The organism is Streptomyces sp. NPDC005866 (genome assembly GCF_040629895.1).
Taxonomy (GTDB): domain Bacteria; phylum Actinomycetota; class Actinomycetes; order Streptomycetales; family Streptomycetaceae; genus Streptomyces.
Genome location: NZ_JBEXWP010000044.1, coordinates 1 through 46,034, shown reverse-complemented (window position 1 = coordinate 46,034; position 46,034 = coordinate 1). Strand labels below are relative to the sequence as shown.

General features: G+C 70.3%; 44 protein-coding genes and 2 pseudogenes. 17 read left to right on the top strand and 29 right to left on the bottom strand.

The annotated features are described in order from the left end of the window. Positions 1-127: 127 nt before the first annotated feature. Positions 128-331: pseudogene (locus tag ABZ396_RS39330) on the top strand (hypothetical protein); the annotation flags it as partial. Between the two features lie 97 nt (positions 332-428). Next, a complete protein-coding gene (locus ABZ396_RS39325) occupies positions 429-1,595 on the top strand; it encodes a HEAT repeat domain-containing protein (RefSeq protein ID WP_358924888.1) in 1,167 nt (388 codons plus the stop codon). A gap of 184 nt (positions 1,596-1,779) precedes the next feature. Here ABZ396_RS39325 and ABZ396_RS39320 read toward each other — a convergent pair whose 3' ends face one another. Continuing rightward, complete coding sequence (locus ABZ396_RS39320; RefSeq protein ID WP_359186997.1) at positions 1,780-2,334, bottom strand: leucine zipper domain-containing protein; 555 nt, start codon at positions 2,332-2,334, stop codon at positions 1,780-1,782. Between the two features lie 29 nt (positions 2,335-2,363). Next, positions 2,364-2,762, bottom strand: a complete 399-nt coding sequence (locus tag ABZ396_RS39315) for a VOC family protein (RefSeq protein WP_358924890.1) — start codon at positions 2,760-2,762, stop codon at positions 2,364-2,366. Between the two features lie 92 nt (positions 2,763-2,854). Between ABZ396_RS39315 and ABZ396_RS39310 the strand changes: the two genes are divergently transcribed. The 4 genes from ABZ396_RS39310 (at position 2,855) to ABZ396_RS39295 (ending at position 7,024) form a co-directional block, all read left to right on the top strand. Then, positions 2,855-3,844, top strand: coding sequence for a YafY family protein (locus tag ABZ396_RS39310; protein ID WP_358924891.1), 990 nt, complete (start codon positions 2,855-2,857; stop codon positions 3,842-3,844). Positions 3,845-4,565: 721 nt separating this feature from the next. Further along, the gene (locus ABZ396_RS39305) at positions 4,566-4,817 is read left to right on the top strand and encodes a hypothetical protein (protein WP_358924893.1); all 252 of its coding nucleotides are present in this window, start codon (positions 4,566-4,568) and stop codon (positions 4,815-4,817) included. Positions 4,818-5,543: 726 nt separating this feature from the next. After that, positions 5,544-6,197: a hypothetical protein gene (locus ABZ396_RS39300; protein ID WP_358924895.1), complete on the top strand. Its 654-nt coding sequence runs from the start codon at positions 5,544-5,546 to the stop codon at positions 6,195-6,197. A gap of 134 nt (positions 6,198-6,331) precedes the next feature. Continuing rightward, the gene (locus ABZ396_RS39295) at positions 6,332-7,024 is read left to right on the top strand and encodes a lysophospholipid acyltransferase family protein (protein ID WP_358924897.1); all 693 of its coding nucleotides are present in this window, start codon (positions 6,332-6,334) and stop codon (positions 7,022-7,024) included. A 284-nt stretch (positions 7,025-7,308) separates the two neighbouring features. Here the strand turns inward: ABZ396_RS39295 and ABZ396_RS39290 are convergent, their stop codons facing one another. From ABZ396_RS39290 to ABZ396_RS39280, 3 genes are read right to left on the bottom strand one after another with little or no spacing between them, the layout of a single operon-like run. Beyond that, positions 7,309-7,686 carry a hypothetical protein gene (locus ABZ396_RS39290; protein WP_358924899.1) on the bottom strand — a complete coding sequence of 126 codons (378 nt, stop codon included), beginning with the start codon at positions 7,684-7,686 and terminating at the stop codon, positions 7,309-7,311. Further along, the gene (locus ABZ396_RS39285; protein WP_358924900.1) at positions 7,686-8,357 is read right to left on the bottom strand and encodes a hypothetical protein; all 672 of its coding nucleotides are present in this window, start codon (positions 8,355-8,357) and stop codon (positions 7,686-7,688) included. Before ABZ396_RS39285 ends, ABZ396_RS39290 begins: the two co-directional genes overlap by 1 nt. Next, on the bottom strand, positions 8,348-8,938 hold the full coding sequence (locus tag ABZ396_RS39280) for a sigma-70 family RNA polymerase sigma factor (RefSeq protein WP_358924902.1): 591 nt from the start codon (positions 8,936-8,938) through the stop codon (positions 8,348-8,350). Before ABZ396_RS39280 ends, ABZ396_RS39285 begins: the two co-directional genes overlap by 10 nt. 153 nt (positions 8,939-9,091) lie before the next feature. On the opposite strand from ABZ396_RS39280, the gene ABZ396_RS39275 reads away from it, so the two are divergent. From ABZ396_RS39275 to ABZ396_RS39255, 5 genes are all read left to right on the top strand, one after another. After that, entirely contained in the window at positions 9,092-9,580 is a 489-nt protein-coding gene (locus ABZ396_RS39275) for an Asp23/Gls24 family envelope stress response protein (RefSeq protein ID WP_358924964.1), read from the top strand. A 73-nt stretch (positions 9,581-9,653) separates the two neighbouring features. Next, positions 9,654-9,824 (top strand): hypothetical protein, encoded by a 171-nt coding sequence (locus ABZ396_RS39270; RefSeq protein ID WP_358924904.1) that lies wholly within the window; start codon positions 9,654-9,656, stop codon positions 9,822-9,824. After that, positions 9,821-10,228, top strand: a complete 408-nt coding sequence (locus ABZ396_RS39265; protein WP_358924906.1) for an Asp23/Gls24 family envelope stress response protein — start codon at positions 9,821-9,823, stop codon at positions 10,226-10,228. The genes ABZ396_RS39270 and ABZ396_RS39265 overlap by 4 nt, the downstream gene beginning before the upstream one ends. Positions 10,229-10,280: 52 nt before the next feature. Then, positions 10,281-10,961: a DUF6286 domain-containing protein gene (locus ABZ396_RS39260; protein ID WP_358924907.1), complete on the top strand. Its 681-nt coding sequence runs from the start codon at positions 10,281-10,283 to the stop codon at positions 10,959-10,961. A 30-nt stretch (positions 10,962-10,991) separates the two neighbouring features. Next, complete coding sequence (locus tag ABZ396_RS39255) at positions 10,992-11,600, top strand: alkaline shock response membrane anchor protein AmaP (RefSeq protein WP_358924909.1); 609 nt, start codon at positions 10,992-10,994, stop codon at positions 11,598-11,600. Between the two features lie 118 nt (positions 11,601-11,718). Here ABZ396_RS39255 and ABZ396_RS39250 read toward each other — a convergent pair whose 3' ends face one another. Next, positions 11,719-12,099 (bottom strand): toxin Doc, encoded by a 381-nt coding sequence (locus ABZ396_RS39250; RefSeq protein ID WP_358924911.1) that lies wholly within the window; start codon positions 12,097-12,099, stop codon positions 11,719-11,721. Next, on the bottom strand, positions 12,099-12,335 hold the full coding sequence (locus tag ABZ396_RS39245) for a hypothetical protein (RefSeq protein ID WP_358924913.1): 237 nt from the start codon (positions 12,333-12,335) through the stop codon (positions 12,099-12,101). The genes ABZ396_RS39250 and ABZ396_RS39245 overlap by 1 nt, the downstream gene beginning before the upstream one ends. Positions 12,336-13,156: 821 nt before the next feature. On the opposite strand from ABZ396_RS39245, the pseudogene ABZ396_RS39240 reads away from it, so the two are divergent. Beyond that, a pseudogene (locus ABZ396_RS39240) lies at positions 13,157-13,737 on the top strand (transposase); the annotation flags it as partial. Between the two features lie 134 nt (positions 13,738-13,871). Here ABZ396_RS39240 and ABZ396_RS39235 read toward each other — a convergent pair. The 7 genes from ABZ396_RS39235 to ABZ396_RS39205 form a co-directional block, all read right to left on the bottom strand. Beyond that, complete coding sequence (locus ABZ396_RS39235) at positions 13,872-14,444, bottom strand: dihydrofolate reductase family protein (RefSeq protein WP_358924914.1); 573 nt, start codon at positions 14,442-14,444, stop codon at positions 13,872-13,874. A gap of 437 nt (positions 14,445-14,881) precedes the next feature. Next, positions 14,882-16,465 (bottom strand): amidase, encoded by a 1,584-nt coding sequence (locus tag ABZ396_RS39230; RefSeq protein WP_358924916.1) that lies wholly within the window; start codon positions 16,463-16,465, stop codon positions 14,882-14,884. Between the two features lie 2 nt (positions 16,466-16,467). After that, positions 16,468-16,764, bottom strand: a complete 297-nt coding sequence (locus ABZ396_RS39225; RefSeq protein WP_358924918.1) for a hypothetical protein — start codon at positions 16,762-16,764, stop codon at positions 16,468-16,470. Between the two features lie 178 nt (positions 16,765-16,942). Continuing rightward, positions 16,943-17,881: a sigma-70 family RNA polymerase sigma factor gene (locus ABZ396_RS39220; RefSeq protein ID WP_358924919.1), complete on the bottom strand. Its 939-nt coding sequence runs from the start codon at positions 17,879-17,881 to the stop codon at positions 16,943-16,945. 10 nt (positions 17,882-17,891) lie between these two features. Then, entirely contained in the window at positions 17,892-19,082 is a 1,191-nt protein-coding gene (locus ABZ396_RS39215; protein WP_358924921.1) for an FAD-dependent oxidoreductase, read from the bottom strand. Positions 19,083-19,370: 288 nt separating this feature from the next. Then, positions 19,371-19,622: a hypothetical protein gene (locus ABZ396_RS39210; RefSeq protein ID WP_358924923.1), complete on the bottom strand. Its 252-nt coding sequence runs from the start codon at positions 19,620-19,622 to the stop codon at positions 19,371-19,373. Between the two features lie 47 nt (positions 19,623-19,669). Continuing rightward, positions 19,670-20,653, bottom strand: coding sequence for a TIGR01777 family oxidoreductase (locus tag ABZ396_RS39205; protein ID WP_358924925.1), 984 nt, complete (start codon positions 20,651-20,653; stop codon positions 19,670-19,672). 258 nt (positions 20,654-20,911) lie between these two features. On the opposite strand from ABZ396_RS39205, the gene ABZ396_RS39200 reads away from it, so the two are divergent. Further along, entirely contained in the window at positions 20,912-21,184 is a 273-nt protein-coding gene (locus ABZ396_RS39200) for a histidine kinase dimerization/phosphoacceptor domain-containing protein (RefSeq protein ID WP_358924927.1), read from the top strand. A 119-nt stretch (positions 21,185-21,303) separates the two neighbouring features. Here ABZ396_RS39200 and ABZ396_RS39195 read toward each other — a convergent pair whose 3' ends face one another. After that, entirely contained in the window at positions 21,304-24,330 is a 3,027-nt protein-coding gene (locus ABZ396_RS39195) for a discoidin domain-containing protein (protein WP_358924929.1), read from the bottom strand. Between the two features lie 121 nt (positions 24,331-24,451). After that, positions 24,452-28,534: a discoidin domain-containing protein gene (locus tag ABZ396_RS39190; protein ID WP_358924931.1), complete on the bottom strand. Its 4,083-nt coding sequence runs from the start codon at positions 28,532-28,534 to the stop codon at positions 24,452-24,454. Between the two features lie 938 nt (positions 28,535-29,472). On the opposite strand from ABZ396_RS39190, the gene ABZ396_RS39185 reads away from it, so the two are divergent. Then, the gene (locus tag ABZ396_RS39185) at positions 29,473-29,691 is read left to right on the top strand and encodes a hypothetical protein (RefSeq protein WP_358924932.1); all 219 of its coding nucleotides are present in this window, start codon (positions 29,473-29,475) and stop codon (positions 29,689-29,691) included. A gap of 177 nt (positions 29,692-29,868) precedes the next feature. On the opposite strand, the gene ABZ396_RS39180 is transcribed toward ABZ396_RS39185, so the two are convergent. The 6 genes from ABZ396_RS39180 to ABZ396_RS39155 all read right to left on the bottom strand — a co-directional run bounded on the left by ABZ396_RS39180 (position 29,869) and on the right by ABZ396_RS39155 (position 33,754). Then, a complete protein-coding gene (locus ABZ396_RS39180) occupies positions 29,869-30,246 on the bottom strand; it encodes a TraR/DksA C4-type zinc finger protein (RefSeq protein ID WP_358924933.1) in 378 nt (125 codons plus the stop codon). Between the two features lie 15 nt (positions 30,247-30,261). Next, entirely contained in the window at positions 30,262-30,579 is a 318-nt protein-coding gene (locus ABZ396_RS39175; protein WP_358924935.1) for a DUF2795 domain-containing protein, read from the bottom strand. Positions 30,580-30,639: 60 nt separating this feature from the next. Further along, entirely contained in the window at positions 30,640-30,822 is a 183-nt protein-coding gene (locus tag ABZ396_RS39170) for a hypothetical protein (protein WP_358924937.1), read from the bottom strand. Between the two features lie 74 nt (positions 30,823-30,896). Continuing rightward, complete coding sequence (locus ABZ396_RS39165; protein WP_358924938.1) at positions 30,897-31,442, bottom strand: hypothetical protein; 546 nt, start codon at positions 31,440-31,442, stop codon at positions 30,897-30,899. Between the two features lie 350 nt (positions 31,443-31,792). Then, positions 31,793-32,743, bottom strand: a complete 951-nt coding sequence (locus ABZ396_RS39160) for an SDR family NAD(P)-dependent oxidoreductase (protein WP_358924940.1) — start codon at positions 32,741-32,743, stop codon at positions 31,793-31,795. 264 nt (positions 32,744-33,007) lie between these two features. Further along, the gene (locus ABZ396_RS39155) at positions 33,008-33,754 is read right to left on the bottom strand and encodes an SDR family oxidoreductase (RefSeq protein ID WP_358924942.1); all 747 of its coding nucleotides are present in this window, start codon (positions 33,752-33,754) and stop codon (positions 33,008-33,010) included. A gap of 93 nt (positions 33,755-33,847) precedes the next feature. Here ABZ396_RS39155 and ABZ396_RS39150 point away from each other — a divergent pair, with 93 nt between their 5' ends. Next, the gene (locus ABZ396_RS39150) at positions 33,848-34,456 is read left to right on the top strand and encodes a TetR/AcrR family transcriptional regulator (RefSeq protein ID WP_358924944.1); all 609 of its coding nucleotides are present in this window, start codon (positions 33,848-33,850) and stop codon (positions 34,454-34,456) included. Positions 34,457-34,561: 105 nt separating this feature from the next. Here the strand turns inward: ABZ396_RS39150 and ABZ396_RS39145 are convergent, their stop codons facing one another. From ABZ396_RS39145 to ABZ396_RS39120, 6 genes are read right to left on the bottom strand one after another with little or no spacing between them, the layout of a single operon-like run. Continuing rightward, on the bottom strand, positions 34,562-35,251 hold the full coding sequence (locus ABZ396_RS39145) for a TetR/AcrR family transcriptional regulator (RefSeq protein ID WP_358924945.1): 690 nt from the start codon (positions 35,249-35,251) through the stop codon (positions 34,562-34,564). Then, the gene (locus tag ABZ396_RS39140; protein WP_358924947.1) at positions 35,248-37,257 is read right to left on the bottom strand and encodes a CocE/NonD family hydrolase; all 2,010 of its coding nucleotides are present in this window, start codon (positions 37,255-37,257) and stop codon (positions 35,248-35,250) included. Before ABZ396_RS39140 ends, ABZ396_RS39145 begins: the two co-directional genes overlap by 4 nt. Beyond that, positions 37,254-38,981, bottom strand: coding sequence for an ABC transporter ATP-binding protein (locus ABZ396_RS39135; RefSeq protein WP_358924949.1), 1,728 nt, complete (start codon positions 38,979-38,981; stop codon positions 37,254-37,256). The genes ABZ396_RS39140 and ABZ396_RS39135 overlap by 4 nt, the downstream gene beginning before the upstream one ends. Beyond that, complete coding sequence (locus ABZ396_RS39130; RefSeq protein WP_358924951.1) at positions 38,981-39,877, bottom strand: ABC transporter permease; 897 nt, start codon at positions 39,875-39,877, stop codon at positions 38,981-38,983. Before ABZ396_RS39130 ends, ABZ396_RS39135 begins: the two co-directional genes overlap by 1 nt. Further along, a complete protein-coding gene (locus ABZ396_RS39125) occupies positions 39,874-40,830 on the bottom strand; it encodes an ABC transporter permease (RefSeq protein ID WP_358924953.1) in 957 nt (318 codons plus the stop codon). Before ABZ396_RS39125 ends, ABZ396_RS39130 begins: the two co-directional genes overlap by 4 nt. Positions 40,831-40,832: 2 nt before the next feature. Next, positions 40,833-42,416, bottom strand: a complete 1,584-nt coding sequence (locus ABZ396_RS39120; protein ID WP_358924955.1) for an ABC transporter substrate-binding protein — start codon at positions 42,414-42,416, stop codon at positions 40,833-40,835. A 341-nt stretch (positions 42,417-42,757) separates the two neighbouring features. Between ABZ396_RS39120 and ABZ396_RS39115 the strand changes: the two genes are divergently transcribed. Continuing rightward, positions 42,758-43,675 (top strand): class I SAM-dependent methyltransferase, encoded by a 918-nt coding sequence (locus ABZ396_RS39115; protein ID WP_358924956.1) that lies wholly within the window; start codon positions 42,758-42,760, stop codon positions 43,673-43,675. Between the two features lie 117 nt (positions 43,676-43,792). On the opposite strand, the gene ABZ396_RS39110 is transcribed toward ABZ396_RS39115, so the two are convergent. Next, positions 43,793-45,271, bottom strand: a complete 1,479-nt coding sequence (locus ABZ396_RS39110) for an aldehyde dehydrogenase family protein (RefSeq protein ID WP_358924958.1) — start codon at positions 45,269-45,271, stop codon at positions 43,793-43,795. A gap of 98 nt (positions 45,272-45,369) precedes the next feature. On the opposite strand from ABZ396_RS39110, the gene ABZ396_RS39105 reads away from it, so the two are divergent. Further along, positions 45,370-45,948: a TetR family transcriptional regulator gene (locus tag ABZ396_RS39105; RefSeq protein WP_358924960.1), complete on the top strand. Its 579-nt coding sequence runs from the start codon at positions 45,370-45,372 to the stop codon at positions 45,946-45,948. Positions 45,949-46,034: the final 86 nt, after the last annotated feature.

Below are 46,034 nucleotides of genomic sequence, written 5' to 3'. Positions count from 1 at the left end.
AGCGGGGACAGGCCCGAAAAGACCGTCTGCACAAGCTCATTGACATCCCTCACACGAATGCCAACGACCTGTTACGACGCTCCGTCACCACCGAAAGTGAGACAGGGCCGTTGATTAGACACTCCCCCGCCGCTCGGCCCACCGCAGCGTCCTCGATCTCGAACGTGACATCCGCGGCTGGATCAACGAGTGGAACAACAACCCCAAACCCTTCGTGTGGACCAAGACCGCCGATGAGATCCTCAAGACCCTCGCCTCATACTGCACACGAATTACCGGCTCAGGACACGAGGGTCGGCTGGCGACCGGTGTGTCCCACGCGTGGCACTGACTGCAGGTCGACGACGGTGTGGAGCTGGGGGCAAAGCGCACGGCAGCTTGAAGCCATCGCGGGACCGGTCCGCGTGCCTGTCGTTAGGGTGGTGCCCATGTCCGAGCTGAACGAGTTAATCGAGAACCTCGCCAACTGGCGCACTGGTGATGATTGGGGTAGCGGTTCGAGCCTGCGGGACAGGGCTATCACACGGCTGACGGAGATCGGACCGGACGCCGTTCCTGTGCTCGTGGCACGGCTGCAGCAGTTGCTCGAAGACCGCGCCGACTACCACGTCCAGTTCACCGCGGCCAAGGCCGAGTTCGACGCGTGGCGTGCCGATTACGTCGGAGACCAGCCGACCGGGTTGCTCGAGCTGCGCGGGTACAGGGACCCCTACGAGCTGCGGCAGGGTTTGGTGGAGGCGCTACATGCGCTGGGTGACCAGCGCGCTGCGCCCGTTCTTGTCGCGGCGCTTCGCGACCAAGCGTGTGTCTGGTACGCGGCGATGGCACTGCGGGACATCCGCGCGGCGGATCCGGTTGACGCGCTCATGGACGGGCTGGTCATCACGGTCCGCAACGGCAGGATGACCAACGAGATCGCGGCGGTCGCCATCGAATACGGCGTCACACCGGGGCAGGTGATCGCTAGGTTCGACACCGAGGAGACCGAGCAAGGACGGGGCAACCTCATGGAGTTGCTTGCTGATCTCGCCGCCGAACGAGAGGTGCCCGCGACGGCCTTCCTCGCTGCAGTCGACGACGACAACGAAGAGGTCCGCTGGGCTGCTATCCGCGGCCTCACCCACGTCGCGGCGTCCCCCGAGATCGAGGCGACCTTACTCGTGATGGCTCTTGACCAGGAGGAATCCGTGCGATGGCGGGCGATCTCGGCCCTTCGACAGATACGCGGCATCGGTACGTCGGTCGGGGGTTACCACAACTTCCCACTCACCGAGGACCTAGTTCGCGAGGCATTCCTTCTCCAGGACGAGCGCGTCGACGGCCGGGTACGGGCCCGGCTAGCCGACCTCAGGGACCCAATGCCGGTCGTCCGAGCCCTCCATAGCCTCGCCGCCGACGGCGACAGCCGGGCCGGCGCCGCTCTTCTCTGGGGCATGGCACTGTTCCGCCTAATCCTTACCGACGAAACCGCGGATGAAGCCAAAGCGGCCTTCGCCACGGTGGCCACCCCGGCAGACGTGATCCGTCTCGAGGAATTCCGCGCGGCACAACCCAAGCCACAACCCAAGCGCCGCCGCTGGTTCCGTCGCCGCTGACGGCTGGGCTCTGGGTTTCATCGGAGGGTCAAGATCCGCTGTGTGTCGACCCCGGCGATGACGCCGAGGGAGGACCCGCTGTCCGCCAACGCACTCAGCCCCGCAATACCCTGCGTTCGCGATCGGACAACTCCAACAACGGTTTCGGACCTGGCATCCCCCAATCCCTGCAACTGTCAACGAGCTAACGACTCAGGACACTGAACCGTTCCGGGTTCGGTCCGAGCTTCTTCATGTCGACGTGGACCAGGTCGCCGACCCGGTCGTGCTGGTAGCGGACGACCTCGCGCAGCTGCTCGCCGGTCGGCGGGTCGAGGTCACGGAGCCGGTTGAGGCCTCGCCGGACAAGGATGCGGTGGACGGTCGCCGGCGCGAGCGTGACCCGATGCAACCGCTGAAGGTCGGCGGCGAGCCGCACGGGCCCGTGCTTGGTCTGCCGCCGCAATGCCTTGACCAGGTCAGCGATGTCCTCGGCGGTGCGGGCCGGGCTGGTGGCGGGGCGGGAGGAGTGGTCGAGCAGGCCGTTCTCGCCGTCCGCGCGCCACCGGGCGTACCACTTGGCCAGGTAGCGGCGCGACAGCCCGGCCTCGGCAGCGACGTGCGCGATCGGCCGGCCAGCGTCGATCCGCAGGCACAACCGCAGACGTCCCTCGCGGGTCAGCGGTGCGTTCCGGTGCCCCCTGCTGGTGGCGCTCCTGGACTCGGTGGCCGCGTTGACGCGGGAGCCCTGGGATCTCAGGGCTCCCGCGTGAGCGGCTGTGCGTGGAGTCAGCGTGCGAACTTTTCGATGGCTGCCGGGGTGACGGGGGTGAAGAAGTTGACGAGGTTGCCGTCGGGGTCGCGGAACAGCAGCGACCGGTTGCCCCAGGGCATCGTGGTGGGCTCGTTGACGAAGTCAGTGACGAAGCCGGTCAGGTTCTGGTGAATGCGGTCCACGTCGTCGACGAGGAACTCGGTGATCACGCTGTGGTTGCCCGCCGGGCGGGCAGAGCCCGGGGCGAACAGCGGGACGGTGCGGGTGCTGGCGATCGCGAGGGTGGCGTCGGGGGTCTTGAGTTCTGCGAAGTCATCCGTGGCCCACATCGCCTTCACCCCTGTGGCTCGCTCGTAGAACTCGACGAGGCGTGCGACGTCGCTGGTGATGATGCGGATCGAGACGAAGTCCATGGTGATCTCCTTGGCAAATGGAATCGCTGCACGTCGCAGGCTAGGAGAAATAGTGGACAGAATCGGTCCGGTATTCGCATAAGGTTGTGAACATGCCTCGCCCCACCGGCCGCGTGCTGACCCTCCTGGAGCTGCTGCAGTCGGGCGGCACCCGGACTGTGGCCGAACTCGCCGACCGGCTCGGCGTCGAAGGGCGCACCGTGCGGCGCTATGTGGACCAGTTGATCGACCTGGACGTGCCCGTGGAATCGGTGCGCGGCCGCTACGGTGGGTACCGGCTCGCCCCCGGGTACCGCTTGCCTCCGCTCATGCTCAGCGACGACGAGGCGCTGGCCGTGCTGCTCGGCCTGGTCTCCGGCCGCCGAGCGGGGTTGACGACGACGGAGCGCACGGCGAGCGAGACGGCATCGGCGAAGATCCGGCGGGTGCTGCCCAAGCACGTCGCCCGTCGGCTCGACACACTCCTGGAGGCTCTCGCCTTCACGCATCAGCCCGGTGAGTTCGACACCCCGGACGCCGAGGTCCTGCTCACCGTCGCCGATGCTGTGCGCCACCGCCGGCCGGTCTCGATCCGCTACTCCGACCGCGACGGACGGCGCAGCGAACGCACGCTGAACGCGTACGGGATCGTCGCCCATTCGGGCCGGTGGTACGTCACGGGCAAGGACCCCGAGATCGGCGAGGACCGAACCTTCCGGCTCGATCGCATCGCAGACGCGCGGACCCTGCCCGGCTCATTCGAGGCGCCCGTGGGTCCCGATCCGGCACAGCGCGTGTTGTCAGGGTTCGCCACGGCCGAGTACCGGCACGAGGTGACCTTGCGGATCCACGCGACAGTTGAGCAGATCCGCGCCCACCTTCCCGCCAGCGTCGCGAGCCTGGAGGAGCACGCGCCCACGGCAGACAAGGACCTGGCGACCGAGCGCTGGCTGCGCGTCCAGCTACGGGCGGAGCGGCTCGACTGGTTGCCTCCGCTACTCGCCTCACTCGGCCGTCCGTTCGTCATCGAGCGCCCCGATGAACTGCGCAACCTCGTCATCGCGCTCGCCGAACGCCTCGCGTCCAACGCCCGCCAAGCCTGACCGCGGCGAACCAATGTCATGAGATGGCACAACTAGCGCGACCGGACATGACGGTGGCCCGTCCCGTGAGATCCGGGGCGGGCCACCGACGCGTGTGTGGTCGTGAAGGGCGGTCGCCTACGCGGCGAAAGGCTCCATGAGGCTTCAGCCGAACGATCATCCTCATGGGCAATAGGTGAGGCCCGGGGACACTGTCCCCTCCACAACCACACACGCCGCAACCCAGCCGGATGCCCGGGCATTCCCATCCGGGTGACACCAGGCGGGGCCGGCGCAGGCGGGTGTGGGGATGCGCGCGACGAAGAGCAGCATGCGGAAGGCTTCAACAGCGATTCGGCCGTTCAGCGTCTCGGCTGGGCGTCCCGAAGTCAAAGGCTCCCTTCGATCACAGACTGGTGCCCGGCGTCATTTCCTCGACAGGCGGGTTCAGAGGGGGCCGCAGGCGCTGGCGTCAGGGGAGCGCGGAGGGTGAGGCTGGAGGCGAGCAACAAGGCACTGACGTGCCGATTGTCATCGGCGGCCCTGTCTGCGCCTGCCCTTTGACCGGACGGCAACGATGATCGGCATCCGTGCGGGAGCTGGGAGAAGGCGGCGCCAGGTTCGCCGATCTGCCGGCTGGGAGAGAAGGCCGCCGTGCGCACGGTCACCGCTGCGGGCAGCGCAGCGGTGACCAGTGCTCGGCCAGTAAGCGCAATGAGCGAGCGAGGGGCTGGAGGTAGCCGTGGCCATCCTCGTATTTCTTCTTCTTGTCACCGCGACGATCTTGATATTGGTTGGCACACTCGTGCTCTTCATCGGCGCCCTCCTGGCCCTGGTCGCCGTCCTCCTGGCCGCCATCGGTGGATTCCTGATTTTCATGGGGATGGCCATGCTCGCAGCAGGGGCCCTCTTCCTGATCCAAAGGGCGCTGAGGCGGATGTGTGGGCGGGCGCGGGGGCCTACGCCAACGACCTCGACGACCCCCGTGCGCTGATCGCGGTCTCCGCGGCCTTTCAACCGGTTCAAGGCCGACAAGGACCCGACCCAGTGGCTGCCCCCGGCCGCCGGCTACCGGTGCACCCACGTCACCGACTGGATCGCCGACAAGACCCGCTACCAGTTGAGCGCGCTCACCGAAGAACTGGCCGCCTGCCCCGACCAGCCCATCACGGTCACCCTCGCCCGCTGAACACGAGTCCGGGCCCCACCGCTACGGGGGGGGGAAGCGGTGGGCCCAGACTGGGCCACGCTCCCACACCCCCACCCCCCAGCGCACGGCATCCGCGCTCTTTGGCTCCGGTCACGTGCAGGCTGTCTGGTCAGCTGAGGCCGACGCGTCTGAGCACGCTCATCCAGCTGGCGACGGTGACAGTGGCGCGCCGCGCGGCGGCCGGGGTCGCCTAGCCGCCGCGGAGCACGGTGACGTTTCCCGAGGCCGGATTCCAGATCGCCTGTTCACAGCGGCTCGGCGATCTCCCACAGCCCATCCGGAACAATCCAACTCCACGTACCCCGCCCCATAGACAGCCCAACGAGCGACCACCACATAGGACACCGTCTAAGCGTCTGAGTTGGCCACTGAGCGGTTCAGATGGCCGGTCGGGCCAGCTGAACCGCTCCTTACCAGAAGCGCTCATGCCGTCGCCCGCGCGAATCGATGAAGTACCACCGGGTACACGGAAGGGGTGCCGAACAGCGCCGCCGGACGGGAGTGTGTGCCATGTCGCCCGAGGTGCGGACCCATGAATGGTCGCTGACCTCCCCCGCTCTCGCGGAGCACCTGATCGAAACGGTTTCGCATGTCCGGGTCCGCGACCTGGACACGTTGCGTCGGCACTTCCCCGGTCTGGGCCCGGAGGAGATCGCCGATCACCTGGTCACCGGGGCTGTGCGGGGCACCGAGGCCGTCGGAGCGGGCGTGGGTTCGGCCGCGGCGTTGCCCACACCTCCGGCAATGCCCCTCGAGCTGGCCGCAGGCATTCTCGGGACGGCATCCGTCGAGTTCAAGCTCATCGCCGAACTTCACGAGGTGTACGGTCTGCCTGCGCCTGGAACAGCTCGACAGCGTGCCGCACTGTATCTCGCGGAGTGGACGGAAGGGCGCGGCCTGAACATCACCAAGCCGACATCCGCGGTCACTCTCATGCTCAGCGTCCGGCTGAGGAAAGAACTGCGCCGACGGCTGCTCACGCTCGCCGTCCGCAAGATCCCTACGCTGACACCCTTCATGGTCGGCGCGGCCATCGGCGCCTTGCTGAACCACTACGACACCACAAGGCTCGCCGGGCGCATCCGTGCCGACCTGCGTGCGCGTCAGGTCCCCTGGCAGGCGCTGCCCACGCAGGAGTCGGCACCCGCGGGTGCCGACTCCTGAGCCACCGCCATTCGGTTCACGGACGATTTCCGTCCTGCCGCACGAAACGTCCGATGGGCGCGCGTATCCGCGGCGCGCCGGGCCGCTGCGACTGACCTCGCGAGCCGGGGCCGGCTGGCAGTTGGGAGCCGCCCATGTTCTATTACTTACTCAAATACGTCCTTCTGGGGCCGATGCTGCGGCTGCTGTTCCGGCCGCGGACCGAGGGGCTCGAGCACGTTCCGGCCAAGGGCGCGGCGATCGTTGCCGGCAATCACCTGTCCTTCGCGGACACCCTCCTCATGCCCGCGGTCCTGAAACGGCGCATCACGTTCCTGGCCAAGGCCGAGTACTTCACGGCGCCGGGCCTCACGGGCCGACTGACCGCGTGCGTTCTCCGCGGTGCCGGGCAGATTTCGGTCGACAGGTCGGGCAGGGCCGCGGGGCAGGCGGCGATCCGGGAGGGGCTGGAGGTGCTGGCGAAGGGAGAGCTACTCGCGATCTACCCGGAGGGCACGCGCTCGCCCGACGGGCGACTGTACAAGGGCAAGGTCGGGGTGGCAGTGATGGCGCTGTGCGCGCAGGTTCCGGTGATTCCGTGCGCGATGGTGGGGACGTTCGAGATCTGGCCCCCGGGGCATGTCCTGCCGAGGATCCGGCCGGTCTTGATCCGTTTCGGGGAACCGCTGGACTTCTCGCGCTTTACGGGTATGGCGAACCAAAAAACGGTGCTGCGGGCCGTCACGGACGAGATCACGTACGCGATCTTGCGGCTTTCGGGCCAGGAGTACGTGGATCGGTACGCGGCCGACGTGAAGGCCGGACAAGCGAAGGGGCGGCGCCAGTGAGGTTCCGCCGCCCCTTGGCTGCTATCCGGTCCGCGCGGGCCCTCCGTTACGAACGAGCACCAGGGACACCCTGTCGGCCACCCCCTCCGGGCCAACTGAAGCACTCACTGCCAGGGTCACGGCCCGCCCCTTGCGTACCGCGAGGATCCCGTCCGCATCACAGACCGCGACCAGCTTCGCCGCCGACGCCGCCAATCTCATCCAGCGTCGCCTGGACCGAGTTCTGGGTCAGCAACTCACCTGGTCGGGATGCCCGCTGTCGATATCGGCCACATTATGACCCCTCATACCGCGTCGTCCCTGGCGGTGATACGGGTCACGGTGACCTCGACGGTGACCCGCTCTGCGTCACCGAGGGCGGCGAGATAGGAGACGGAGGCGGACGCCACCCGGTCGTGGACGTTTTGAGCGATGTCCATCGCCCGCCGGCCCTCGGTCAGGACGCAGCGCACCTCGATGTGCCATCCCGAACCGTCCGGCGCTCGGTCGGCGCGGATGCCTGCCTCGGGCGGTGCGCGATGAGGCGTGGTGTCTGTCCTGGTGGGAGCGGCAGCTTCCGCGAGGAGTCGGGCGAGGCGGGGTTGCAGGGCCGCCACGTCGGGAACGGAGAGGGCTGCCTCGGCTGCGACCCCGAGGAGGGTGGTTGTGCGGAAGGTGGTCATCACGCACCACCGCCGGTCGGGAGGTCGTAGGCAGGGGGCGGCTCCGGCTCCAGGACGTCGACCACGCTGATGTCGACGACCGTCACGGCCAGACCCAGGTCACGTTCGGCCGAGTGGAGAACCGATCGGCGTACCTGCTGGACACGGTCGGGCAGCGGGCGGTCGAGAGCGGCTGCCAGGGTCATGGCCACCCGCACGTCGGTGCCCTCTCCCTCGGGTACGAGTCGGCAGGCCGCGGCCCTGGCACCGGATACCGTGTCCGCCGCTTGCCGCAGAACTTTCGCCGCGGTGCTCTCGGCGATCCGCAGTTCCCGGTCCGGGTCGGCCAGGGGCAGCAGCCGTCCGAGCCGTACCTCTGCCCTGACGACGTCCATGACGCGGTCGGCAAGTGCGTACAGGCCGGGAGTGTCCTCGGCGCGCAGTGCCCGGGTGGCCGCGTTCACCGTGGCCAGTCCCGCTACGGCCTCGCGGCAGTGAGGGCAGGAGAGGGTGTGCGGGTCCGCGGTCGGCGCCGCGTCGCACGCCTGCTCCCAGACCCGGCTGAGCAGGCGACCGCAGGGCAGCGCCTCATCACCTGGGAACGGGGGAGGGTCGTTGGTGGCCGGGCCAGCGCGAGGCCCGTCGGTTCCGGGCGGTTCGGAAGGCTGTGCGTGCGGGTCGTCTAGCGCCATGGGCCCATCGCCTCCTGCAGGGATCGGCGTGCCCTGAACAGTCTGCCGCGCACCGTCTGCTCACTGGTCCGGGTCACGTGGGCGATCTCCTTGTAGGACAGGCCCTGCACCTCGCGCAGGATCCAGCAGATCCTCTGCCGGGCATCGAGTTCGGCGAGCGCCTGGGAAAGGGCGGCGGCGGCCGCGTCCTGCTCGGCAGTCCGGGCGGGCTGGCTCCAGGCGTTTCCCGCCGCGGGCTCGGCGACGGTGTCCAGGGGGAGGGGCGGCGGCCGGTGGCGGCGCATGCTCAGACAGCGGTTGACGGTGATCCGGTACATCCAGGTACGGAACTCCGCGCTGTGGCGGTATTCCGGCAGTCGCCGCCAGGCGCTGACGAAGGCGTCCTGAACGGCCTCCTCGGCGTCCTGGGGGTTGCCGAGCATGCAGCGGGCCAGGGCCAGCAGGGGCCGTCCGTGCCTCTGGACGAGAACGGCGAAGGACTCCTCGTCTCCCTCGGCCGCCCGTACGGCCAGCAGTCCATCCGGCAGATCGAGTCCCGGCAGGTCGCGTCCCGGCGGTGGGGAAGCAGCGCGTTCGGCCATGGTGCTCCCGCCCAAATTCGGGCCCCCGTGTACCAGAGAGACAACAAGTGACGCACGTCACATTCTATGCGTGTGAGAAACGCACCGCTCTCGATGTCCAACTCTTCGACGGGCGCCACACCGGTGCCCGGCCGACCGATCGAGGCGACCGCCATGACGGACAACATCACCAGCGTCGGCGGGGGTAGCCGGCCCGAGGCGGGCGTGAGCGCGCTGAAGGGCCGTACGGGGGCCGGGACTCCGGCCGAAACACGGGGTAGGACCACCATTGCGGACGGGGTGGTGGCCAAGATCGCGGGCATGGCCGCCCGCGAGGTACCGGGCATCTACAGCCTGGGAGCGGGGATGGCCCGCGCGCTCGGCGCCATGCGGGAACGCGTCCCCGGTGGAGGCGGAGGCGGAGCCGTCACGCGGGGAGTGAAGGTCGAGGTCGGTGAGCGGCAGGCCGCCGTGGACCTGGACGTCGTCGTCGAGTACGGCGTCTCCATCGTCGACGTCGCCGGCGGCGTGCGCACCAACGTGATCAGCGCCGTGGAACGGATGACGGGACTGGATGTCGTCGAGGTGAACGTCGCCGTCGACGACGTCCATCTTCCCGACGAGGAGGGAGAGGCGGAACCGGACGAGGCCCGCGTGAGGTGATCCACCGCCGCGCCCGGCGAGGGTGCGGGTGATCGCGCGAACGGTGACGTACGTTCGCGAGACGGGTGAGTGCATGATGAACGCAGCGACGACGGGCCTCGGGGTCGGCATGGCTCTGGGCTTCGCTGGTTACTTCGGCGGCTTCTGGGCATTCCTGCTGGTTCTGGTCCTGGGTACGGCGGGGCTGATCATCGGCCTCGTCGTGCAGGGCGACGTCGACCTCCGGGCACGGAGGCAGCGGTGACGACCCGGCCCGGGTCCCCCGGCGCGGGGTCGGGCCCACCGGTACTGGCCGCCGGACTGCCGCCCCCGGCTGAGCGGGGCGCCACCATCATTCCGGACAGGGTGGTCGCCCGTATCGCCGTCCAGGCCGCACGCACGGCCCAGTCCCGGCGCGCGGCCGTACCGCCCGACCGGAGCGCGCCGATGACACCGAGCGCCTCCGCCGCCGTCCGAACCGGATCGGTGCGCCTGCATCTGAGCATGGACCTGCCCTACCCCACCGACATCCCCGATGTCTGCGAGCGGATCCGGCAGGACGTCGCCGAACGGGTGGCTCAGCTGACCGGCTTGCGGGTGGGAGAGGTCACCCTCACCGTCCGGCGGCTGTTGACCGGCGCCAACGCGAGCCGGGGGCGGGTCCGGTGAGCGGCCGCGCGGTCCGGGGCGCCGGGCACGCCGTGCGGGAAAGGGGCTGGCGATGACCTCCGACCCCGGCCCTCCCGGCCGCAGCTCCGCCCCGTCCTCGCACCCTGCCACAGTGCCGCTCACCAAGGAGACCGATTCCCCCGAACGCGACGCACCCACCCCGGACCTCACGACCGGTGCGCGGGACAGAGGGCACCGAACCCACCGGCCGTGGTCGCAGCGCCGTATCCCGGCCGCGCTGGTCGCCTCCGTGATCCTCGTGGCGGCGGTCGCGGCGCTGGTCGACGTCATCGCCGTACGGGCGGGACGCCCGGCGGCGGCCTGGCGACGGCACGTGGCCGACGAACTGGCCACACGCTCCGTGGACGACGTCTGGATGCTCACGGGAGCCGCCGTGGCCGCCGCCGTCGGTGTCTGGCTGATCGTCCTGGCCCTCACCCCTGGCCTACGCCACTGGCTGCCCCTGCGTTCACCCGCACCCGGGCTGCGGGCCTCTCTGGACCGCGACGGCGCCGCCGATCTGCTGCGCGACGCCGCCATGCGGGTACCGGGGGTCAGCAAAGCTCGCATCCGGGTGCGCCGCCACCGCGTCAAAGCCCGCGCGGACGTCCGCTTCCGCGATCCCCGTCAGGTGAAGGACGACCTCACCGCCGTTCTCGACGAGGAACGCGACCGGCTGGCCCTCGCCCGCCCTCCCCGCATTGTCGTACGGGTGCAGCAACGCACCGACTGACCGAAAACCCGCAGCCCCGGAGCCCGCACCATGACGCCGCAACCCGTACTCAACCGCACTCTGCTGGCCCTCACCGGACTGGTCCTGCTCGGCGGCGGACTGCTTATCCTCTTCGCCGGGCTCGACCTCTACCGGCGACACGATCTGGTCCCGCCCCCCGGCTGGCCGCTGACCACCCCGGGCGACGTCCTGCTCGGCTCCGCCGACCGGGCCCGCTGGAGCAACCAGGGCTGGTGGTGGTGGCCTGCGGTCATCGCCGCCCTCGCCCTCGTCGCCCTGCTTGCCCTGTGGTGGCTGCTCGCCCAGCTGCGCCGAAGCCGCCCCGGACCGCTGCCCGTCGGCGGCACACCCCCGCAGGAAGGCGTCGAACTGCGCGGCAGCGCGCTCAGCGACGCGATCGGGGCCGAAGCCGGTGCCCTGCCGGGATTCGAGCATGCGGTGGTACGCATCACCGGCCGGCCCGCCCACCCCCGCACCCACGTTCGACTCACCCTTACCCCTCACACCGCACCCGGCGCCGGCCTCGGCACCTTCTGCGAAGGCCCTCTCCGCACCGCTCGTCGGTCCACCGGCCTCACTGACATGCCCACCGAGGCCCGCCTACAAGTTGCCCGCCACAAACCACACCGCGCGGAGTAAGAGGTCGCGCGGACAGGCGGCCGCCGGGACGGCGTTGACAGGTGTGTACTCCAGCTGAGCTCAGGAGGGCCCGGCGGCCTGTCACTCGGGTGAGAGCCGTATCCGTGCAGGGCGGGAACTACAGCTTCCAGCCGCGCAGTTGGTCGGCGACGTCCTGGACGCTGATGCGGGTGTCGCGGACCTTGCGGATCAGGTCGGACAGTGCGCCGTAGGGGGGATCGATGCCCTCGCCGGCCTGGGCCATGTACTGGGCGGCGATGAACGCGGCGTACAGGCTGTTGCGGTGCGGGAGCGGCTCCAGGCGCACGATCGTGTGGAGCAGGGCCGCGGCACGCCAGGCCGTGTCCGGATCGGCGGCCGCGAGGGTGGGCAGCCGGGTCTTGTGGCGGGCGACGGCGGCCACCAGCGCGGAGTAGTCCGCCACGGTCAGGTCGTCGTGGCCGAGCGCGTTCTCCTGGACGTCCAGCAGCCAGGATACGTCGATGTAGAGGGGCGGCATCAGGCGGCAGCGGCTCCGTCGCGTTCGGCGGGCGGCACTTCGTCGGGGAAGGCCTCGTCGAACTCGTCGCGCAGCCGGTCGGCCCATTGGGTCGCGCCGGCGATGAATTGCTTGCGCTGCATCTCGCGGATGCCGAGGTCGTGGAGGTACTGCTTGAGGCTCTTGCCCTCGGCGGCGGCCGCGGCTCGGACGCCCTCGAGTTCCTCGTCGGTGAAGGACACGTTCAGCGATGGCATACCGGCAATGGTACCTAGTAGGTACCTGCCGGGTGAAGTGAGACGACGGAGGGGCTCCCTTGCCCGGCCGCTGACGCGCTCTCCCGGTCCCACACCACCGAGACTTAAGATCTTCGTCCGGCTGTCCAGGCAGGTCACCCACCTCCCGGTCCGCCGGGCACGATCCGTCAGCCTGAGCGAGTCCCGGCGGGCCGCAACCGCTGGACGGAGAGCTGGCCCGCCGCTACGGGGGGGGAAGCGACGGGCCAGCGCGTCCACACTGCCACAGCTGTAGCCAGGTCGTACGGCGGGACAGCGAAGTGATGTGTTCGTGGCCGCCACCCGGCGGCCACGACGAACGCGAGGGTCTCGGTCTAACTAAGGGCCTTCCCGAGAGGGCAGTTGGTCTTGGGGATGTTCGAGTGCCGGGCCGTGACATCTCGTGGCTGCCGGGCGGGCAACGCCTCGCTTTAGACCGTGTGCGTGGTCCTGGTCCTCACTTTGGTGGCGGTCGCGTGGGCGCTGGGCGGAAGTCTCAAGGAGGCCCTGGCCGTGATGTCTCAAGGCAGAGCGACGGCGTCCGGCGTCTTCGTGGCCGCCACCAGCGTCGGTGGTCGGGTGGTGTTGCCCCCCGGCTGCCTTGGACGGATGCCTTGTCAAGACCAGACTTCGACGCCTGTCCACAGATCGACAGCGTCCAGGGCAGTCGGGCGTCAATACCCGCCACTAGATCACTCGTTGGCGTTGGTGGTGCGAGCCCACCGCATGGCGACCTCTTGATACGCCCGAGCCGTTTGAGCTCCCGCGCAGACCGGGGCCCGTGGCAACGCGGCATCGAGGCGGAGGCCGAGCGCCTCCGGGACGTCTTCCGCGCTGACTGGGCCCACCAGCCGCCGCTGGTCGAGGACGCCCTGGGCAAGCAGATGCTCGCCCTGCTCGTCCAACTGGAAGCAGCCTGCACCGCAACCGACCAGCTCGCGGAGGCGGTGGAAGAGGTGTTCCCTCAACACCCGGACGCAGAAATCCTGCTGAGTTTCCCCGGGCTCGGCATCCAGCTCGCCGCCCGGAGCCTGGCTGAGATCGGGACGACCACACCCGCTTCACCGACGCCCGCGGCCTGAAGCCATACGCCGGGTCCTCGCCCATCACCCGGGCCTCCGGCAAGAAGTCGTCCATCACCCGGCGCTGGGTCAAGAACGACCGACTCAACCACGCCGGCTACCTCTGGGCCTTCGCTTCACTGCGGGCATCTGCCGGAGCCAACGCCCACTACCGGCGACGACGCGAGCACGGTGACTGGCACGCAGCCGCCCAGCGCAACCTCTTCAACCGCATGCTCGGCCAGCTCTACCACTGCATCCAGCACCACAGCCTGTTCGATGAGCACACCGCGTTCCCCACCGAACTCACTGCCGCTGCTTGACACATTGGCAACGTGAGGTGTCTGCCTTCATGCACCCACCGGCCAAGATCACGCGACCAGGCGCCCCGTTCGATCAGAACCGACCTCCCCGTGCCCGGGCGCGGCCGGGGTCGTGCCCGGGGCACGCTGTGCTGTCAGCGGACGACGTCGAAGACGTTCTTCTGCAGCCCGTTGGCGTAGACCTCGTGCTCGACCAGCTTGAGCTTCTGGGTGTCCTTGTCGGTGGTGCTGAACAGACGCTTGCCCGCGCCGAGCAGGAGGGGGAAGACGAGCAGGTGGTAGCGGTCGATCAGGCCGGCGTCCGAAAGCCTCTGGTTCAGGGTGGCGCTGCCGTGGACGATGATCGGGCCGCCCTCGGTCTCCTTCAACGCAGCCACCTCGTCGAGCGAGCGCAGGATGGTGGTCTCGCCCCAGTTCGACACCAGGTCGCCCTCGGTGAGGGTGGTGGAGACGACGTACTTCGGCATCACCTTGTAGTCGGCGAAGTCCTCCATGTCCGGCCATACCGGGCTGAACGCCTCGTAGCTGGTCCGGCCCATCAGTATCGCGGAGGCTTCCTTCTGCTCCTGTCCCTTGATGCCGAACGCCTCGGGGAGGAACTCGACGTCCTTGAAGGTCCAGCCGGAGTTGCGGTAGCCGGGCTCACCGCCCGGGGCCTCCACGACACCGTCAAGCGAGATGAAGGCGGTGCTGATCAGGGTGCGCATAGGGGGTTCCTCGGAATCTCGTGTCTGGTTCTCAGCAGGTTCGGCCGGTGCCCGCTTCGACCACGCTCGTGGCTGCGGTGCGCCAATCATGATCTATGACTGCGGATCACGGCGAAACTCATCGCACCTTCGCCGGTCCCGGCGGCCTCGGCCACCGGGACCGGTCCACGTTCTCAGATCACCTGGTACTACATCAGGGCTTCCCGGTGCTCGGATGGCGCCGTAACCCCGAGTTACTCAGGAGGCCCTACCCTCATGCGGCGGCCACTTCAAGTCATCTGATCAGGAACCCTGTTCGATCCGCAGCTCCGAGGTTCGCTACGACAACGGCTTCCCAATCAGGAACCGTCCGGCTGCCCTGCCACCGCAACACGGGCAAGCGCGCGGGCAGCATCTGCAAGTACTGCCCGCGCCGCCGTTATCCGTCCGAACCGCGATTACGCCGAGGTCGCGGCCGCCTCCTCTGCCGTGATCTGCGGACGGCCTCGCCCGGCCGCGAGCGACCGCGAACCTGTGGCGGCCGGATCCGCCGGGCGGCGCAGATGCCAGTCCGTCACCGCCTGGTAGGCAGTGGCGACTTCCAGGAGCCGGTCCTCTTCGTACGGGGCACCGCCGATGATCACGCCGACGGGTACCTGGCCGCTGTCGAAGCCGATCGGGAAGGCGATCTCCGGCAGGCCGAGGATGTCGAAAGGTACGGGGCCGGTCTGGAGCAGTACGTCGCAGCTGCCCAGGACGCCGTCGAGTACCTCCCGCAGCAGGTGGTTCTTGGCGCGCTGCCCGGTGATCCACTCGTCACCGGAGAGCATCAGTCCCTGCAGCCAGCTGAGCGAGGAGACGCCGAAGGACGTGAGATCCGTGCGCAGCCAGTGCCGGAATGGCTCGCTGCGCTCACTGAGCCGGATCGCGTTGAAGGTGCCGGTGAGCAGGTCCCAGTCCTCGGGGTAGGCGACGTCGACAAGCGTGGCGCCGGAGATGCCGGCGACCTTGTCGAGGAAGGCCTTGCGCAGGGCGAGTACGTCACCCGACGCGCTTCCGAGGTAGTCGGTGGGGACGCCGATCCGGGTCGCGCGGCGCAGCCGGACCTTTCCGCTGTGCGAGACGACGGGGGTGGCGGAGCGTACGAGGTCGGGCACCTCGGGCAGACCGAGCGTGCGTGGATCCTTCGGGTCGGGTCCGGCGAGGACCGTCAGCATGAGAGCCGCGTCCATCGCGTCGCGGGCGAGCGGTCCGCTGTGGTCTCGGGTGAAGGTGAGCGGAATGATGCCGTGGATGGACGTGCGGCCCATGGTGGGCTTCAGTCCGGTCAGGTTCTGCTGGTTGGACGGATTGGTGATGCTGCCGCCGGTCTGGGTGCCGATCGAGGATGTCGCCATGCGGGCGGCGACAGCGCACGCCGGGCCGGTCGAGGACCCTCCGGGGTCCGTGGCCGGGTTGTTGGGCGTCCAGGCGTTGACGGTGGTGATCGTGCCGTTCGGAGTGGTCGCGCGGGTGGTGGCGAGCGGGCCCATCTGGCCCTTGCCGAGCACGATGCAGCCCGCCGCCTTGAGCCGGGCGACCGCGGTCGCGTCCTCGTCCGGCACGAAGTCCGCGAAGATGAAGGAATTGGCGCGGGTGGCGATGCCGTTCGTGAAGTAGTTGTCCTTGATGCACAGCGGGATGCCTGCCAGCGGTCCGCGACTGCTCTTCCCGGCGTCAACATCGCGTGCCGCCGCGAGCGCCTGGCTGCCGACGACGTCGGCGTAGGCCTGGTACGTCGCGTCGAACTTCTTGATCCGGTCCAGGTGCGCCTGGACGAGGTCGACGGCTGTCAACTGCTTCCGCCGCAGGAGCACGGCGGCCTCGGCGAGCGTCGCCTCGGTCGGGTCCTTGCGCGCGGCGTCACGTACTGCCACGTCCGGAACGGTGACCTTGGGCGTACGGCTTTTGGCGGAGGCGGGGATGGCCTGCGCGAGGGTAACGCCCGCGGCGACGGCAGTGGAACTGGCCAGGAAGACCCGGCGGTTGAATTCGCGGCTCATCGTCAGTCCGCCTCTCTGGTCCAGGCCTCGGTGATGGACGGGTACTCCAGCGGCGCGGAAGCCTGCTGTGCGTACGCGGCCGCCGAGGTGCCGCTCGCGGGCGGCGCCCAGGCGGCGATTGCGGGCGGAGTGCTCTTGACGAACGCGCGCAATGACAACAGGGCCTGTGCTCGGGTCGGCGCGCCCGTCTTGGAGTCGCTCTGTTCGGGGAGCTGGTTGAGGTCGACTCCGGCCAGTGCGAGTCTGGCCTGTATATAGGCGTCCAGTTGCGCGTCCGTCGGCTGTTGCGGCTCGCTCACGGCTCGGATCCTCCAATGATCGGGCTTACGGGCCGCGAATCAACCAGGCGGTGATTTCGGACGTAGTGATCGTTTGCTGCGGCGGCGTTACGTGTCCCTCTCACAGATTTGGGCCGGCCGTACCGGCTGGGGTGCCGTCCTCGTTCGGGCTCAGGTCACTGGATTGGGCCGGCTCCGCTCACCATGCGTTGATGACCGGCGCGTCGGGCGTGTGCTGTCGCCAGGCCTCGTTGAGACGCGTGAGCCGGTCCGCGGCGGCGATGCCGTGCAGGGACGCCACCTTGCCGTCGCTGACTTCGAACGCGACGGCGCCCACGACCCGGTCGCCGACCACGGCGAGGACGGCCGGGGAACCGTTGACCAGCGCGATATACATCGCGGCCGAGCCGCCGGCCAGCCGCCGCTTGGCCGGCGTGGGCTTGAACCCGGCCCGCACGTAGGAGGCGACCCGCTCGCGGGTCGTGTACCGCAGCAGCCGCTTGGCCAGTCCGGCGCCGTCCGAGACCGCCGTCACGTCATCGGTGAGCAGCGCCACCAGCCGTTCGGTGCGCCCCGACGTGGCAGCGGCGAGGAACTCCTCGACGACCCGGCGCGCGGACGCGGGGTCCGCCTCCGCGCCGCGGCGACGCCCGGCGGCGACCCCGACCCGGGCCCGGTGGACATGCTGCTGGCTCGCGGACTCGGTGATGTCGAGGATCTGGGCGATCTCGGCGTGGCTGTACGAGAACGCCTCGCGCAGGACGTAGACGGCCCGTTCGACCGGCGAGAGGCCCTCCATGAGGGTCAGTACGGCCAAGGACACCGATTCGCGCTGCTCGAAGGTCTCGGCGGGGCCGAGCATCGGGTCGCCCTCGAGAAGCGGCTCGGGCAGCCAGGCACCCACCGCGCGCTCGTGGCGTGCCTGCGCCGAGCGGAGCCGGTCGCGGCAGAGATTCGTGACGACCTTGGTCAGCCACGCCTCCGGCACCTCGACCCGTTCGCGGTCTGCGGCCTGCCAGCGCAAGAACGTGTCCTGCACGGCGTCCTCGGCGTCGGCGGCCGAGCCGAGCAGACGGTACGCGAGCGAGGCCAGCCGGCCCCGGCTGGCCTCGAACCGATCGACGGCTGCGCTGTCCATGCGCAACAGGCTAGGCGGCGGCCCTCACACGGGCCCGGCCGGGCTCGGTGGCCAGGCCGCGCTTGCGCTTCGGCATGCCGAAGGTCGGGTGGGCGATGCCCCACCCGGCCCCCTTGAGAATGCCCGACTTGAGCCGCGCGGCGGCCTTGCCGCCCAGGTACCAGGATTTCGACCGGGCGTCTCCGTCCACCATCTGGAAGATCGCGTCCCGCCGCCCGAGGCTGATGTGGTTGCCGTGGTACTGCAGCCCGGTGGCCGGGACCTCACTGCCCGTCAGGCGCGCGATGATCGCGGCGGTCGCCTGCATGGTGGTCAAACCGGCCGAGGCACAGGACATCGGCAGCGGCAGGCCGTTGTCGCCGATCGCGTAGGCGCAGTCACCGGCGGCGTAGACGTCCGGGTGCGAGACCGAGCGCATGGTGCGGTCGACGACGATCTGGCCGCTCCCGGCGACCTCCAGGCCGCCGGCGGCGGCGATGGGGCGCACGGCGAACCCGGCCGACCACACGGTCACATCGGCCGGGATGAACCGACCGTCGGCGGCGATCGCCCGTGCCGGCTCGACGGCTTCGATGCCGGTGTGCTCGTGGACGGTGATGCCGAGCCGGTCGAAGGCCTGGCGCAGGTGACGGCGGGCCCTCGCAGACAGCCAGGCGCCCAGCTCGCCGCGGGCGGCGAGCGCGACCGAGAGTTCGGGCCGGGACTCGGCGAACTCGGTGGCGGTCTCGATCCCGGTCAGCCCCTCACCGACGACCAGCACGGTGCCGCCCTCGCCCAGAGCGGCCACGCGCTCACGCAGACGCAGCGCCGAGGACCGGCCGGTCACATCGAAGGCGTACTCGGCCACGCCGGGCACGCCATGGTGGGCGACCGAGCTGCCGAGCGCGTAGACAAGCGTGTCGTACGCGACCTCGCCGTCGCCGTCCTCGCCGGTCACCGCGACGGTCCTGCGCTCGGGGTCGACGCCGGTGACGCGCGCCAGGCGCAGCCGCACCCCGGTGCCCGCGAAGACGTCGGCGAGCCTGCGGAACGCGAAGTCCTGGCCGACCGCGAGCTGGTGCAGCCGCATCCGCTCAACGAAGTCGGGCACGGCGTTGACCACGGTGATCTCGGTGTCGGCAGGAGACAGCCGGCGGGCCAGGTTCCCGGCGGCGAAGGCCCCGGCGTATCCGGCGCCGAGTACGACGATGCGGTGCTTCATGGCGTTGCTCCCTGTCTCGTTCGCGTGCCCCTTGAACGAGACGGCGCCCCGATAGCTGACAGAAGCCGGATGTGATACAGGTCACCTAACCAGGACAAGCGGGCCGAGCCTCCGACAGGCGCTCGGGCCTGTCTGGGGCACTGTCGTACCTCTGGTGACGTGACGGCCCGCGTGCACGAGCGCGCCGGCCGCACATCCGCCCTGCGCAGCCCAGCGTTCCCTCGTGACCACCCGTCAGCCGACGAACCGTCAGCCGACGACCAAGGCCAGCACGCCGACGACGGGCGGTCAGCGGCCCAGGCGTCGCATCCCCGGGTGCGGGAAGTCGCCCGGACCACCGCCACCGCCTGCGACGGGCAGTGCCGCCCCGGCTCGTCTGATCTGCGGGATCAATGCGGCAGGCCGGCCTCGGCCGCCCGGCGGAAGACGTCCCCACACGCGGGTGACGGCCACCAAGAAGACGACGGTGAAGAAGGGGTCCGCCCGCAGACCCCGGCGCAGCGCCTGGACCACACAGCCCTCGCCATTGGCGGTCAACACGAGTGGCGGCTCTGGTCCGCTTCTTGGGGTCGTCTTCTTGGGGTCCTCTACACAGCGTGGCTCGATTCACGGGCCCGCCTCGATGCCGAACGAACCAGCCTGGCCCGCTGGACGAGGGACGTAGCGGCCCTGTCCCACTCGGGATACGCGAAAGCGAACCCGGCCGCGCGCAGCCGGCCCGGCACCACCCGACGGCTCTTGAGCAACAGCTCCGTGTCCGAACGCAGCGCGAACGCCCCCAACTCGGCCATCCAGCGCGTCGCCGGCAGCCCCACCGGGACGCCCCAGGCGGTGCGCAGCGCCCGCATGAAGTCCCGGTGCGGAAGAGGTCCGGGCGAGGCGAGGTTCACCGGGCCCTCGAGGTCCTCCCGGGCGATCAGGAACTCCACCGCCCGCACGAAGTCCTCGTCATGGATCCAGGAGACGTACTGCGCGCCGCCGGCCACCGGACCGCCCAGCCCGAGTCGCGCCAGCCGCGACAGTACGTCGAAGACACCGCCCCGATCCGGGCTCATGACCATCGCCGAGCGCAGCGCCACCTTGCGGGTCGCGGGAGTCGGTGCCTCGGCCTGCGCGCGCTCCCAGTTCTCCGCGATCTCGACGCTGTACGCCCAGTAGTCCGGCACCCCTGTCTCCGAGCCCCCGATCACCCCGGTCGCCTCGTCGTGTGCCGCGTCGAAGCGGTGGGCGTAGACCGTCGCGGTACTCATCTGCAGCCAGACGCGTGGTGGCCGTGCGGCGGCGGCGATCGCCTCGCCGACCACCCGCGCCGAATCCACCCGGGAGTCCATCATGGCTTGCAGGTTCTCGGCGGTGTAACGGCAGGAAACGCTGCGCCCGGCAAGGTTGATCACGACATCGCAGCCGTCGATCGCCGCGGCCCAGCGACCGAGCGTTACCCCGTCCCATCCGATGTCGTGCGCCCGCACGGGACGCCGGGTCACTACCGTGACCTCGTGGCCGGCCGCCGTCAGCGCACGGTCGAGAACCGTACCCACCTGTCCGGTTCCCCCGGGCAGCACTACCTTCATCGAACCCCCTCGGCTTCGCCCCACATCAGCGTAGCCCCTCTTTTTGAACGCGTTCAACTAGGGAGTCCGGTACAGGCCAGGGCGAGGCCGCCGACAGGCCGACAGACGGGCAGGCGGGGTGGCGTTCACCTCCTATCCGGCCGTGACACTCCACCCGGATTCAGCGTCCGGGCCATTTCGTTGTCCATGGGGCGCTTCCGGGCGAGTCCCCCTCGGCGATCGCCCGCTCCTGGGCACCCTTCAGCAGGATCGGGAGCTATGGCCAATCGGGCCCCTGTCGCCAAGGAGTTGCAGGATGTCGTCGCGCATCACATGGCGTTGGGCGCCGTCCAGCTGGAGACGGGGCGGCTGACCCTGCCTGGCCTGACCGGCGGAGGCGGGCCGAAGCTGACGGACATCGGTGACACTGCCCGCGAGGCGCTCGGTGAGATGCGCGGGCTGATCGGTGTCCTGCGCGCGGGCGCCGACACCGGCCCTGGCGCCGCCGAGGAAAGCCCGGCCTCGACGGGCTGGAGGAACTCTTCGAGATGAGCCGCCCGGACGGCGGGCACTCCCGTTGAGCTGTCCGGTCCTGGCGGCCCGCACCGCTGACGTGCGGTGCGGGCCTCGCGGGGTACCGCATCGTGCGGGAGGCGCTGTGCAACGCGTGGCTAGGGGGTGCGGAAGACCTGGACCTCCGCGAGAGTCAGGTAGTTGGTGCCGGACAGTTGGATCATCACATAGCGGCCGGGAGTCGTGACCGGCAGTCTGGTCGGGCGGTCCATGGTGCCGGGCTGGTGGCTCGACCACACGCCCGGCCGGGCCGCCTGCTGCTCGGGGGACAGCGAGTGGTCGAACGGTGTGTCGGATACGAACACCCAGTAGTCGGTGGTCCGTTCGGAGCAACAGTCCGTGCGGTTCCAGAGGTTGACGCCGCCGATCGGCTGGGCGGAGCCGAGGTCCACCTGCCACCAGGCGTTCCGGTCGTTGTCGGTGTGCGAGACGGAGCCGGAGGTGTACGTGCCGTCGGTGTTCCCGTCCGCGGCGCGTGCGGCGGAGCCGTCGAACGCGGTGGACGACTGGGTCGTCGGTTTGCCCCGTGCGATGTTGTCCGACGGGTCGTATGTGTAGCCGCTGTCGCCGGGCTTGCTGGTGCCCGCCGCCGTGGTGACGGTGACCGTGCCGTCGTAGACGTCGGCCGGCAGGTGCGCCACCAGCTGGTTCGGGCCGATGTAGGTGACCTGTGCCCCGGGCTTGCCGTCGACGGCCACCGTGGACGTCGGCGTGAAGCCGCGGCCGGAGATCAGCACCCGGTGGTCGGTGATCGGGCTGACCACCTGGACGTCCGGGGGCGTGGTGGTCGTCAGCTTCTGGAAGGCGGGCTCGAGGCCGGCTCCGGCGAGGACCTGGTCCGGGATGGTGCCCGGCCCGGGGATGGACGGGACGAGGGTGTTGCCGCCGCCGTCGACGAAATCGGTGCCGACGTTGTCGCAGACGTAGCGGTTGAGAGGGCCGACCCGGTAGGAGTTCTTGACGACGATGTGGCCCGTGGTCGAGCAGCCGCCGTTGAAAGAGCCGCTGTCGGCGTACTGGACGTTGCCGTCCATGACGATGTAGGCGCCGCCCTCGTCGTTGTAGTAGGCGAAGTTGGTGTTCTTGTTGCCGAAGGTGACGTTGTCCTGGATCGTCAGCCCGTGCTCGAGGGTGTGTCCCTGCGGGCCGTTGGTGTAGACGGGGCCGCCGTCCTGGCGGACTGCCATGACGTTGTGGATGACGTTGTGGGAGATGACGTTGTCGGCCTGGATGTTCGGGTTCGTCCAGGGGGTGTTCGCGTTGGTGTGCCAGCCGGCCCAGCCGAAGCTGATGCCGCTGTAGGGCAGGTCGCTGATCTCGTTGTGGGTGATGGTGGTGGCGCGGGCGTATCCGGCCCAGATGCCCACGGCTCCGGTGTACTCCACGCCGACATGGTGGACGTAGTTGTCCGTGATGGTGTTGCCGACCGATATCTCCGCTCCGGAGCCGGCCTTGACCTGGTCCAGGGCCAGGGAGTGCCGTCCCGCCCGCTGGATCATGACGTACCGTCCGGTGGTGTCCGTGGGCACGACGGTCGGGCCGCTCGCGGTGTCCGCCTGGTGGCTGGACCAGACGCCGGGACGGGCCGCCTGCTGCTGCGGCGTCAGCCGGGTGTCGAACGGCGTGGCGGAGACGAACACCCAGTAGTCGCTCAGCTCGGTGCCGGATGCCGGGGTGAGGGTCGTCTGCCAGAGCCGCTTCGCAGCGCCGAGGTCGACCTGCCACCAAGGGTTGTTCTGCGGGCTGGTCCGCGAGGCCGGCGACTGTGTTGCGCGCCTTCCGGCGGCGAGGTCCGTCGCGAACGCTGTCGGCTGGGGGTCGTCGGTGGTGCCGAACTGGATGCCGTTCCCGGACACGTCCCTGATCTCGTTGCCGGAGATGAGGTCGTGGTCGGCGCCGTGGTAGGTGCCCAGGCCGGCGGCGCCGAGGTGCTCGAAGACGTTGCCGGTGACGGAGACGTTCCTGGTGCCCACCAGGTCGACGGCGGCCGGCGGCCGGCTCCACGCGGCGAACGGGCAGCTGCCCGCCGGGGACACGTACTGGCACAGGCCCTGCGTCCTGGAGCCGTCCGGTCCCGTGATGTGCATGGTCGCCTGCATATCGGCGAAGCCGTCGTCGCCGCTGGGTGCGCGCCAGGTGGTGTAGGCGAAGGTGATGCCGCGGAAGGTGACGTCGTGCAGCGGGTCGTCCGCCGTCGAGGTGGTGGTGACCAACTGCTCCAGTACGGGGGCGACGAAGCTCATGGCCGCCGGGTCCTGGCCGGGCCGCGGCTTGTAGTACACGACGTGACGCGTCTGGTCGAGGTACCAGGTGCCGGGGCTGAGCAGCTCGTAGGCGTTCTCGATGGTGCTCGGCGTGGCCGAGGGGTTCAGTGTGGGGAACCCTCCCGCGGGGCTGTCGCCGTCCGGTGCGGTAGGTGTGCTGGGCAGTTTCATGTTCGACCAGCACGGCTGGCGCATGGTGATGGTGTTCCCGGCGACGGAGGCGACGCCGCAGCGCGGCTGTGTCCACGGGCCGTGGCCGCCGTCGAACACGAACTCGATGCCGGACGGGTTCCGCCAGGACGCGAGCGTGTCGTCGGCTGCCCGGAAGCCGTCCTCGGTCTGTGTCAGGGCCACCGGGCTGGTGCCGGAGCTGCGCGGAAGCCGCTGGCCGTCCGCGTACAGCTGACGGGTGTCCAGGCCGGCCGGTACCGGGGCCGACCAGAGCTGCGGGTTCTCGGTGTCGCGGTGCCATCCGCCGACGGGGACGCCTCCGCTGATGACCGGCTGTGCGCCGGGAGCGGCCTCCCACACGATGCGGTGGCCGCTGCGGCCGGAGTCCTGCGGGCCGAAGCGCAGCGGTGCGTCGAGCCGGTATGTGCCACCGGCCAACCGGACGTGGACGTCACCGTTGCTGTCCGCGGCCAGCCGCGCCGCCGCGGTTTTCGCCTGCCGGACGGAACAGGGGCGTTGTGCGGAGCAGGAGGCGCCGCGTCCCTCGGGGGCGGCGTGGACCACGTGCTCGGCGCCGGTATCGGCCTGGGCCGCGCTCGGCCCGCCGGTGAGCGCGGTGGCCGCGATCACCGTGAGGCAGGCCAGGCGCGTGACAACACGCGGCGCCCACCCGGAGATAAGACGTGACATGCGGGTTCCATCCTGTGTGGACTACCGGTTGTCCAAGCCTGTCGGCGGCATCGCCGCGTGTTGCGTGCGCATCCCGCCGAGAGCACGTCCGGCGTGCCCTCGGCGGGAATGCGCGGGCCGGTCAGGGGCGGATCGTCGTGGCGCGGCTGTTGTAGGCCTCCACCTTCAACGCCGGACGGCGTGAGGCGAGGGCCTGCGACGGCCAGGACAGGGTGACGGTCTGCGATTCGCCGGGCAGCAGCCACAGGTAGTTGTGGCTGTAGAGCGTCGGCAGCACGCGCCGGCCGTCGGCCTCGTCCACCAGGGACAGCCGGACCATGGCGGCGACGGCCGAGCCGCGGTTGCGGACGGTGGCGGTCAGTTCGTGACGGTCCCCGGAACTGGACGCCTGCCCGAGGGAACCGGACACGTCCACCTGCTTGACCTTGTTGAGGGCCTGCATGGAGGCGGGCTCGCGGTGGCGCCAGTAGGTGTTCCGGGAGAGCTCCTTGCCGTGGGCGTCCTCCAGGGTCAGCCGCAGCAGGTGCAGGTCGGGCAGGCCGTCGGTCCAGTCGGCGGTGAACGCCTCCGTCTTGGCGGCCCGTGCCACGTTCACCCGGGCGGTCCTGCTCCCGCCGAGTTGCCGGCCGGACAGGTCATACAGGCGCGCGGTGACGGTGGCGTCCTTGAGGTCCGCGCGGGTGTGGTTGACCGCCACGACCTGCCACTTCACCGGGTCGGCCTGGACATGCAGCGGCTCACAGGCGGAACGGGCACCGTAGTAGCTTCCGTTGACGTCGAAGTCGTAGTCGTAGGTCTGCCAGACGGTGCTGTGCCAGGCCGGGTGAGACATCCACAGCATCAGACCGGTGGCGTTGTCCCACAGGTTGGCGTTCCACGCCTCGAACATGGCCCGGTAGTTCTCGTAGTTGACGAACTGCGCCTTGCGGGCGAAGTCGTCCAGGCCGGTGGCATCACCGAGGCGGGACTCGATGGCGGCCTTGTAGTTCTGCGGCGCCTGGTTCCCGCGCTCGCTCCAGTCGTGGTAGTACCAGGCGCCGCCGATGGGCCACTCCGGCTCGTCGCCCGTCATGTTGCGCAGGCTCGCCGCGGTGGAGACCACCGGCATGCCTATCTCGGTGTGGAAGCCGAAGTCCTTGCTGCCGTAGGTTCCGGGGTCGAAGTACTTCTCCGGCTCGACCCAGCCGTAGGGGCCGCCGCCCGTGATGATCCCGCCGGCCGAGTTGTTCTGGTAGAGCATGCCGGGCACCTGCTGCTCGACGGCCTCGCGCATCCCCTTGTCGATGGCGGCCGGCGGGTTGCCCTCATTCGCCCCGCACCAGACGACCACGCAGGGATGAATGCGGTAGCGCAACACGGTGTCACGCGCGGTCGAGTTGAACGCGTCGTGGTCCGGCGGGTCCATGCCCCAGGCGTTGGGGAAGTCGTTCCAGACGAGGATGCCGTGCCGGTCGCAGGCGGCGAAGAACTCCTCCCGGTCGCTGGTGCCGACCCAGTTGCGGATCATGGTGAAGTTCATGTCGCGGTGCATCCGCACCGCCGCGTCCATCCGCTCCGCCGGCATCCGGCGCAGCAGTTCGTCCCAGCCCCAGTTGCCGCCGCGGGCCAGCACCCGCACGCCGTTGACGGAGATCTTCAGCGGATCGGGCGCGTTCGACACGGACTTGACGTCGGTCCACTGCTGGCCGTCGTCGGACACCTGGATCACATACGTCTTCGGGTACGCCGACTCCCAGACGATCGCCACCCGGTCGAAGTTCTGCGCGGAGCCCAGGTCCACCTGGATCCACTGGTGGTCCTCGTACTGGGACGACCAGCGGGTGCCCGCGTCGCCGTCGGTGGCATGGGAGGCCGGGTGGTCGGACTCCTCGGTCGAGGCCTTCGCCGTCTTGTGCAGGGCGAGGTCGGTCCCGGGGGCCGCGCGGTCGACGACACTGAGGGACCACAGGGAGTTGCCCCAACTGGTGTTGCGCAGGCCGCAGTTGATACGGACATAGCGAGCGGTCCGCTGGTCGAAGTCCTCGACCTGGAGGCTGGCGTTGCCGTTGTTGAAAGGCAACGGCACGGCACCGTTGTCCACCGACTTCACATCGGTCCATGCCGTGCCGTCGGACGAGACCTGCACCAGGAAGGACTTGGCGTACGCCTGCTCCCAGGTGAGGTCGACCTGGTCGAAGGACTGTGCCGAGCCGAGGTCGACGCGGATCCACTGGTCGTCCTGGTAGGCGGAGGACCAGCGGGTGTCCGGATTGCCGTCGGTCACGTTGGCCGCGGCGTGGTCGCCGCCGTCCGTGCTGGAGGCGTCGGCGGGGGCGTGCAGGGCGAGGTCGGTGGCCGGCCGGGTGCTGTCCCGCACGGCCAGGGTCCACAGGGAACTGCCCCAAGAGGTTGACCGCGTACGGCAGTTGATACGCACGTACCGGGCCTGCTGCCGGCCGAAGGTGACGGACTGGGTGTACGAGTCACCGGACGCGGTGAAGGGCAGCGGCACCTGGTACTCGTAGCCGAACTGGCGGATACCGAAGCGGGTGACGCGCCGGTCGCTCTCGGTGCCGTCGACCGACGCGGTGAGCGTGAGGTCGTGCAGGGCCGGCTCGCCCAGGCCGTTCGGCCACCACAGCTTGGGGTCGCGCAGTCGCAACTGCCCGAAGGCGTCGGGGGCGAAGACCACGTCGACGCTCTCGCCGGCCGGCACGGTGACGACCTTGGACACCCGGATGCCGTCGAAGGCCGCGGACACCGTCGCCTTGCGGTCGGTGGAATCGGCGTTGCGGACGGGGACGACGACGGTCAGCTCGGCGACCGACACGTCCGGCAGGTTCGGCAGAGCGGTGTCCACACGCGGGTCGCCGATCACGACCTGCCCGGTGGATCGCAGCCGGACGTGGTTCCAGATCCCCGCCGCGCGGTCGCGGACGGCCGGCATCCAGTCCCAGCCCGAGGAGGCGAGGTAGGTGGGCGAGTTGAGGTTCATCTGCCCGGCGCCGGCGTCCACCCAGGACTCGCCCAGGGGGCCCTTGTCGCCGGGGCTGCCGGGTACGGGCATCGGCGTGATCTTGACGGCCAGCGCGTTCGCGCCGTCCGCAGTGAGCAGCCGGGTCACGTCGTACGAGGAGCGGGCGAACGGGAACGTCAGGTCACCGACCCGCTCACCGTTGAGCCAGACATCGGCCTTGTGGTTGACGCCGTCGAACTCCAGCCAGATCCTGCGGCCGGACCCGGTGCGCAGGCCGTGCGGCAGCTCGAAGTCCCGCTTGTACCACCAGGAGTGCCGCGACAGTGCCTCGGGTATGTGGAGGTTGTTCAGCCCGACGACCGGGTCCGGCAGCTTGCCCTGGTCCACGAGGGAGGCCAGGACCGTGCCGGGGACGGTGGCGGGCAGCCAGCGGCTCGTGTCGACGGACGCCTTCGACAGACCGGGACCGTCGTCGCCGGCCCAGTCGTCCAGGGTGAGCCGCCAGCCGGACTCCACCGGCACCGTGCCGTCGTCGGCAACGGTCAGCCTGGGCGCCTCGCCGTGCTGGGTGCCCCAGTCGGTCCAGCCGGTCGCCGAGGGACGGTGCCCCTCGGGGGTGCCGTACACCTCGAAGCCATTGAGCCCGAGAGGCAGGGGGCTGGAGCGCTTACGGGACGTCATACGCACCCAGCGCGCCGGCACCGGCCGGGGAAGCTGGATGTCCACCGCTCCGCCGGTCCCCGCGGTGGTGCGGTAGACACTCGTCCACGACTTCTTGTCAAGGGACGTCTCGACCACGCAGTCCACCGCGTAGCTCGACAGGATCTCCTTGCCGGTGGTGCCGTCGGCAGGGTTTCCGCTGGTGGGTGGAGTGAACACCGGGTCTGCGGCGTCGGCTTCGAAGGTGAGGCGGATCCAGGTGACCTTGCATGCGGCCTGCAGGTCGACAGTGATCCACTGCGGGTCGCCGGCTTCCGCCCGCCACCCGCTGCCCCGCACGCCGGGTGTGGTGAGCCGGTCGACCACGAAGGACCCGGGCGTGGGGGCGTAGGCGGTCGAGGAGACCGAGACGGGCCGGTTGAGCGCAAGCTCCAGAGGCGAAGCGGGTTGCGTCGGCAGGCCCGTGGCGGCGGACGCGGTCGATGTAGGGAGCAACGAGCTGAGTCCGAACCCGGCCAACAGGGTGGAGCCCGTGGCGACTATGGACCGTCGCGACGGATTGCGCCACGGATCCGATTGATCGGTCATGAATCTGACGTCCCATCAAAAGCGGCGGAGCGAGCCGGAGTGGCTCTGCACACCCCGCACCGAGCGGAAATGACAACGTTGCCAAAGGCTGTGGCGTGAGGAGCTTCCTGTCAACCCCTGGTGCGGACATCCGTGCTGAGCCGCAGGTAAGAAGGCTGCAGGGAAGCTCCTTACCTCGCTGGCGTGTTCGTACGGATCCGGGTGCGCTCTGTCCGGGCTGGATTGGCGCGGTCGGGCCGGCTTCGGGACCTGGGGCATCGTGACGAGGCCGGGGCGACCAGGCACCGTCAGCCGGTCCTGGCGCTCACCGCGCCGCCGCCGTTCGCCCACCCGAACGCCTCGGAGAGCAGGGCCGGTACCGCCGTACCGAGGTCGTCGGGGGGTTCCGACGCAGCCCAGCGCCATGCTCCTGGCGGAGAGATCCTTTACCTGGGCGCCGTGCATGATCCGGTAGCCGAAGTCGCTCCCGGTGGCGCCGCCGCGGACAGTGTCGACCCGGATCGCGCGACAGGTTGAGGATGCGTCCGCCGTCCGCCGTCCGCCAGCAGACACTGGGTGAGGAAGTACGGCACCTTCAGGTTCACCGCGACCAGCTCTTCGAACTGCTGCTCAGTGGTGTCGGGGTACGGCGTGAAGGTCCCGATCCCCGGGCTCGATCCAGTAAATCGATCCTCCCCGCAGCGCCTCCCGCGACGCATCCCCCCGGCCGAAGCCTCGGCAGGGCGGCACATGCCCCAGGTTGCGGAAATCCGTCAGGGGGCGTCGCCGCAGACGCCGAAGTGTTCACGTCAGCCAAAGCGGCACCGCGGGAGTCGCTGCGATCATGACGGACTCGGCCAGCCATTCCTACCGCGGCCAGGTCGTCCTCCTTACAGGAGCCGGCACCGGAACCGGCCGGGCGACCGCGCGCGCGTGCGTTCCTCGAGCAGGAAGCGAGCGTGGCCGTCCTCGGCCGCCGTCCGGGCCCGTTGCAAGAGGCCACGGCCGGCTTCGACGCCGAGTGGGTACAGGTGTCCGGCGCCGTCGTGACGGAGGCCGGCGCGCTCGAGCGCGCCGTGGCCGGGACTATCGGGCGCCTCTGCCGCCTCGACGTCGTCGCCGACGTCGGCACCAGCGAACTCAGCCGCATCGACACCTTCGACGACGACGTCTGGTAGGGCGTGCGGTCGGTGGCCTCGACACAGTCCTGGGTTACCGACGGAATGCGACGCGTGAGGCGACGGAATGCGGTCGCAGGGTCAGCAGGCCGGGCGAGCGGCTCGCGTCTGTTGCGCTGCAGCGCAGGCTGAGCGTTCTCATCGGAGGCCGGTCGGTGGCCCGCGGCGGCCCCTCGGTCAGCCGCGTGCGGCCGCCGCGCAGCGGACGCAGGTGGTCGCCGCGGGGCGCACTTCGAGGCGCTCCCTCGGTATCGGCTCGCCGCACACTGCACACTGTCCGTATTCGCCCGCTTCCAGCCGTTCCAGCGCCTGATCCACGTCGACCAGATAGTGACGGGCCTGCGCCAGCAAGGAGGCGACGTGGGCTCGCTCGAAGGCGGTGCTCGACCCCTCCGGGTCGTGCTCGTCGTCGACCGCGACCAGCGCGTTGGCCTCCACGATCCCATCGAATTCACGGCTCAGCGCGGCGATCTGGCCGACCGTGTCGACGCGTTCGGCCGCCAGCAGCCTCCGCAGCGAGTCACGGTCGTCCCGGGAGCCGTGGGGAGCGGTCATGGGGGTGTCCAAGTGTCAGCGATCGAGTTCCTCCTGGATCGGCGTCCTGGGCTCTTCCCGCAGGTGCTGGGAGAGCCCGGGCTTGCCGCCGTCGCGGGCCTGCTCGGCGCGCTGCGTGGCGTTGTGGTCCAGGTCCGAGTCCGGGTCCACACGGACCGACCGGGCCACCTCCTCGCGGTTGGCGTACTGCTCCGGCGGGATGCCCCGCAGCGCCTTCACCACCTCATCCGGGGCGCCCGCCGAACGCGCGGCCGTGACCAGCTCGTCCTTGTCTGCCGGGAAGTCGACGTCCTTGAGCGCGCCCAGCACTTCCGGAACGCTGGTGTGTGCCATGGCAACCTCCTTGCGTTACCGGTCTTGACTCTTTGTGTCAGTGGTCTTCGAAGTCGTCCCCTACCGGTCTTCGAAGTCGTCCCTGTCGATCCCGGCTTCCTCCATCGCCTCACGGAGCGTGCGGCCCGACGGTCCGGTGTTACGGCGGCCGTCCGAGGATTCCAGGTCCCCGTTCTCCGCCGGCTCCATGACGACGTCGTCGGTGGCATCCGTCTTCGGACGGTTCTCCTCGGGAACAGTCATGGCGAGATTCCTCACGTTCGTCACTAATGTCCGGCATCCCCTCTGGGGCGCTGAGTACCCGTGTCTCACACCGGTCATGTGCGGCCTCGGAAAACCTCCTGCGCCTTGCGGATACGGAGCTCTTCCAATGTGCTCAGCTGCCGTTCCGCCCGCGCGAGGAGCTCGTCGAGCTGCCGGTGGTCGAGGCGGGCGTCCGTGTCCGCGAGTACGCGCAGCGTCCGCCATCCGGCCGCCTTTCCTTCGACGCCGATTCGCAGGAACTCGAGTTCGACCACTGTGGTGACCGGAGAACGGCCGATGATGCGTCCGTTGGGCTTGAACCGCCCCGCCCACTCGGCCGTGCCGGCCGCCAGGACCTTGTACCGGCGTGCCGGGACCCCGAGCCGGCCCATGATCTCCAGCAGGCTCGCCCGGTCCTGCTCGATCTCCTCGGCGATCGGTTCCAGCACGTCGCCGAGCGGGGTGCCCCGAGTAGCGTCGGCGACGTAGCGTGCGCGGCGGGTGCCGATGGTCGACCCTGCCAGGTGGTCGTTGAGGTAGATGCCGAGCAGGTCCAACCGGAGCGAACCGGCCGGCCGTGTACTGGTTGTGCTCCCCCTGGGGACGTCACTCGTACTCACCGCAGCCTCCTCGTCAGCACAGGCCCTTGGATTGACGAAGTTCCGGGTACCCATCCGGAGCCGTGCTTGCAAGCGACGCCGGATTTACTTGGGTCGCCTCCGCTTCGGGGGCCGACGGCGCCACCCCAGCCCGCGGCCACCGCTACGCCGCTGGGATGCGCGATGCGCATGGGCAAGGAGGTCGTGGACGCCCTGGAGGAAGTCGCCGCCGAGCAGGAGCAGGCACGGCAAAAGGGGCAGCCGTCACGAGCAGAACGGGCTGGACAGCGGTAACCACCCCGAGCGCGAAGAGCGGCGAATGAGCACCGCAGGGGTCGTCCAGGATGGCTGCCCTGGGCGTGGCTCTGCGTCTACCGGAAGCCGAGGTGCGGTTCGGTGCCGGTCAGGTCACCGCTGGCGTCCCACAGGCGAGCGGCGATGGCTGGATCGGCCATATGTGTGGGGACGGGCTCACGCCGTGGTGTGCCACGCAGGCCGAAGACCCTCGGCCCCCACAGCTGCCCTCCCTGGACCCCCGAGTCGAGGACAGCACGGACGACGGGCCATGCACCGGCGTCCTTGCCCTGCACCAAGAGCCCTGCGGGCACAGCGCGCAGGCGCTCGCCGGGGGTTGTCACGCGTACCGGCGGGCGGGAGGGGGTGAGAGAGTCCAGTGCGCCCCCGGGGTGGGCCACCACACTGAGCACCGTGCTGCCAAGGGTGAGCAGGCGGCGATGGAGTTGGAACCCGAAGCACATCTGCGCCAGCTTCGATCGGCCGTAGGTGCGCTTGGGCCGGTAGTCCTGGGTCGACTGCAGATCGCCCAGGTCCAGCCGCTCGGATCGCGCCGCGAAGCTTCCGACCGTCACGATGCGGCCCGCCGGCGCCGCGGACAGCAGGGGGGCCAGCCACTGGGTGAGCGCGAAGTGGCCGAGATGGTTGGTGCCGAACATCAGCTCGTGGCCCTCCCCGGTCTCCCGACGCGGCGGGTCGTCGAGTGCGACCCCTGCGTTGTAGACCGCCGCGTCGAGATGATCCAGGTCCAGCCTGTCCACGGCGGTCTTCAGGGACGACAGGGCGGCGAGGTCCAGGTGAAGGTGTCGCACGTGCGCGCCGGAGACGCGGGAGCGGATCGAGGCCATGGCAGCGTCGGCCTTCGCAGCGTCCCGGCTGCCGAGCACGACGACGGCGCCGGTGGCGGCGAGCTGCTCCGCGACGAAGTAGCCGATCCCGGCGTTACCCCCGGTGACCAGGAAGTTCCTGCCCTCGGCAGACGGCAGCCGGTGAACGTCCCACGGCCGGTTCTGAGATGTGAAAGTCACGATGACAGGCTCCTTGCGCTCGGGCAGCGTGCTCATGGGGAGCACCCACCCGCCCAACGTCGCAACCTCCACCGACAAACCACCGACAGATCACGGCCAGCGCCGACAGGCATCCGACAGCCGGCGTCCGACACCCCTCCGGACAACTGCAGAGAGCACGAAGGCCGCCACACCCGGCGCAGAGCTGAGCGCGAGCCCCGTCAGGTGACGCACCCCGTGGTCGAACCGGGCGCTCAGTCACCCCCTGATTCCGATGGGACGGGGTCAGAACTGCTTCTCCCCGCCGTCGACATACAGGGTGGTGCCGAACATGAAGCTGCTGTCCGCGGAGGCGAGGAAGGCCACGGCGGCGGCGACCTCCTCCGGGCGTCCCATCCGGCCGATCGGCACGCCCGTCGCGAGGTCCGCCTTGACGGCGGCCGCGTTCTCCTCGCCGACGGCGGTGTCGACTCCGGGGGTGTCGATGGCGCCCGGTGCGACCGTGTTCACCCGGATGCCGCTGCCCTTCAGCTCGTTGGCCAAGGTCCGCGCGAGGGACCGGATCGCGGCCTTCGACGCCGAGTACAGGCCGAAGGTCTCCCAGCCGTCGTCGGCACGGATGGAGTCGTTCAAGATCACTGAGGCGCCGTCGTTGAGCAGCGGCAGCGCCTTCTGCACGGTGAGCAGCGTGCCCCGGACGTTGACGCCGAAGATCTGGTCGAACTGTTCCTCGGTGGCCTCCGCCAGCGGTGCGAGCGTGGCCATGCCCGCGTTGGCGAACAGCACGTCCAGGCCCTGGCCGCGGTCACGGATCGCGTCGTACAGCCGGTCCAGGTCGGCCGGCTCCGCTATGTCGCCCGGCACCGCGGTGACCGCTGAACCGATCGACTCGACGGCCCTGTCGAGCGCCTCCTTGCGCCGGCCCGTGATGAAGACGTGGGCTCCCTCGGACGCCAGCCGCGCGGCGGCGGCAAGGCCGATTCCGGTGCTGCCGCCGGTGACGACGGCGGTCTTGCCTTCCAGTTGTCCCATTTGTTTGAACTCCCGAAATTTAGATACCGATCGGGGCAGAACTAGACCGTAGCACTTCTGCACCGATCGGTATCGAGGGGATACGATGGGGTCGTGGAGATCATTGGGAAAGCGCCGATCGGCCGGCCGAGAGGCTTCGACGCCGACGAGGCCCTGGAGCAGGCGATGATGGTCTTCTGGAGCCAGGGCTACGAAGGCGCCAGCCTGACCGACCTGACCGGCGCCATGGGCATCGCCCGCAAAAGCATGTACGCGGCCTTCGGCAACAAGGAGGAGCTGTTCCGCAAGGCACTGGAGCGCTACACCGAAGGCCCTGCCGCCTATGTGGCCCGCGCGCTGGAGGAGCGGAGCGCCCGGGAGGTGGCCATGGCGTTCCTCGCCGGCTCGGTCAGGACGACCACCCGCCCCGGCTGCCCGGCCGGATGCCTGGGTGTGCAGGGCTCGCTGGCCGCCGGCGACTCCGGACGGGTCGCCCAGGACGCCCTGATCGCCTGGCGTGACGACGGCCGTGCTCGCCTCCGCCACCGGTTCCAGCGGGCTGTCGACGAGGGGGATCTGCCCCCGGGCACGGACCCGGAACTGCTCGCCCGATACCTTATGACCGTGTCGAACGGCATAGCCGTCCAGGCCGTCGGCGGCGCCACCCGCTCCGAACTCCAGCAGGTGGCCGACGCGGCGTTGCGAAACTGGCCGCCCCTCTGACAGCCGGTGTCCGCGGGAACGTGCGGATCGCGGGAATGTGAAGCTTTTCCAGGGCCTGGACCGGGCGATTCTCCGCTGCGTCGACGAGTGCGCTTCGCCAGCCGACTACGGAGGGGTGATCTCGTCGGGCCTGGTCACCCGAACGCCGACGAGTTCGCTCTCGACCAGCCGGTTCAGATGCCTGCGGGCGTCCTGGGTGCTGAGCGGGGGCGACTGGCGCAGCCGCTGGAGGGCGAGGCCGTCGGCGAGGGCGGCGAAGCGGACGGTGAAGCCGTCCAGGTCGTCGGCCGCGAACTCCCCATCCACGACACCCCGTTCGACCAGGGTACGGATCTGGTGGTGCCAGGCCGCGTAGCGCTGGGCCTGGCCACGGGCGAACGCCTCGTCGGTGTCCGGGTCGCCGGCGTTCCAGTAGTCGAACCACATCCGCCAGTGCCGGTCGGTGTCCTCGGTGAAGAGCGCGTCGACGAGCAGTCGCAGCGCCTCGGCACCGCTGCCGGCCTGCTCGGCGGCCTCGCTGAGCGCCGCGTAGTACCGCTCGATGTGCAGCACCATGGCCTCGGACAGGATCTCCTGGACACTGCCGAAGTGATAGGTGACCGTCCCGACGGAGACGCCGGCCGCGGCCGCCACGTCCCGGACGCCCACCGAGGCGTAGCCGCGCTCCGCGATCAGCGGGACGGCCGCCTCGACGATCAGCCGGCGGCGGACCTCGGTGGGCTGGCGGGTGCGGTCGGCGGCGGCGACGGCACGGCGCGGGGTCTTCGCGGAGCGCTGCGGCTTGGCGGCGGTCACCCCGACGTCCTCGCGCTGGTGTGGTGCCAGGAGCGCTTGGCCACTGTCTCTCCGTTCGCCCGTGCATCGATACGGCTGTCCATGACGAAGTCCGCGGCCGTGGCACGCAGCTCCGTACGCGTCATGATCTCAGCGTCGTAGTCGTCGCCGCGCCGGAGCCGGATCCGCCACTCCGACACCGCGCTCGCGGACAGCGGGTCGTCGCCGCGGATGCGATACGTCTCCCGGGCACTCTCCTCGTAGCGGAGCCCGTCCGGATAGGTCCGTGATCCGCCGTAGTTGGGGTCGACCTCCAGGGTCCACTCCCCCGCCGCCACGTCGTGCGTGACGAGTCGCTCGGGCCGCGGCTCGGCGGGCTTGTCGTAGGTGACCGGCAGCGGTGGCGCCTGTTCCGGCTCCTCGAAGACGACCGGCGGTTCCTCGCCGGCCGCCCGCACGGGCAGGAGTAGGGCGCTGTCGGCGGGTACGACCCTCAGCTCGCCGCGCTCACCGTGCGGCCACACCCACGGCCAGTACGTGTCGGAGACGGCCACGCGGGCCCGGTGGCCGGGCGGGAAGGCGTAGCCGATGCCGGTGAGTTCGACCTCGACGTCCTCGTATGTCCCCGGGGTCCACTCGACGGCCTTGTCCCGGCCGTGCCTGCTGAGCAGGTTGAGCACCCCGCGGGTGACCAGCGTGGAGGAGCCGTCGGGAGCGACGTCGCACAGCCGGACGATCACGTGTGCGCGCGGGGTGGCGCTGTCCAGACGCAGCCGGACGCGCGGCCGGCCCAGGATTTCGAGCCGCTCGGCGAGAAGTCCGGAGTCGAAGCACACCGAACGGCCGTCCTCCTCGCGCTGGTCGGGCGGCAGGTCGCCGGCATTCCCGAAGGGGAAGAACCGGCCGGCGTCGATGCCGGTGTGCTGCGGGGAACGGACGAGGACAGGGGTACGGGTGCCGGGTGCCAGGGCGCGCTCGCTCCACGTCACCTTCGGGGAGGGCCAGTCGGTCTCCCCCACCCAGCGGCCCGGCATCGCGTCGTACGAAGTGGCGGGCGGGACCGGGTCGTTGATCCAGGCGCGCAGCAGCGGTTCGCGCATCACTCCCGTGTCGGTGTCCTTGAGGTGCTGGTCCCACCAGCGCAGGGTCTCCTGGAGGAAGCCGATCGCCGGGCCGGGCGGCAGCCCGCGGTCGGGGTACTGGTGGGACCAGGGGCCGATCAGGCCGCGCACCCGGTCGGCCGGGAGGTGCTCGACCAGGCGCAGCACGGCGTCACGGTACGGGTCGTGCCAGCCGCCGACCGCGAGGACGGCGGCGTCGATGGCGGTGTAGTCCTCGCAGACGCTGCCGTGCCGCCAGTAGGCGTCGCGCTGCTGGTGGTCGAGCCAGGTGTGCAGGAAGGGTGCGAGGGCGTCGAGGCGTCCGCGCCACATGGGCAGCCAGCGGTCGGCGCCGACATGCTGCGGGTCCGGGGGCCTGGAGGCGAAGGCGAGCATGGTGCCGGCCCAGGCGAGCATGTCGATGCCGAGGACGGCGCCACCTGTGTAGTGGACGTCGTTGTCGTAGCGGTCGTCCGTGGAGCAGACGGTGACGATCGCCTTGAGCGGCTCGGGGGCGAGGGCGGCGGTCTGGAGGGCGTTGAAGCCGCCCCAGGAGATGCCGAACATGCCGACTTTGCCGGTGCACCAGGGCTGTGCGGCAAGCCAGTTGACGACGTCGACGCCGTCCGCGAGTTCCTGTGCGTCGTACTCGTCGCCGGGAGTGCCCTCGCTGTCGCCGTGGCCGCGGATGTCGACGCGGACGGATGCGTAGCCGTGTCCGGCGTACCAGGGGTGGCGCTGGGCGTCACGGGGCGCGGTCCAGTCGCTCTTGCGGTACGGGAGGTATTCGAGCAGCGCGGGCACGGGGTCGGACCCGGCGTCCACGGGCCGCCAGACGCGCGCGTGCAGCCGGGCGCGGCCGTCCCGGGTGGGGATCCAGACGTTCTCGCTGACGACCTGGCGTTCGAACTGGTCCCGGTACCTCACGAAACTCCTTCGGTGACAGGGGCGTTGACGGGCTGCCAGCGGCGGACGCGATGGCCGTCGCCCAGGTCCGTCCAGATGTCGTCCGCCTCGGCGGCGTCCGCCCAGTCGGCGGCGTCGTCGGCCGGTGGCGGTGCGTCGGGGTCGGGTTCGAAGGCGGCCGCCATCAGCCGCCGGGTGTAGGGGTGGCCGGGCGCGTCGAAGACGGTCTCCGTGGGGCCTTCCTCGACGACGACTCCGTGCCGCAGTACGACGACGCGGTCGGCGATGCCACCCACGACGGCAAGGTCGTGACTGATGAACAGGCAGGCCAGATCGCGTTCCCGGCGCAGGTCGTCGAGCAGGCGCAGCACCTCGGCCTGGACGGAGACGTCCAGCGCGGTGGTGATCTCGTCGGCGATCAGCACGTCCGGTTCTCCAGCCAACGCCCTTGCGATGCCGATGCGTTGGCGCTGTCCGCCGGAGAGCTGGGCGGGCAGCCGGTCGGCGAGGGCCGGGTCGAGGCGGACGTCGGCGATGAGCCGGCGGGCCTGTTCGGCGGCCTCGGTGCGGCCGGTCGCGGTGCCGAAGAACCGCAGCGGGCGGCGGACGGCGTCGCCGACGGAGCGGCGTGGGTTGAGGGAGGTGTCCGCGCTCTGGAAGACCAGCTGGACCCGGCGCCGCAGCGACTGCGGCCGCTTGGGCGCGGGGCGGGCCAGATCCCCGGCCTCGTGCGTCATGGTGCCGCCGGAGGGGGTGCGCAGGCCCGCCAGTGTCCAGGCCAGCGTGGACTTCCCGCTGCCCGACTCGCCGACCAGGGCGAGGACTTCACCGCGGCGGACGTGGAAGGAGACCCCGTGCACGGCGCGGGTGCTGCCGTAGTCGATCGTGACGTCGCTCGCGGCGACCGCGACCGGTGAGCCGTCCGGGACCACGGCCTTGGCGCGGACCGTCCGCTCCCCCGCCTCGTCCACGACCGCGAGACCGGCGTCGTCCAGGCGCGGCACGCTCGCCAGCAGCCGCTTCGTGTACGGGTCCTGGGGCGCGGCGAACAGCCGCCGCGTGGCCGCCGACTCCACCACCCGGCCCCTCTTGAGGACGCACACCTCGTCGGCCATGTGGGCCACGACGCCCAGGTCGTGGCTCACCAGGACGGCGGCCAGGCCGAGTTCGTCGCGCAGGGCGGCGATCAGGTCCAGGACGCTGCGCTGGGTGATGACGTCCAGGCCGGTGGTGGGCTCGTCGAGGACCAGGACCTTGGGGCGGGCGGCGACGGCCATGGCGATGGCGACGCGCTGCTGCTGGCCGCCGGACAGCTCGTGCGGGTAGCGGCGGGCCAGTTCGGCGGGGCGTGGCAGCCGGACCTGTTCGAGCAGGTCGACGACCGGTACCTGGCCGCCGGCCTCCTGGATCTGCCGCCCGATGCGCATGGTCGGGGTCAGTGCGTGTCCGGCGTTCTGGGCGACCATGGCGACGGTCCCGCCGCGCAGCCGACGCAACTGCGGTGCGGGCAGCGCGAACACGTCCTGTCCGTCGACGTGGACGCTGCCGCCGGTGATCCGGGAGCCGTGCCGCAGATGGCCCAGGAGGGTGGCGGCGACGGTCGACTTACCGCTGCCGGACTCGCCGACGAGGGCGAGCGTCCGGCCCGGCGTCACCTCCAGGGACACCTCGTGCACGACGGGCACCACGCGGCCGCCCGAACGGTAGGCGACGGAGAGGGAGTCGACGGAAACGACAGAGGTCATCAGGAACCCTCCCTGATCCGGTCCACGCCCCACGCCTTTGACAGGCCGTCGGCCGCGAGGTTGAGCCCGACCACGAGGGTGGCCAGGGCGATGATCGGCGCGAGGCTCGCCATCGGGACGACGGTGATGGCGGTGCGGTTCTCGGCGACCATCAGCCCCCAGTCGGGGGTCGGCGGATCGGCGCCGAAGCCGAGAAAGGACAGCGAGGAGATCAGCAGCACCACCCAGGAGGCGCGCATCGCGAACTCCACGCAGACCACGTCGGTGATGTTCGGCAGGACCTCCCGGCGCAGGATCGCCCAGGTGCTCTCGCCGCGGGCGCGGGCGGCGGTGACGTAGTCCAGGGGAACGACGGCCAGCGCGGCGCCGCGCACCACGCGGACGACCTGGGGGACAAAGACGACGGCCACGGCGAGGACGATCACGGCGGGCCCGGTGCCGAGCGCGGTGACGACGACGAGCAGGGCAAGGATCGACGGCACGGACAGGATCGCGTCCAGCACCCGGCCGAGCAGGTCGTCGAACCAGCCGCCGCGCAGGGCGGCCGCGCAGCCGACGACCGTGCCGAGGGCGACGGCGATCAGGGTGGCGGCTACGGAGACGCCGAGCGCGTACCGGCCGCCGTACAGCACCCGGGCGAAGACGTCACGGCCGTACTGGTCGGTGCCCGCCCAGTGCTCCCAGCTCGGGCCGAGCAGGGCGTGCGAGGCGTCGTTGGCGATCGGGTCGTAGGCGGTGAGGAGCGGGGCGAGCAGCGCGACCAGGATGTGGGCGGCGACGACGGCCAGGCCCACCAGGGCGGTGCGGGAGGAACACAGGCCGCGCCAGGCGCGGGCGGCGGTACCCGGGGCCGCCGGTGCGGTGGCCGTGGCCGGGGCGGTGTCGAGTGCGGTCACCGGGTCCTCCCTCGGGTGCGGAGCCTGGGGTTGAGGGCCATGGCGCCCAGGTCCGCGGCGAGGTTGCAGACGACGTAGATCACGGCGCTGACGAGGGCGATGGCCTGGATGACGGGCAGGTCGCGGTTCTGTACGGAGGAGAGCATCAGCTTTCCGATACCGGGGTAGTTGAAGACGTTCTCGACGACGGCGACGCCGCCGGCGAGCCAGGCGACGTTGAGGGCGATGACGTGCAGGGTGGGCAGCAGGGCGCTGGGGAGGGCGTGCCGGGTGACGACCCGCCAGGTGGACAGGCCCTTGAGGCGGGCGGTGGTGACGTACTCGCCGGCCAGCACGTCGATGACGGAGGTACGGGCCATCCGCACGATGTAGGCGGCCATGACGACGGCGAGTGCGCACGCGGGCAGCCATACGGCGGGCAGGAGTTGGCCGACGCTCGCCTCGGGGCCGTAGAGGACGACCGCGGGGAACCAGGGCAGCGCGACGGAGAAGCACAGCACCAGCACGGTGGCGACCACGAACTCGGGAACGCTCATGCCGACCAGGCTGACGGTGGAGATGAGGTGGTCGGGCCAGCGGTCCCGGTACAGGCCGGCGAGGACGCCCAGGACGAGAGAGCCGGTCACCGCGAACAGGACGGTGACGAGGGCGATGAGCGCGGAGTTGCCGAGGTACTGGGCGACTTCGCCGCCGACGCCCTTCCCGGAGACGAGCGAGGTGCCGAAATCGCCGTGCAGGGCACCCTTGACCCAGTCGAGGTAGCGCTCCCAGGCGGGCCGGTCGAGGCCCAGCTGGTCGCGCAGGGCGGCGACGGCGTCCGGGGTGGCATCCTTGCCGAGGATCTGGGTGGCCACGTCGCCGGGCAGGGCCTGGACGGCGAGGAAGACGAGGACCGAGGAGAGGAACAGCGTGCCGACGGCCGAGGCCAGCCTGCGCAGGGTGAACGACAGCATGCTCAGGCCCCCTTCACGCCGATGTTGAGATAGTCGAACTCGAAGCCGTGCTCGGCGTAGCCGCGGACCTTGCGGGAGATGCCGACCAGCCGGCCGGCGAACATCGGGGTCATCGCCCCGCCCCGCTCGATCACCAGCCGCTGCGCCTCGCCGTACAGTTCACGGCGTGCGGTGTCGTCGGTCTCCGCGCGGGCCCGGTCCAGGACGGCGTCGAACTCCTTGTCGGACCAGGCGGTTTCGTTGTAGGAGGAGCCGCTGCGGAAGATCTGGGTGAAGAGCTGGTCGACGGGCCGCCCGGTGAACCAGTAGGTGGCCATCAGCGGCTTCTTCATCCAGATCTGCGTGTAGTACGAGTCCGCGGCGGCCGTCCTGACCCGGAGCCGGATGCCGGCGCGCTTGGCGGAGTCCTGGTAGGCGAGGGCCATCGGCGTGAACAGCGGGTCGTAGGAGGAGGTGTAGACGTCGACGGCCAGGCCGTCGTGGCCGGCCTGCTTGAGGAGGTGGCGGGCCTTCTCGGGGTCGTGCGCGGGGTGCGCGGAGATGTGGGCGGGGTCGGTGGGCGGCACAGGGTTGTCCCAGCCGGCGCTGCCCGCGCCCTGGAGCGCGACCTTCACGACGTGCTCCGGGTCGTAGGCGAGCTTCATCGCCTGCCGGACGCGTACGTCGGTGAACGGCTTCTCGGTGGTGAGCATCGGCAGCACGTACCACTGCGCGTCCTGCACCCGGGCGATGGTGGCCCGGTCGGAGGCGGCGACCACACGGGCGGTGGCGAAGTCGAGGTTGGTCTGGGACAGCAGGTCCACCTGTCCGGCCAGCAGGGCGTTGGAGCGGGCGGACATGTCGGCGACCGAGTAGAAGTCGATCCTGTCGAGGACCGGGCGGCCGGCCCAGTGGTCACGGTAGGCGGTGACCCGCCCGGCGCCCGCCGGGGTGAACGACTCCAGCTTGAAGGGGCCGGTGCCGATGCCGGTGCGGCCGATGCCCTTCGCACTGCCGTCCGGGACGACATAACAGTTGTAGTGCGTCAGCAGGCTCGGGAACTCGGCGTTCGGGGTCTTCAGGGGGACGACGAGAGTGTGGGCGTCGGGGATGCGCAGGGTGCTCGGGTCGACGAGCGGGGCGAGGACGGCGGCCTGGGGTGAAGCGGTCGCCTTGTCGAGGATGTGCCGCAGCGTGTAGGCGGCGTCGGCGGAGGTGAAGGCGCGTCCGTCGTGGAAGGTGACGCCCTTGCGCAGCCGGAAGGTCCAGGTACGTGCCCTGGTGTCGGACTCCCACGACTCGGCAAGGTCGGGGGCGAGTTCGCCGTCCGCGCCGACGCGGACCAGCCGGTTGTAGAGGGCGCCGAGATATTCGTACGCCGACAGGGAGCCGGCCGGATCGAGGGTCTCGGCGTCGGAGGCCGGGGGCCGGGCGATGCGCAGGGTGCCGCCGGCGTCGGGGGTGCCTTTCAGGGCGGCAGCCGTCAGGTCGGGGGCGGCGCCTGCCCCCGTACAGCCGGTGAGCAGCCAGGACGCGCCGAGCGAGGCCGCGCCGGCCGCGCCCGCGGCGAGCACCGAGCGGCGCCCCGGCAGGTGGATGTCGGGCATGGACCGACCGTCTCTCTCGCGATTCGTTCGGCGGAACGATTGAGTGAAGTGCGTGAACGATAACCACGAGACGACTTCCGGCCAACCCTTCGGACGTGGAAATTAACCTCGCGAAATGGACTGGTAACGGGGTCATGGCGGCGGCCGTGCTCGTTGTCGCCGGCGGCGTCCCTGGGGACGAGACGCTTCGTGCGGGCCGTCGCCGCGACGCCGCCCGACGACGGGATCGACGGGTGCGGAGCTCCGCCCTCTCGCACGCGTCCTGCCGGGCGGACACCTCGTCGTCTGCCGCCTTCGGACGCCGTTTCACGGGCAGTGGGGAAGGTGTTGAATACGGCTCCATGAGCGAGAGTGCGCGTGCGGCGAGCCGGACGGCGGTACTGGTCTGCCAGGGGCGGGCGGCGGCGGACGGGAAGACCGCCGTCGGCCGGTTCGCGGATCCGGTGGCGGTACGGCTGCTACGCGTCGCGGAGCGCGCGCCCGTGGACGAGGTGCGCGCGGGCACGGTGCCGGAGGGCTGGCAGGCGCGCATCGCGTACGAAAGTGTGCGGGCGTGTGCGGAGGTGGTCGTACCGCGGACGGTCGCGATCGACGAGGCACTGCGCGCTCGCCCGACCGGCCAGCTCGTGATCCTCGGCGCCGGTCTGGACACACGCGCGTGGCGGCTGCCCGAGCTCGCGCGGACAGCCGTGTGGGAGGTCGACCATCCGGCCTCCCAGCAGGACAAGCGTGCCCGTCTCGGCGCCGCACAGCTGCGAGGTCCGGACGAGGGCGGTCCGGTCACCAACGAGTTGCCGGCCGATGCCCGTTCCGTACAGTTCGCGCCGGTCGATTTCGCTGTCGACGATCTCGGTGCGGCGTTGGATGCGGCCGGGCACGATCCGTCCGCCCCGACGACATGGCTGTGGGAGGGCGTCGTGCCGTACCTCGCGCGCGACGAGGTCCGGGCGACGGTCGCCGCGCTCGCTGCCCGGACCGCCCCGGGCAGCGCGCTCGTCGTCAACTATCAGGCGCCGTCGGTGCGGGCGGCCGCGGGCCGGCTGCTGGCACGCGTGCTCAGCAGTTCCGTGACGTCGGGCGAGCCGTGGCGCTCGCTGTGGAGGCCGCGGCGGATGGCCGCGCTGCTGGCGGAGTACGGACTGCGGACGGTGTCGGACGACAGCCTCCTCGCCCTTGCGCACGCTCTCGGCAGCCCGGTACAGCGTCGGGCGTCCCTGCGGTCCGGTCGCGTGGCGGTCGCGGAGTCCCGCGCCGGGTGAGCCCGCCGGTACGGGTTACCGGGTTCGGTTGGTGGGGCCGGACGGGGTGGGTCATGCGGTCCGGGCGCGTGGGTCATGCTCTGCGGGCGAGCGTACGGGAAGGTGCCGATGGAGAGGTCAGAGGTGGATCATGACGGTCTTGGTCTCGGTATAGGCGTCCAGGACCTCGATGCCGTGTTCGCGGCCGATGCCGGACTGCTTGAAGCCTCCGAAGGGCACGGTGCCAGCGCTCATGTCGGCGTAGGCGTTGATCCACACGGTTCCGGCCCGCAGGCCGCTCGCGGTGTGGTGGGCGCGTTGCAGGTTCGTGGTCCATACCGAGGCGGACAGGCCGTAGATGGTGTCGTTGCCCTGCGCGATGGCGTCGTCGGTGTCGGTGAATGTCATCAGCGAGGCGACGGGGCCGAAGATCTCCTCGCGCACCACGCGGGCGTCGGCTCCGACGTTCTCGATGAGGGTGGGCGGCATGTACAGGCCCTCGCTCTCGCCGGCGGTCTCCAGCGTGCCGCCCTCCTCGCGGGCTATGTCCAGGTAGGAGGAGACCCGCTGGAAGTGCTGGGGTGAGGCCAGCGGCCCCATCCGGGTGTCGGGATGGAAGGGGTCGCCGAAGGTGTACGCCTTCATCTCCCGCAGCAGCAGTTCACGGAACCGCTCCCGGACGGACTCCTGGACGAAGATCCGGGTGCCGGCGACGCAGCCCTCGCCGCTGCCCTGGGCGAACCCGGCGACCGCCCCCTTGGCCGCGGCCTCCAGGTCCGCGTCGTCGAAGACGATCGTCGGGGACTTGCCGCCCAGTTCCAGGGTGACCCGCTTGAGGTCCTTGCTGGAGACCTCCAGGATGCGCTTGCCCACGGCCAGCGAACCGGTGAAGGAGATCTTGTCGACGTCCCGGTGGCCGGTCAGGGCCTCGCCGGTGGTGGCGCCGCCGGTGACGATGTTGACCACACCGTGCGGCAGGTCGGTCTCCAGCAGCAGTTCCCCGATCCGCAGGGCGGACAGCGGCGACCACTCGGCGGGCTTGGCGACCACGGTGTTGCCGGTGGCCAGCGCGGGGCCCAGCTTCCAGGCGAGCTGGAGTACGGGACCGTTCCACGCGGTGATGGCGCCGACGACGCCCAGCGGTTGGCGCAGGGTGTAGTGGAACGCCGACGGGTCGGAGGGGGCGGTCTGGCCGTAGATCTTCGTCGGCCAGCCCGCGTAGTGCCGGAAGACCTCGACCGAGTGGTCCACCAGCCAGCGCGTCATCCACAGCGGGCCGCCCATGTCGAGCGAGTCCAGCACGGCCAGTTCATCGGCGTGGGCTTCGAGGACGTCGGCGATCTGCAGCAGGATGAGGCTGCGCCGGTAAGGGGTGATGTCCGCCCAGGACGGTGCTTCGAAGGCGCGCCGGGCCGCGGCCACGGCACGGTCGACGTCCTCGGCTCCGGCCGAGGCGACCGAGGTGAGGGCCTTGCCCGTGGCCGGGTCGAAGGTCTCGAACGTCTCGCCGGAGCGTGCGTCGGTCCACGCACCGTCTATCAGCAGCTTCTTGGCCGGGCCGGTCAGGAAGGCAGGCGCGGGGCGCTTCGCGGGATCCAGCGTCAGGGGGGTGCTCATGAAGGTCCTCCTAGCAAACGAACTGGTTCGTTCTTCTGCTCGACCGTAACCCCCATCCGGGTGCAGTGCAAACGAACCAGTTCGTTTAGTCTGGTGCCATGGACAAAGCACAGGCGAGCAGGCGGCGCCTCCTGGACGCGGGTGCGGTCGAATTCGCCGCCCACGGGATCGCGGGCGGGCGCGTGGACCGCATCTCGGTCCAGGCGAAGGTCAGCAAGGCCCAGATGTACGCCTACTACGGCAGCAAGGAGGGCCTGTTCGACGCCGTCCTGGCCGACCAGGTCGAAGGCATCCTCGACGCCGTACCGCTGACCGCGGACGACCTGCCCGGGTACGCCGTGCGCCTCTACGACGCCTACCTCGCCCGCCCGCAACTGGTACGCCTGGCCGGCTGGGCCCGCCTGGAACGCACCCCGGTCGGCCGCCTTTTCACCGAGGCCGATGAGACGCCCAAGCTCCAGGCCATCGCCGAGGCGCAGAAGGCGGGCCTGGTCAATCCCGACCTGCCCCCGGCCGACGTGCACTCGATGGTCATCTCCATGGCCATGACCTGGTCACCGAGCAGCCTCACCTACACCGCCACAGCCGCCGACCCCGCCGACGACCACGACCGGCGCCGTACCAGCCTTGCCACAGCCGTACATCGCGCCTTCGGCCCGTCAACTACTCGGCGCTAAAGCCAATGCCGCGTAGTTAAGCCGCAGGTGGGCTAGTCAAGGGCTGGCTCTGATCGCTGTGGATCCATGCTGAGGCGAGCGTGTAG

Excerpts from the sequence above, each read along its gene's own strand:
- ABZ396_RS39230 (WP_358924916.1), bottom strand. The coding sequence starts at position 16,465 with ATGAGCCGCGAATTCAACCGCCGGGTCTTCCTGGCCAGTTCCACTGCC.
- ABZ396_RS39110 (WP_358924958.1), bottom strand. The coding sequence starts at position 45,271 with ATGAGCACCCCCCTGACGCTGGATCCCGCGAAGCGCCCCGCGCCTGCC.
- ABZ396_RS39290 (WP_358924899.1), bottom strand. The coding sequence starts at position 7,686 with ATGACCACCTTCCGCACAACCACCCTCCTCGGGGTCGCAGCCGAGGCA.
- ABZ396_RS39250 (WP_358924911.1), bottom strand. The coding sequence starts at position 12,099 with ATGCCGCCCCTCTACATCGACGTATCCTGGCTGCTGGACGTCCAGGAG.
- ABZ396_RS39195 (WP_358924929.1), bottom strand. The coding sequence starts at position 24,330 with ATGTCACGTCTTATCTCCGGGTGGGCGCCGCGTGTTGTCACGCGCCTG.
- ABZ396_RS39315 (WP_358924890.1), bottom strand. The coding sequence starts at position 2,762 with ATGGACTTCGTCTCGATCCGCATCATCACCAGCGACGTCGCACGCCTC.
- ABZ396_RS39175 (WP_358924935.1), bottom strand. The coding sequence starts at position 30,579 with ATGGCACACACCAGCGTTCCGGAAGTGCTGGGCGCGCTCAAGGACGTC.
- ABZ396_RS39125 (WP_358924953.1), bottom strand. The coding sequence starts at position 40,830 with ATGCTGTCGTTCACCCTGCGCAGGCTGGCCTCGGCCGTCGGCACGCTG.
- ABZ396_RS39180 (WP_358924933.1), bottom strand. The coding sequence starts at position 30,246 with ATGACCGCTCCCCACGGCTCCCGGGACGACCGTGACTCGCTGCGGAGG.
- ABZ396_RS39215 (WP_358924921.1), bottom strand. The coding sequence starts at position 19,082 with ATGAAGCACCGCATCGTCGTACTCGGCGCCGGATACGCCGGGGCCTTC.
- ABZ396_RS39205 (WP_358924925.1), bottom strand. The coding sequence starts at position 20,653 with ATGAAGGTAGTGCTGCCCGGGGGAACCGGACAGGTGGGTACGGTTCTC.
- ABZ396_RS39310 (WP_358924891.1), top strand. The coding sequence starts at position 2,855 with ATGCCTCGCCCCACCGGCCGCGTGCTGACCCTCCTGGAGCTGCTGCAG.
- ABZ396_RS39270 (WP_358924904.1), top strand. The coding sequence starts at position 9,654 with ATGATGAACGCAGCGACGACGGGCCTCGGGGTCGGCATGGCTCTGGGC.
- ABZ396_RS39235 (WP_358924914.1), bottom strand. The coding sequence starts at position 14,444 with ATGCGCACCCTGATCAGCACCGCCTTCATCTCGCTTGACGGTGTCGTG.
- ABZ396_RS39170 (WP_358924937.1), bottom strand. The coding sequence starts at position 30,822 with ATGACTGTTCCCGAGGAGAACCGTCCGAAGACGGATGCCACCGACGAC.
- ABZ396_RS39105 (WP_358924960.1), top strand. The coding sequence starts at position 45,370 with ATGGACAAAGCACAGGCGAGCAGGCGGCGCCTCCTGGACGCGGGTGCG.
- ABZ396_RS39255 (WP_358924909.1), top strand. The coding sequence starts at position 10,992 with ATGACGCCGCAACCCGTACTCAACCGCACTCTGCTGGCCCTCACCGGA.
- ABZ396_RS39285 (WP_358924900.1), bottom strand. The coding sequence starts at position 8,357 with ATGGCGCTAGACGACCCGCACGCACAGCCTTCCGAACCGCCCGGAACC.
- ABZ396_RS39325 (WP_358924888.1), top strand. The coding sequence starts at position 429 with ATGTCCGAGCTGAACGAGTTAATCGAGAACCTCGCCAACTGGCGCACT.
- ABZ396_RS39190 (WP_358924931.1), bottom strand. The coding sequence starts at position 28,534 with ATGACCGATCAATCGGATCCGTGGCGCAATCCGTCGCGACGGTCCATA.
- ABZ396_RS39135 (WP_358924949.1), bottom strand. The coding sequence starts at position 38,981 with ATGACCTCTGTCGTTTCCGTCGACTCCCTCTCCGTCGCCTACCGTTCG.
- ABZ396_RS39295 (WP_358924897.1), top strand. The coding sequence starts at position 6,332 with ATGTTCTATTACTTACTCAAATACGTCCTTCTGGGGCCGATGCTGCGG.
- ABZ396_RS39280 (WP_358924902.1), bottom strand. The coding sequence starts at position 8,938 with ATGGCCGAACGCGCTGCTTCCCCACCGCCGGGACGCGACCTGCCGGGA.
- ABZ396_RS39245 (WP_358924913.1), bottom strand. The coding sequence starts at position 12,335 with ATGCCATCGCTGAACGTGTCCTTCACCGACGAGGAACTCGAGGGCGTC.
- ABZ396_RS39275 (WP_358924964.1), top strand. The coding sequence starts at position 9,092 with ATGACGGACAACATCACCAGCGTCGGCGGGGGTAGCCGGCCCGAGGCG.
- ABZ396_RS39115 (WP_358924956.1), top strand. The coding sequence starts at position 42,758 with ATGAGCGAGAGTGCGCGTGCGGCGAGCCGGACGGCGGTACTGGTCTGC.
- ABZ396_RS39300 (WP_358924895.1), top strand. The coding sequence starts at position 5,544 with ATGTCGCCCGAGGTGCGGACCCATGAATGGTCGCTGACCTCCCCCGCT.
- ABZ396_RS39200 (WP_358924927.1), top strand. The coding sequence starts at position 20,912 with ATGGCCAATCGGGCCCCTGTCGCCAAGGAGTTGCAGGATGTCGTCGCG.
- ABZ396_RS39220 (WP_358924919.1), bottom strand. The coding sequence starts at position 17,881 with ATGGACAGCGCAGCCGTCGATCGGTTCGAGGCCAGCCGGGGCCGGCTG.
- ABZ396_RS39120 (WP_358924955.1), bottom strand. The coding sequence starts at position 42,416 with ATGCCCGACATCCACCTGCCGGGGCGCCGCTCGGTGCTCGCCGCGGGC.
- ABZ396_RS39155 (WP_358924942.1), bottom strand. The coding sequence starts at position 33,754 with ATGGGACAACTGGAAGGCAAGACCGCCGTCGTCACCGGCGGCAGCACC.
- ABZ396_RS39260 (WP_358924907.1), top strand. The coding sequence starts at position 10,281 with ATGACCTCCGACCCCGGCCCTCCCGGCCGCAGCTCCGCCCCGTCCTCG.